Source organism: Nocardiopsis sp. NPDC006198, from assembly GCF_040613895.1.
Lineage (GTDB): Bacteria > Actinomycetota > Actinomycetes > Streptosporangiales > Streptosporangiaceae > Nocardiopsis > Nocardiopsis tropica.
The window spans coordinates 112,956-169,311 of record NZ_JBEXSY010000004.1 but is presented as its reverse complement, the minus strand read 5'-3'; the positions used below and the strand labels follow the sequence as shown (position 1 = coordinate 169,311).

General features: G+C 73.1%; 52 protein-coding genes and 1 tRNA gene (1 of these 53 running past the window's edge). 16 read left to right on the top strand and 37 right to left on the bottom strand.

Going from position 1 to position 56,356, the window contains the following annotated elements:
* The 6 genes from ABZ234_RS05010 to ABZ234_RS04985 form a co-directional block, all read right to left on the bottom strand.
* Positions 1-223, bottom strand: partial view of an MraY family glycosyltransferase gene (locus ABZ234_RS05010; RefSeq protein WP_267946343.1) — the 5' end (the start) only. It extends 944 nt beyond the left edge of the window; the window shows 223 of its 1,167 coding nt (coding positions 1-223); it begins with the start codon at positions 221-223; the stop codon falls past the left edge of the window.
* 12 nt (positions 224-235) lie between these two features.
* A complete protein-coding gene (locus tag ABZ234_RS05005; RefSeq protein WP_355011083.1) occupies positions 236-1,198 on the bottom strand; it encodes an L-threonylcarbamoyladenylate synthase in 963 nt (320 codons plus the stop codon).
* Between the two features lie 78 nt (positions 1,199-1,276).
* Positions 1,277-2,140, bottom strand: coding sequence for a peptide chain release factor N(5)-glutamine methyltransferase (gene prmC, locus ABZ234_RS05000; protein WP_267946345.1), 864 nt, complete (start codon positions 2,138-2,140; stop codon positions 1,277-1,279).
* Complete coding sequence (prfA, locus tag ABZ234_RS04995) at positions 2,137-3,207, bottom strand: peptide chain release factor 1 (protein WP_267950498.1); 1,071 nt, start codon at positions 3,205-3,207, stop codon at positions 2,137-2,139. The genes prmC and prfA overlap by 4 nt, the downstream gene beginning before the upstream one ends.
* 268 nt (positions 3,208-3,475) lie before the next feature.
* Positions 3,476-4,216, bottom strand: a complete 741-nt coding sequence (locus ABZ234_RS04990) for an HAD-IA family hydrolase (protein WP_355011082.1) — start codon at positions 4,214-4,216, stop codon at positions 3,476-3,478.
* Positions 4,216-5,184 (bottom strand): glycosyltransferase, encoded by a 969-nt coding sequence (locus ABZ234_RS04985; protein ID WP_355011081.1) that lies wholly within the window; start codon positions 5,182-5,184, stop codon positions 4,216-4,218. Before ABZ234_RS04985 ends, ABZ234_RS04990 begins: the two co-directional genes overlap by 1 nt.
* A 756-nt stretch (positions 5,185-5,940) precedes the next feature.
* Between ABZ234_RS04985 and ABZ234_RS04980 the strand changes: the two genes are divergently transcribed.
* Complete coding sequence (locus ABZ234_RS04980; protein ID WP_355011080.1) at positions 5,941-6,507, top strand: LuxR C-terminal-related transcriptional regulator; 567 nt, start codon at positions 5,941-5,943, stop codon at positions 6,505-6,507.
* A 653-nt stretch (positions 6,508-7,160) separates the two neighbouring features.
* Here the strand turns inward: ABZ234_RS04980 and ABZ234_RS04975 are convergent.
* Positions 7,161-7,233 (bottom strand) — tRNA-Thr (locus ABZ234_RS04975).
* 282 nt (positions 7,234-7,515) lie between these two features.
* Between ABZ234_RS04975 and fdhA the strand changes: the two genes are divergently transcribed.
* Positions 7,516-8,742, top strand: a complete 1,227-nt coding sequence (fdhA, locus tag ABZ234_RS04970; protein ID WP_355011079.1) for a formaldehyde dehydrogenase, glutathione-independent — start codon at positions 7,516-7,518, stop codon at positions 8,740-8,742.
* A 35-nt stretch (positions 8,743-8,777) separates the two neighbouring features.
* Here the strand turns inward: fdhA and ABZ234_RS04965 are convergent, their stop codons facing one another.
* The 3 genes from ABZ234_RS04965 to cysS all read right to left on the bottom strand — a co-directional run bounded on the left by ABZ234_RS04965 (position 8,778) and on the right by cysS (position 12,617).
* Positions 8,778-9,839 carry a DNA topoisomerase IB gene (locus ABZ234_RS04965; RefSeq protein WP_355011078.1) on the bottom strand — a complete coding sequence of 354 codons (1,062 nt, stop codon included), beginning with the start codon at positions 9,837-9,839 and terminating at the stop codon, positions 8,778-8,780.
* A 288-nt stretch (positions 9,840-10,127) separates the two neighbouring features.
* Positions 10,128-11,081: a 23S rRNA (guanosine(2251)-2'-O)-methyltransferase RlmB gene (gene rlmB / locus ABZ234_RS04960; protein WP_355011077.1), complete on the bottom strand. Its 954-nt coding sequence runs from the start codon at positions 11,079-11,081 to the stop codon at positions 10,128-10,130.
* A gap of 135 nt (positions 11,082-11,216) precedes the next feature.
* On the bottom strand, positions 11,217-12,617 hold the full coding sequence (gene cysS / locus ABZ234_RS04955) for a cysteine--tRNA ligase (RefSeq protein WP_267947809.1): 1,401 nt from the start codon (positions 12,615-12,617) through the stop codon (positions 11,217-11,219).
* A 294-nt stretch (positions 12,618-12,911) separates the two neighbouring features.
* Between cysS and ABZ234_RS04950 the strand changes: the two genes are divergently transcribed.
* Positions 12,912-15,230: a DUF2637 domain-containing protein gene (locus ABZ234_RS04950; RefSeq protein ID WP_355011076.1), complete on the top strand. Its 2,319-nt coding sequence runs from the start codon at positions 12,912-12,914 to the stop codon at positions 15,228-15,230.
* Between the two features lie 647 nt (positions 15,231-15,877).
* Here ABZ234_RS04950 and ispF read toward each other — a convergent pair.
* The 3 genes from ispF to phoU all read right to left on the bottom strand — a co-directional run bounded on the left by ispF (position 15,878) and on the right by phoU (position 17,914).
* A complete protein-coding gene (ispF, locus tag ABZ234_RS04945; RefSeq protein WP_267947807.1) occupies positions 15,878-16,348 on the bottom strand; it encodes a 2-C-methyl-D-erythritol 2,4-cyclodiphosphate synthase in 471 nt (156 codons plus the stop codon).
* A gap of 35 nt (positions 16,349-16,383) precedes the next feature.
* Positions 16,384-16,866: a CarD family transcriptional regulator gene (locus tag ABZ234_RS04940; protein ID WP_267947806.1), complete on the bottom strand. Its 483-nt coding sequence runs from the start codon at positions 16,864-16,866 to the stop codon at positions 16,384-16,386.
* Positions 16,867-17,251: 385 nt separating this feature from the next.
* Positions 17,252-17,914 (bottom strand): phosphate signaling complex protein PhoU, encoded by a 663-nt coding sequence (gene phoU, locus ABZ234_RS04935; RefSeq protein WP_267947805.1) that lies wholly within the window; start codon positions 17,912-17,914, stop codon positions 17,252-17,254.
* A gap of 148 nt (positions 17,915-18,062) precedes the next feature.
* Between phoU and ABZ234_RS04930 the strand changes: the two genes are divergently transcribed.
* Together ABZ234_RS04930 and ABZ234_RS04925 are read left to right on the top strand one after the other, a co-directional pair.
* Positions 18,063-19,235 carry an ATP-binding protein gene (locus ABZ234_RS04930; RefSeq protein ID WP_267950225.1) on the top strand — a complete coding sequence of 391 codons (1,173 nt, stop codon included), beginning with the start codon at positions 18,063-18,065 and terminating at the stop codon, positions 19,233-19,235.
* Positions 19,232-19,927, top strand: a complete 696-nt coding sequence (locus ABZ234_RS04925; protein WP_267947804.1) for a response regulator transcription factor — start codon at positions 19,232-19,234, stop codon at positions 19,925-19,927. The genes ABZ234_RS04930 and ABZ234_RS04925 overlap by 4 nt, the downstream gene beginning before the upstream one ends.
* A gap of 319 nt (positions 19,928-20,246) precedes the next feature.
* On the opposite strand, the gene dtd is transcribed toward ABZ234_RS04925, so the two are convergent.
* Both dtd and ABZ234_RS04915 read right to left on the bottom strand, forming a co-directional pair.
* Positions 20,247-20,672, bottom strand: coding sequence for a D-aminoacyl-tRNA deacylase (gene dtd / locus ABZ234_RS04920; RefSeq protein ID WP_344176580.1), 426 nt, complete (start codon positions 20,670-20,672; stop codon positions 20,247-20,249).
* A gap of 70 nt (positions 20,673-20,742) precedes the next feature.
* The gene (locus ABZ234_RS04915) at positions 20,743-22,602 is read right to left on the bottom strand and encodes a DUF2207 domain-containing protein (RefSeq protein ID WP_355011075.1); all 1,860 of its coding nucleotides are present in this window, start codon (positions 22,600-22,602) and stop codon (positions 20,743-20,745) included.
* Between the two features lie 153 nt (positions 22,603-22,755).
* On the opposite strand from ABZ234_RS04915, the gene ABZ234_RS04910 reads away from it, so the two are divergent.
* The 3 genes from ABZ234_RS04910 to ABZ234_RS04900 all read left to right on the top strand — a co-directional run bounded on the left by ABZ234_RS04910 (position 22,756) and on the right by ABZ234_RS04900 (position 27,395).
* Positions 22,756-23,631: a neutral zinc metallopeptidase gene (locus tag ABZ234_RS04910; protein WP_267950224.1), complete on the top strand. Its 876-nt coding sequence runs from the start codon at positions 22,756-22,758 to the stop codon at positions 23,629-23,631.
* Between the two features lie 75 nt (positions 23,632-23,706).
* Entirely contained in the window at positions 23,707-24,720 is a 1,014-nt protein-coding gene (locus ABZ234_RS04905) for a neutral zinc metallopeptidase (protein WP_355011074.1), read from the top strand.
* 215 nt (positions 24,721-24,935) lie between these two features.
* A complete protein-coding gene (locus ABZ234_RS04900; protein WP_355011073.1) occupies positions 24,936-27,395 on the top strand; it encodes a hypothetical protein in 2,460 nt (819 codons plus the stop codon).
* Between the two features lie 18 nt (positions 27,396-27,413).
* Here ABZ234_RS04900 and ABZ234_RS04895 read toward each other — a convergent pair whose 3' ends face one another.
* The 3 genes from ABZ234_RS04895 to ABZ234_RS04885 form a co-directional block, all read right to left on the bottom strand.
* Positions 27,414-27,713, bottom strand: a complete 300-nt coding sequence (locus tag ABZ234_RS04895) for a DUF2516 family protein (protein WP_267947799.1) — start codon at positions 27,711-27,713, stop codon at positions 27,414-27,416.
* Positions 27,714-27,888: 175 nt separating this feature from the next.
* Positions 27,889-28,833 carry a M56 family metallopeptidase gene (locus ABZ234_RS04890; protein ID WP_344176587.1) on the bottom strand — a complete coding sequence of 315 codons (945 nt, stop codon included), beginning with the start codon at positions 28,831-28,833 and terminating at the stop codon, positions 27,889-27,891.
* A 5-nt stretch (positions 28,834-28,838) separates the two neighbouring features.
* On the bottom strand, positions 28,839-29,201 hold the full coding sequence (locus ABZ234_RS04885) for a BlaI/MecI/CopY family transcriptional regulator (RefSeq protein WP_267947797.1): 363 nt from the start codon (positions 29,199-29,201) through the stop codon (positions 28,839-28,841).
* Between the two features lie 360 nt (positions 29,202-29,561).
* Between ABZ234_RS04885 and ABZ234_RS04880 the strand changes: the two genes are divergently transcribed.
* Positions 29,562-30,092 carry an O-acetyl-ADP-ribose deacetylase gene (locus tag ABZ234_RS04880; protein WP_355011072.1) on the top strand — a complete coding sequence of 177 codons (531 nt, stop codon included), beginning with the start codon at positions 29,562-29,564 and terminating at the stop codon, positions 30,090-30,092.
* A gap of 290 nt (positions 30,093-30,382) precedes the next feature.
* Here the strand turns inward: ABZ234_RS04880 and ABZ234_RS04875 are convergent, their stop codons facing one another.
* A complete protein-coding gene (locus ABZ234_RS04875; protein ID WP_355011071.1) occupies positions 30,383-31,684 on the bottom strand; it encodes a deoxyribodipyrimidine photo-lyase in 1,302 nt (433 codons plus the stop codon).
* A 122-nt stretch (positions 31,685-31,806) separates the two neighbouring features.
* Between ABZ234_RS04875 and ABZ234_RS04870 the strand changes: the two genes are divergently transcribed.
* The 4 genes from ABZ234_RS04870 (at position 31,807) to ABZ234_RS04855 (ending at position 36,030) form a co-directional block, all read left to right on the top strand.
* Complete coding sequence (locus ABZ234_RS04870) at positions 31,807-32,799, top strand: DUF523 and DUF1722 domain-containing protein (RefSeq protein WP_355011070.1); 993 nt, start codon at positions 31,807-31,809, stop codon at positions 32,797-32,799.
* Between the two features lie 489 nt (positions 32,800-33,288).
* On the top strand, positions 33,289-34,587 hold the full coding sequence (mshA, locus tag ABZ234_RS04865) for a D-inositol-3-phosphate glycosyltransferase (protein ID WP_267947793.1): 1,299 nt from the start codon (positions 33,289-33,291) through the stop codon (positions 34,585-34,587).
* Between the two features lie 22 nt (positions 34,588-34,609).
* Positions 34,610-35,122 carry a YbjN domain-containing protein gene (locus ABZ234_RS04860; RefSeq protein ID WP_355011069.1) on the top strand — a complete coding sequence of 171 codons (513 nt, stop codon included), beginning with the start codon at positions 34,610-34,612 and terminating at the stop codon, positions 35,120-35,122.
* Positions 35,123-35,283: 161 nt separating this feature from the next.
* Entirely contained in the window at positions 35,284-36,030 is a 747-nt protein-coding gene (locus ABZ234_RS04855) for a phosphoglyceromutase (protein ID WP_267947791.1), read from the top strand.
* Positions 36,031-36,109: 79 nt separating this feature from the next.
* Here the strand turns inward: ABZ234_RS04855 and ABZ234_RS04850 are convergent, their stop codons facing one another.
* Together ABZ234_RS04850 and ABZ234_RS04845 are read right to left on the bottom strand one after the other, a co-directional pair.
* A complete protein-coding gene (locus ABZ234_RS04850) occupies positions 36,110-36,472 on the bottom strand; it encodes a DsrE family protein (RefSeq protein WP_267947790.1) in 363 nt (120 codons plus the stop codon).
* 14 nt (positions 36,473-36,486) lie between these two features.
* Positions 36,487-37,260 (bottom strand): GIDE domain-containing protein, encoded by a 774-nt coding sequence (locus ABZ234_RS04845; RefSeq protein ID WP_355011068.1) that lies wholly within the window; start codon positions 37,258-37,260, stop codon positions 36,487-36,489.
* Positions 37,261-37,471: 211 nt separating this feature from the next.
* Here ABZ234_RS04845 and ABZ234_RS04840 point away from each other — a divergent pair, with 211 nt between their 5' ends.
* On the top strand, positions 37,472-38,014 hold the full coding sequence (locus tag ABZ234_RS04840) for an FABP family protein (protein WP_267947788.1): 543 nt from the start codon (positions 37,472-37,474) through the stop codon (positions 38,012-38,014).
* Between the two features lie 314 nt (positions 38,015-38,328).
* Positions 38,329-39,351 (top strand): folate-binding protein, encoded by a 1,023-nt coding sequence (locus ABZ234_RS04835; RefSeq protein WP_355011067.1) that lies wholly within the window; start codon positions 38,329-38,331, stop codon positions 39,349-39,351.
* Between the two features lie 64 nt (positions 39,352-39,415).
* Here ABZ234_RS04835 and ABZ234_RS04830 read toward each other — a convergent pair whose 3' ends face one another.
* From ABZ234_RS04830 to ABZ234_RS04780, 11 genes are all read right to left on the bottom strand, one after another.
* Positions 39,416-40,072 carry a DUF4352 domain-containing protein gene (locus ABZ234_RS04830; RefSeq protein WP_355011066.1) on the bottom strand — a complete coding sequence of 219 codons (657 nt, stop codon included), beginning with the start codon at positions 40,070-40,072 and terminating at the stop codon, positions 39,416-39,418.
* Between the two features lie 209 nt (positions 40,073-40,281).
* Positions 40,282-41,193, bottom strand: a complete 912-nt coding sequence (locus ABZ234_RS04825; RefSeq protein WP_344176602.1) for an NADP-dependent oxidoreductase — start codon at positions 41,191-41,193, stop codon at positions 40,282-40,284.
* 165 nt (positions 41,194-41,358) lie between these two features.
* A complete protein-coding gene (locus tag ABZ234_RS04820; protein WP_330158663.1) occupies positions 41,359-42,072 on the bottom strand; it encodes a glutamine amidotransferase in 714 nt (237 codons plus the stop codon).
* Positions 42,073-42,081: 9 nt separating this feature from the next.
* Positions 42,082-43,338, bottom strand: coding sequence for a Mur ligase family protein (locus tag ABZ234_RS04815; protein WP_267947783.1), 1,257 nt, complete (start codon positions 43,336-43,338; stop codon positions 42,082-42,084).
* 90 nt (positions 43,339-43,428) lie between these two features.
* Positions 43,429-45,507 (bottom strand): hypothetical protein, encoded by a 2,079-nt coding sequence (locus ABZ234_RS04810; RefSeq protein ID WP_355011105.1) that lies wholly within the window; start codon positions 45,505-45,507, stop codon positions 43,429-43,431.
* Positions 45,508-45,982: 475 nt separating this feature from the next.
* A complete protein-coding gene (locus ABZ234_RS04805) occupies positions 45,983-46,288 on the bottom strand; it encodes a DUF1416 domain-containing protein (protein ID WP_267947782.1) in 306 nt (101 codons plus the stop codon).
* A complete protein-coding gene (locus tag ABZ234_RS04800; RefSeq protein ID WP_267947781.1) occupies positions 46,285-47,130 on the bottom strand; it encodes a sulfurtransferase in 846 nt (281 codons plus the stop codon). Before ABZ234_RS04800 ends, ABZ234_RS04805 begins: the two co-directional genes overlap by 4 nt.
* A gap of 571 nt (positions 47,131-47,701) precedes the next feature.
* Positions 47,702-47,788: a putative leader peptide gene (locus ABZ234_RS04795; RefSeq protein WP_352983320.1), complete on the bottom strand. Its 87-nt coding sequence runs from the start codon at positions 47,786-47,788 to the stop codon at positions 47,702-47,704.
* 92 nt (positions 47,789-47,880) lie between these two features.
* The gene (locus ABZ234_RS04790; RefSeq protein WP_267950222.1) at positions 47,881-48,207 is read right to left on the bottom strand and encodes a thioredoxin family protein; all 327 of its coding nucleotides are present in this window, start codon (positions 48,205-48,207) and stop codon (positions 47,881-47,883) included.
* A 134-nt stretch (positions 48,208-48,341) separates the two neighbouring features.
* Positions 48,342-49,040, bottom strand: coding sequence for a DUF2993 domain-containing protein (locus tag ABZ234_RS04785; RefSeq protein ID WP_355011065.1), 699 nt, complete (start codon positions 49,038-49,040; stop codon positions 48,342-48,344).
* Positions 49,041-49,303: 263 nt separating this feature from the next.
* Complete coding sequence (locus tag ABZ234_RS04780; protein WP_267947779.1) at positions 49,304-50,446, bottom strand: hypothetical protein; 1,143 nt, start codon at positions 50,444-50,446, stop codon at positions 49,304-49,306.
* A gap of 247 nt (positions 50,447-50,693) precedes the next feature.
* Here ABZ234_RS04780 and ABZ234_RS04775 point away from each other — a divergent pair, with 247 nt between their 5' ends.
* Positions 50,694-51,491 carry an HAD family hydrolase gene (locus tag ABZ234_RS04775; protein WP_355011064.1) on the top strand — a complete coding sequence of 266 codons (798 nt, stop codon included), beginning with the start codon at positions 50,694-50,696 and terminating at the stop codon, positions 51,489-51,491.
* A 320-nt stretch (positions 51,492-51,811) separates the two neighbouring features.
* Here the strand turns inward: ABZ234_RS04775 and ABZ234_RS04770 are convergent, their stop codons facing one another.
* From ABZ234_RS04770 to ABZ234_RS04750, 5 genes are all read right to left on the bottom strand, one after another.
* Positions 51,812-52,747, bottom strand: coding sequence for an NAD-dependent epimerase/dehydratase family protein (locus ABZ234_RS04770; RefSeq protein ID WP_267947777.1), 936 nt, complete (start codon positions 52,745-52,747; stop codon positions 51,812-51,814).
* Positions 52,748-52,972: 225 nt separating this feature from the next.
* Positions 52,973-53,071, bottom strand: coding sequence for an AURKAIP1/COX24 domain-containing protein (locus ABZ234_RS04765; RefSeq protein ID WP_017621272.1), 99 nt, complete (start codon positions 53,069-53,071; stop codon positions 52,973-52,975).
* 224 nt (positions 53,072-53,295) lie between these two features.
* The gene (locus ABZ234_RS04760; protein ID WP_267947776.1) at positions 53,296-53,931 is read right to left on the bottom strand and encodes a histidine phosphatase family protein; all 636 of its coding nucleotides are present in this window, start codon (positions 53,929-53,931) and stop codon (positions 53,296-53,298) included.
* A 44-nt stretch (positions 53,932-53,975) separates the two neighbouring features.
* Positions 53,976-55,271 carry a glutamate-1-semialdehyde 2,1-aminomutase gene (gene hemL, locus ABZ234_RS04755; protein ID WP_355011063.1) on the bottom strand — a complete coding sequence of 432 codons (1,296 nt, stop codon included), beginning with the start codon at positions 55,269-55,271 and terminating at the stop codon, positions 53,976-53,978.
* A 364-nt stretch (positions 55,272-55,635) separates the two neighbouring features.
* Positions 55,636-56,307, bottom strand: coding sequence for a phosphatase PAP2 family protein (locus ABZ234_RS04750; RefSeq protein ID WP_355011062.1), 672 nt, complete (start codon positions 56,305-56,307; stop codon positions 55,636-55,638).
* Positions 56,308-56,356 lie beyond the last annotated feature (49 nt).

The following is a 56,356-nucleotide window of genomic DNA, read 5'->3' as shown; positions in this document are numbered from 1 at the left end:
CGAAGACGTTCTGCAGGTGCGGGAGCTGCGCGGAGATCAGCAGGGCTGCCGCGAACCCCCCGTAGATGGCGAGCCCGCCCAGGCGCGGGATGGGCTCGGTGTGCACGTCGCGGTCGCGCACCGGCGGGGTGGCGCCGATCCTGATGGCGAACTTGCGCACCAGGGGCACGAGCAGGTACGTCACCGCCGCGGCGATGACGAAGGTGAGCGCGTACTCTCGCACGGCCTGGCCCCTCTAGTTCTCGGAACGGTCGCCGTCGGGGAGCTGCCCCGTCTCGGGGGTCCTGCCGTCCTGCCCCGCGGCGGTGCCGCCGCCGGTCGTACGGTCGCCGCCGGGGGCGGCTTCCGTGTCCGCCCCGGCCGCCGCGGCTCCGCTCCCGGAGGCCGTGCCCTCGGAGGCCCCGTCCCCGGAGGCCTGTGCCGGGTCCGCCCCCCCGGTCCCCGCGGCGGCGGGCGCCTCGGACCGGGACGCGGCCCTGCGGCTCGCCTTGGCGGCCTCGCCGGCCTTGGCGACCTCGTCCTCCCTGACCGGCTTCATGCGGCCCTGGCGCAGCTCGCCGATGACGGTGCCGCACACCGCGCGCAGCTGCTCGATGGAGATGGCGCCGGACCGCAGCACCCGCGGCACGGCGTAGGTCAGGTCGACGATGGTCGAGGCGACAGGGGAGTCGGTCTCCCCGCCGTCCAGGTACACGGCGACGTCCTCGTCACCGAGCTGCTCCAGCGCCTCCTCCATCCGCGTGGCGGCGGGCAGGCCCGACTTGTTGGCGCTGCTCACCGCCATGGGCCCGACCTCCTTGAGGAGTTCGAGGGCGACGGGGTCCATCGGCATCCGGACGGCCACCGTGCCCTTGGTGTCGCCGAGGTCCCAGGACAGGCTGGGGGTGGCGGTGCACACGAGGGTCAGCGGGCCGGGCCAGAACTCCTCCATGAGGTCGCGGCCGTGGTTGCCGAGGTCCTCGATGAGGGCGGTCGCCGCGCGCATCGAGCCGACCAGGACCGGCGGCGGCATGTCGCGGCCGCGCCCCTTGGTGGCGAGCAGGTTCGCCACCGCGGCGGGGCTGAAGGCGTCGGTGCCGATGCCGTACACGGTGTCCGTGGGCAGCACCACCAGTTCACCTCGGCGTACCGCGGACGCGGCGTCGGCGATGCCGTCCTTGCGGGCGGTCTCGTCCGCGCAGTCGTAGATGCGGCTCACCTGCGTTCACCTCATTCTCGAACGGGGTCGACCGGGTTGAGCGGTCCGACGGGAGTACGGGGGTGGGGCACGGCCTCGTCAGCCGTCCCCGTCGGCACGTCGCATGACCACGAAGCGGTCGCGGCGGGCCATGTCCTTGCGGTTGAGGACGTCGCGCCAGCCGTTGTCCTCGGGGAACAGCCAGGGGATGTCGATGCCCTGGCCGTCGTGGTGCTCGACGGCCATCGCCCCGCCGGGGCGGAGCAGCCTGCGGCCGACCGCCTCCAGCTCGCGGATCATGTCGAGGCCGTCCTCGCCGGACCACAGGGCCGGGGCGGGGTCGTAGTCGCGCACCTCGGGCGGGATGGCGCCGGAGCCGCGCGTGGGGACGTAGGGGGGGTTGCTGATGAGGAGGTCGACGCGGCCGTTCAGCTCGGGCAGCGCCGTGCGCATGTCGCCGTGGTGGGAGGTGACGCGGTCGGCGTGCCCGCTGGAGTCGATGTTGCGGCGGGCCCACCCCAGGGCGACGGGATCGATCTCCACGGTGTGCACCCGCGAGCGGGGCACCTCCTGGGCGATGGAGATCGCGATGGCGCCCGACCCCGTGCCGAGGTCGACGACCAGGGGGTCGGCGACGTCCATGGCCCGCAGCGTCTCGATCGCCCAGTCGACCATGATCTCGGTCTCGGGCCGGGGCACGAACACGCCGGGGCCGACCTGGAGGTCCAGGTAGCGGAAGTAGGCGTGGCCGGTGATGTGCTGGAGGGGTTCGCGCGCCTCCCTGCGGGACACGCACTCCCAGTAGCGGGCGTCGAAGTCGGCGTCGGCCACCATGTGCAGCTCACCTCGACGCACACCGTGCACGAACGCCGCGAGTTCCTCGGCGTCGGTGCGGGGTGAGGCGACGCCCGCTTCGGCCAGCCGGAGCGTGGCGCGGGCGACCTCGTCGAGTAGCAGGTTCATGATGACTGGGCGGCTTCGAGCCTCTCCTTGGTGTCCGCGTCCACGAGGGCCTTGACGACCCCGTCCAGCTCCCCGTCGAGGACCTGGTCGAGGTTGTAGGCCTTGAAGCCGACACGGTGGTCGGAGATGCGGTTCTCGGGGAAATTGTAGGTGCGCACGCGCTCGGAGCGGTCCACGGTGCGGACCTGGCTCTTGCGCTCGGCGGAGGCCTCGGCGTCCGCGCTGGCCTGGGCCTCGGCGTAGATGCGGGCCCGCAGGATGCGCATGGCCTGCTCCTTGTTCTGGAGCTGGCTCTTCTCGTTCTGGCAGGAGGCGACGATGCCGGTCGGCAGGTGGGTGATGCGGACCGCGGAGTCGGTGGTGTTGACGCTCTGGCCGCCGGGCCCGGAGGAGCGGTAGACGTCGATCCGCAGGTCCTTGGCGTGGATCTCGACCTCCACCTCCTCGGCCTCGGGGACGACCAGCACACCGGCGGCGGAGGTGTGGATGCGGCCCTGGGACTCGGTGACCGGGACGCGCTGGACGCGGTGCACGCCGCCCTCGAACTTCAGCATCGGCCAGACGCCGGCCCCCGGCTCGGGGGTGCCCTTGTTCTTGAAGGCGATCGTGATGTCCTTGTAGCCGCCCAGGTCGGAGTGGGTGGCGTCGATGACCTCGGTCTTCCAGCCCTGGCGTTCGGCGTAGCGCAGGTACATGCGGACCAGGTCGCCGGCGAACAGGGCCGACTCCTCGCCGCCCTCTCCGGCCTTGACCTCCATGATGAGGTTCTTGTCGTCGGAGGGGTCGCGCGGGACGAGGAGGACGCGCAGCCGCTCGGTGAGCCGCTCGGCCTCCTCGGTCAGGCGGTCGGCCTCCTCGGCGAAGGAGGAGTCCTCGGCGGCGAGCTCGCGCGCGGCGTCGATGTCGTTCTCGACCTCCTTGAGCGCGCGGTAGGCCTCGATGATCGGGGTGAGCTGTGAGTAGCGTTTGCCCAGCGTGCGCGCCCTGGTCTGGTCGGCGTGCACCTCGGGGTCGGCGAGCTGCTGTTCCAGCTCGTAGTACTCCCCCAGCAGGTCATCCAGCTTCACTTCTGCCACGTCCCCGTCTTGTGTGTCCGTCTCCCCCTCGGGGGCCAACCTGGTCCCGGGGGGGGGGGGGGGGGGGGGCCCCGCGGGGCGGGGGGGGCGCGGAACGTAAAAGCACACACCGAAAAAAAACGGCGCGGCCGCCCCCCCCGCTTGGGGGGGGCCCCCCCCCCCCCAATACCCCCCCGGCCCCCCCCCACCCCCCCGCGGGCCCGCCCCCCCCCCCCCCGCGGGGGGGGGGGGCGCGACCCGCCGCGTCCCGTCCGTGCGCTCATGGACGCGGGCCCGGACGCCTTTCCCGGGGTCCGGTCCCGGCGTGCGTCCGCGAACGGCCGGTGAGGACCCGCAACCCGGTCGGCCCGGTCACCACACGGACCTCTTCCAGGTCACGGACCCGACCGACCAACCCGGGAAGAGGCCCGGCCAAGGCCGCCCCCACCCCGAGACACGGCATACCCGCAGCCCTGGCGGCGGCCAGGCCCGCGGGAGCGTCCTCCACGACCAGGCAGCGTTCGGGTACGGCCCCCAACCGGTCGGCGGCCAGAAGGTAGCCGTCGGGAAACGGCTTGCCTCGCCGTACACTCTCCGCGGTGACGAGGCGGCTGGGCTCAGGAAGGCCGGAACCGGCCATTCTCGCGGCGGCGACGCGGCGGCTTCCCGAGGTGATCACGGCCCAGGAGCCGGCTTCCAGCGATCGTAGAACCCTCCGGGCGCCGGGCAGCGGTCTGACGGATTTCGCCTCTTGTACATCGAAATCCTCGATGAGTTTGATCTCCGTTTCGACCGACAGACAGGGGGCGCATTCCCTGATCAGGTCCTCGTCCCGGCGCCCGTGCGAACGAGCGAGCACCTCCTCGGGGTCGAGCCCCCGTTCCATGGCCCACCAGCGCATCGACTTCTCGATGGCCCCGAGGGAATCGACGAGAACACCGTCCAGATCGAAGAGAATGGCATCGAAACCGCTTTTCCCCTGTGCGGGGAGCCCGCGTTCCACATCTGTTTCCGGGACCATCACGAACTCCTGACCGGAGCCGGCGGGCGCGTGTCGGGCAGCGGGCAGGCGGCCAGGGAACGGCAGACGTCCGCCGCCTGGAGCTGGCCCTCGCTCTCCATTGTCTCCGCCTGCTTCAGGTGGAAGTCACGGAGAAGCTCCGGGCAGTGGCCGGGCTCCAGTGCCCCTCGGTCCAAGGAGATGTGCATGGCCTGGATGAAACCGTCCAGATCGACCTGCAGCATGGTCCAGTAGAATCCTTCGCCGTGTCTTTCCCGACTGGCGGATCCGTGATCGCCTCTCGGAACCCGGTATTGGGCCCTGATCTCCTTCATGTACCGGAGTGCGCCCCCGCCCGCCATCATGCGCAGCCAGGCGTGGGAGTCCTCGCTCACGTGGCACGCGGGGAACGGGTAGCGTGCGGCCAGTTCCGTGCGCACCGCGACGGTGCTCGTCAGCGTGGTGTAACCGGTTCTCGTGGCGATGGGGATCCAGGCGTCGCGGCCCTCGACAGGGCTCGCATGGGAGTCCACCACCTCGAGGACCGAACCTGAGATACCACCCCTCGGCACGGGCCTCCCGTCCTCGTCGATGACGTCGAAGGCCGAGTAGAGCATGTCCGCCTCCAGGTCCTCCCGGAAGTACTCCCTCGTCAGTCGGACCCGGTCCGGGTCGGCCACGTCGTCCGCGTCCTGGAAGAGGACGAACGGCGCTCCGGCCTCGGCGGCCCGGCGCACCCCGTGGTTCCGGCACTCGCCGGGGCCGGAGTTCACGGGCCTCCTCGCCAGGTACATCCTGCTCGCATCGAACGGTGCCACGTCCCGCGGGTCCCAGCGGAACGGCGAGCAGTCGTCGACGAGTACCGCCCTCCACCGTTCATCGGTCTGGGAGACCAGACTCCCCAACGATTTCTCCAGATGAGCAAGATCCATCGAATTCTCTATGAAGACCGGAATTACGAAAACCGGATCCACTTCCCCGAAACCCATATTCCACCTCAATCGTGAATCACAAGAACAACGAGCAAGCACCGAGGACACGAAAGTCTCCGGAGTCCGAATCAACGAAAACGGGCCATCAATCGACCCATACCACACCCACATCGCCCGCAAAAACATCCGATTGCCGGGGGAATTGACTTCTTGACACCGCCACGGTGGCCTCCTACTCTGGGATCCACCCCATGGGAGCGTTCCCATGGGCCGCTCCCAACCGTGCAGCGAAGCTCAACTTTCCCCGGATAAGCCTGCGACCTGCGGCATCCCTAAAAGTTGCCCGCTGACCCCCCACGAAAGGGTGATGCGCCCACCTTCATGCCGGCCTCCATCTCCGACCTTCCCGTTCCCACGGACCATCAGGCGTACCCAGGATCCCCAGAGGACTCGGACCCGCTCCCCAGACCCGGCGCCAGGGTGGACACCGTCGAACCGGCGATGGACGAGGAAGGAATTCGGCATTCTCAGGAAAAACCCGAAACAAGCCTCCTTTTCGACCACGATAAATTCCCACCCGCCCTCCGACCACCTTAACTCCACAACGAGAAATGCCGAGGAATTGTTATCCCCTAAAGAAATCCGATTCAAGGGTTCGAATTTATGCACTCTCTGGGTGAAGACATGATTTCCGACTACGGGACATCCACGGAACCGACCGTGTTCTCCCTGGGCCGACAGGAGGAAGAGTTCGTCCAACTGGCCGATACCCGTGTGATCTTGGCCATAGCGAACGGCGTACTTCGACAAGGGATGCGAACACTCCTGGAGGAACTGCCGCTCGGGTCCCTGCACATTGCCCCGACCATCCGGGAGGCCGATTTCGGTGCGGTCGAGTCTCCGCGTTCCGTCCTGATTCTCGCCGAGTCCGAGTCCTCGCCCGCGGACTGGCCCCTGATCCCGCCCGGGTTCAAAACCCTTGTCCTCCTCGCCAAACCATCCGGAATCGACTCGCTGGACCGGTACTCGCAGACCGATGGCTTCCTTCTGCAGGACGAACTGGACGTCCACGTCCTCGGCGACACCCTGTCCCGCGTGCTGTCCGGCCAGTTCCCCCTGCCCTCCGCCGTGGCGCGCAGGCTGATGACCCAGGGCATCATCCAGAGGACGACACTGACCCGGACCGTCCAGCTCACAGAACGCCAGCACGAGACCCTGCGCCTGCTCTCGGAAGGGTTGAGCAACCGACAGATCGGACGCCGCCTGCGCATCTCGGAACACGGCGCCAAACGGCTCGTCGCGAGCGTGCTGACCAAGCTCGACGCCCCCAACCGCGCCGGCGCGGTCGCCGTCGGCCTTCGAGAGGGCCTGCTCCCTTGACGGGCAGGGCGAAGGGAAAGGAATCGTGAAATGCCCCTGTTGTAAGCGCCCGCGGAACCCCGTTCTCCCCATAATAAAGAGGAGCTCCGAGAACGGGGTGTGGAGATAGATTTCCTCGACACGAAATCGTGTTATCAACAATGATCGCCATGGACACCTCCCCGATCGAATCAGCATTGAAAGAATTCGGGATCGTGTTGTCATGCATCAGTGTGAGTCAGCCGGACACCACCAGCAATGGCTGAAAGGGCGGCCGTGCTGGCATACCCGTTCGGGTGTGGGACGTCGCCCTGCCGGAGCGATCCTGCACCGTGACCGCCCTGCCGGGGACGCGGACGCCGGCCGACTCCCCTGAGAAGGGGGCCGGGATCGAGAGGCGGCGCGGTCGTACGCCGCGGCGGAGAGCGGAACGGGGGGCGGCCACGCCACCGCACACCCTTCCGCCAGGGCAAGGCCGCAGGAAGGCCGCGGCGACGGACGGGGGCCGCCCGCAGGATTCGAGCGGAGGCCGTGGGGACGGGGGTCGGGAAAAGCCGACGGACCGCGCGGAAGCGGGGTCCGGGGTCCCGGTGTCGCAACAGGTACTCGCTCCCCCGATAGGGGCGAGAACACAGGGGGTGCGCCCGTACGAACCCCGGGCCGGGCATGAGAAGAGCCGACGAGGGGACTTGAACCCCTAACCTATCGCTTACAAGGCGATTGCTCTGCCAATTGAGCTACGTCGGCCGACCGCCCGGAACCCCTGGCCCCGGGTGCGTCCACCCGAATGGTACCGGTTCGGACGACGCCTGGCCCACTCGGATACGGAACCGGTCCGAAGTCCGCCGATACGTCCCCACCTGGTCACCCGTGGCGACGGGGCGGACACGAACGGGGGCGCCCCGGCTACGGACGCACTCGATCCGGCAAAAAGACGCCCGGAGGGTTTCGACGTCCGGTTAGCCGCCTCCTCCCCCGGAAACGGGAGGGGGACATGCCCCCGACGCGGGGCGGAGAGGTGGGAAGGACATGACCGGCAACAGAGGCGTGGTGTACCAGGGGCCCGGCGAGGTCGAGGTCTCCGACATCGCCTACCCGGAGTTCGTCCTCAGGGACGGGCCCGGCGTCAACCCCGCCAACGTGGGGCGGCAGCTCCCCCACGCGGCGATCCTCAAGGTGGTCGCGACCAACATCTGCGGGAGCGACCAGCACATGGTCCGGGGCCGCACGACCGCCCCGCAGGGCCTGGTCCTCGGGCACGAGATCACCGGCGAGGTGGTCGAGACGGGGCCGGGCGTGGAGTTCGTCGAGGTCGGCGACCTCGTCTCGGTGCCGTTCAACATCTCGTGCGGCCGGTGCGTGAACTGCAAGTCGCGCCGGACGGAGATCTGCCTCAACGTCAATCCCGACCGCCCCGGCTCGGCGTACGGCTACGTCGACATGGGCGGCTGGGTGGGCGGTCAGGCGAAGTACGCGCTGGTGCCCTACGCCGACTGGAACCTGCTGAAGTTCCCCGACAGGGACCGGGCACTGGAGAAGATCCTCGACCTGACGATGCTCTCGGACATCTTCCCGACCGGCTACCACGGCTGCGTGACCGCCGGCGTGGGAGTGGGGTCGTCGGTGTACGTCGCCGGCGCAGGGCCCGTCGGACTGGCGGCGGCGGCCTCGGCCCAGCTCCTCGGAGCCGCGGTCGTGATCGTCGGCGACATGAACGAGGCGCGGCTGGCCCAGGCCCGCGGCTTCGGGTGCGAGACGGTCAACGTCGCCGAGGGCGAGCCCGGGGACCAGATCGAGGAGATCCTCGGCGCCCCCGTGGTGGACTGCGCGGTGGACGCCGTCGGCTTCGAGGCCCACGGCTCCGGGAAGGACGCCGGGAAGGAGGCGCCCGCCAGTGTCCTCAACACCGCGATGGAGGTGACGAGGGCGGGCGGATCGATCGGCATCCCCGGCCTGTACGTGACGGGCGACCCCGGTGCCGCCGACGAGGCGGCGAAGGTGGGCTCCCTGTCGATCCGGTTCGGGCTGGGCTGGTCCAGGTCGCACGCCTTCTTCACCGGCCAGTGCCCGGTCATGAAGTACCACCGGGAGCTGATGGCGGCGATCCTCGCCGACCGCGTGCACATCGCCGACGCCGTCAACGCCGTGGCGATTCCGCTGGAGGAGGCCCCGCAGGGCTACCGGTCCTTCGACAGGGGCGCCGCGAGCAAGTACGTGCTCGACCCCAACGGCTACCTGGGCGCAGCCGCGTCCTGACCGGCCGCCCCGGGGCGGCGCCCGGCCGCCCCGGCTCAGGCGTCGGGGTGCTCGCGCAGCAGGCGCAGCACCTCCGCCTCGACGGGGCCTCGGGTGGCGAGTTCCCCGACGGGCGTCCTCCTCCCCAGCTCGGTGAAGGAGACGTCGACGGTGATCCCGCGCTCGCGGAGGCGGAAGACCCGGGGGTCGATGTAGGAGGCCCGTGCCACCGCCTCCGTGTTCCCCAGGTGCTCGGCCACCTCACGGGACACGTGCGCCGCCAGCCTCCGGTGCGCCGCCTCGCCGTCCGGGTCGGCCGCCACCGCGAGGCCCACCGCCGCGAGCACCGTCGCGTGCCACGTGCGGAACTCCTTGACCGTGCAGTCGCCGCCGGAGACCTCCCGGAGATAGGCGTTGAGGTCCTCACTGCGCACGTCGTGCCAGCCCTCCGGCACGCGGTGGGCGAACAGCCCCTGCCCCGGCGAACGGGCCCGCCGGAGGGAGGCGACGACCCGGCACACCCCCGGTTCGGCGCACTCGAAGCGCTGCTCCCTGCCGGACTTGCCGGGGAACTCGAACACCACGGCGCCGCCCTCGCGGCGGGCGTGCTCGCGCAGCAGGGTCGCCACGCCGTAGGACTCGTTGCGGGCGGCGTACTCCTCGCCCCCGGCGCGGAGGAACCCCAGGTCGATCAGCCGGACGGCCGCGGCCAGGACGCGTTCGCGCCCGAGGCCGCGCCCGGCCAGGTGTTCGGCGACCCTGTCCCTGATCCCGGGCAGGAGTTCGGCGAAGTCCAGCATCCTGTCGTACTTGGCCTGCTCGCTGCGGTGCCGCCACTCCGGGTGGTAGAGGTACTGGCGGCGTCCCGCGTCGTCGGTTCCGCACGCCTGGATGTGCCCGTCCGGCGAGGGGCAGATCCACACGTCCCGCCAGGCCGGCGGCACCGCGAGCCCCTTGACGCGCCGTACCTCGTCCGGGTCGGTGACCGGCTCCCCGGAGGCGTGGTGGTAGCGGAAGCCGCGCCCGCGCCGTACCCGGGTGATGCCCGGGGCGTCCGTGTCGCTGCGCCGCAGCCGGGGCCTCCCCGGCCGGGACGGCGGGTCGGCCCGGCCGCTCACGGAGCCGCCCGGGGACGGTGCCCGGTTCCGCCACGGGCGGCCGCGTGGACCGCCCCGTCCTCCGGCATCGCGCTCACCCGCCTCCTCGTCGTCCGGGAAGGATGTGGGTGCACAGCTACCCGGGCAGCGGAGCGTGAAAACGGGACGGCCCCCACTGCCGGACCCGGCCCCGCGGCGGCGGGCGGCGGGCGCGCGCCCCCGGGACCGGCGCGACCGGCGGACCTGCGGCCCGGGACGCCGACGGCCCCCGGTCGGGGTGACCGGGGGCCGTGCTCACGCGTGCGCGGGTCAGACCGCCTCGGCGCGGCGGCGGGACACCGCGTAGAGGGAGACCCCGGCGGCGACGGAGGCGTTGAGCGACTCGGCGTTGCCGATCGGGATGCTCGCGACGACGTCACAGGCCTCGCGCACCAGGCGCGACAGGCCCTTGCCCTCGGAGCCGACCACGATGACCAGCGGCCCGGTGGCCAGTTCCAGGTCGGGGATCTGGGCGTCGCCGTCGGCGTCGAGGCCGACCACGAACAGCCCGGCCTTCTTGAAGCCCTCCAGCGCCCGGGTCAGGTTGGTGGCCTGGGCGACGGGCAGCCGGGCGAGGGTGCCGGCGGAGGTCTTCCAGGCGGTCATGTTGACACCGGCCGAGCGGCGCTCGGGGATGACCAGGCCGTGCGCGCCGAACGCGGCGGCCGACCGGGCGATGGCCCCCAGGTTGTGCGGGTCGGTGACCCCGTCCAGGGCGACGATCAGCGGAGGGGTGTCGGAGTCCTTCGCGGCGTCCAGCAGGCCCTCCGGGGCCCAGTACTGGTACGGGCGCACCTGGAGGACGAGCCCCTGGTGGACGGCGCCGGGCTGGCCGTTGCTCTCACAGCGGCGGTCGAGCTCGGTCTTGGTGACCTCGACGACGTCGATGCCCCGGGCGCCGGCCATCTTCGCGGCCTCGTTTACGCGGTCGTCGGGGTCGAGGCTGTTGGCCAGGAACAGCCGGGTGGCGGGCATTCCGGCGCGCAGCGCCTCCACCACCGGGTTGCGGCCGACCAGCAGGTCGGAGCTGTCGGACCGGCGCTCGGAACGGGCCCCGTCCTGCTGTCCGCCACCGGGACCGCGCTTGGCGGCGCGCTGCCGCTGCTTGCCGTCGTACCAGTGCCGTTCCGACGCGGGCAGGGTGCCGCTCTTGCCCTCCAGGGACCTGCGGCCCTTGCCGCCGCTGCCCTTGGTCGGACCCTTCTTGCTCTTCTTCGCCGTCATTGGTCGCCGCTTCCCCGTACGTGTTGCGAGCATGCCGGAGGCGCGCTGCATCCGGCTGGTGGAATATCGCCGACCAGCGCGAGGCGCGGCGGCAAACTCCCAGAGTAGTGCCGCCGCGCAACCGCACGCGTCCGGTCAGCCCCGGCGCAGGTCCCATCGGGAGCCCTGCGGGGTGTCCTCGACCACGATTCCCGCCTCGGCGAGCTGGTCCCTGATGGCGTCGGCCGCCGCGTAGTCCTTGCGGGCGCGGGCCGCCTTGCGCTGTTCGAGGGCGACCGCCACCAGGGCGTCCACGACCTCGCCGAGCCCCTGGTCCGCGCTCGACCACTGCTCGCTGAGCGGGTCGAGGCCCAGGACGGCCAGCATGGCGCGCAGTTCCCCGGCGATCTCGGCGGCCTGCTCCTTGCCCCCGGAGGCCAGGGCCGTGTTGCCCTCGCGGACGTGGCCGTGCACGACGGCGAGGGCCTGGGAGACCCCGAGGTCGTCGTCGAGGGCGGAGGCGAACCCGTCCGGCACGCGGTCGGCGGGGGCGACCTCGCCCAGCACCTCGACGGCGCGGGTGAGGAAGCCCTCGATCCGCTGGTAGGCGGCGGCCGCCTCCCGGAGCGCGGCGTCGGAGTAGTCGATGGTGGAGCGGTAGTGGGCCTGGCCGAGGTAGTAGCGCAGTTCGACCGGGCGGACCTTCTGGACCATCTGCGGGATGAGCAGGGAGTTGCCGAGCGACTTGCTCATCTTCTCGCCGCCCACGGAGAGCATGCCGTTGTGCAGCCAGTACTGGGCGAAGCCGTCGCCGGCCGCACGGGACTGGGCGAGCTCGTTCTCGTGGTGCGGGAAGATCAGGTCCAGCCCGCCGCCGTGGATGTCGAAGCTGGGGCCGAGGTACTTGGTGGCCATGGCCGAGCACTCCAGGTGCCAGCCGGGCCGGCCGCGCCCCCACGGGGTGTCCCAGCTGGGCTCGCCCGGTTTGGCGCCCTTCCAGAGGGCGAAGTCGCGGGGGTCGCGCTTGTCCCGGTCCGGATCGGAGTCGGAGGACTCCATGACCTGGTCCAGCCGCTGGTTGGAGAGTTCGCCGTAGGACGGGTAGGAGCGCACGTCGAAGTAGACGTCGCCGCAGCCGTCGTCGGAGGCGTAGGCGTGGCCGTCGTCGATGAGGCGGCGCATGAGGTCGATCATCTCGGGCACGTGGCCGGTGGCACGCGGCTCGACGGTGGGCGGCAGGCACCCGAGGGTCTCGTAGGCCCGGGTGAACGCGCGCTGGTTGCGCTCGGTGACCTGCCACCAGGGCACGCCCTCGGACGCCGCGACCCTGATGATCTTGTCGTCGATGTCGGTGACGTTGCGGCAGAAGGTGACGTCGTACCCGCTGTGGCTCAGCCACCGCCGCAGGATGTCGAAGTTGACCCCGGAGCGGATGTGGCCGATGTGCGGGGGTGCCTGCACCGTGGCACCACACAGGTACAGGGAGGCGGATCCCTCGCGCAGGGGGACGAACTCGCGGACCTGTCGGGCACTGGTGTCATAGAAGCGCAGACTCACGTTGTCAAGCCTATCCGCTTTCCCCTCGGGGCCGCGTCACAAACCACGAACTCCCACGCCGGTCGTTCCCCCTTCGGTCATCCCGAAGTGCGTATATGTGTTAAGCCGTATTCGGGAAGAGGGGGCGCGGGAAAACACCTCCCCACCGCCCGCCCCCGGGGATCAGCAGGCCGCCAGACCCTGCATATTCCGACAGAACACCCCAGAACACCCCCGAGTGTGCCGGTCGGGAAGCAACCGTAATCGGTCGGAATCTCGTGTTAGCGGCACCGACTCGACTACGCTGCGGTGGCGATGGCCCCTTACAACAACACCCCCGGATCAAGGACACGGAACGGTCGGCCCGCAGGTCGCGTCACGGGAGCCGGAGCTCTCGCGGGTGGTGCCCTGTTCGTCGGGCTCATCGCACTGTGCGCCCTCGTCATCTCCTACAACGGCATCTTCCAGTTCGCCGAGTACGGCGGCCACGCGGGCAGCACCCTGGCCCACGTGTTCCCGGTGACCTACACCCTCCTGCTGATCATGGCGTGCTGGGTGAGCTACCTCCTGCGCGGGGCGCACCCCCGCGAGCGGCTCTGGGTGGACCTGGTCCTGATCCCGGCACTGATCATGTTCGCCACCGCGGCCATGCTGCTGAGCAACCTCGAACTCGTCGAACGGGTGCCCGAGGGGGTCGCCCGGGTCGTCGTCGCGGTGGCCCCGCTCGCCGCCCTGCTCGTGGCGTTCCTGCTGTGGATGACCGTCCGGGCGCACATGCGCAGACGCCGCCGCACGCCGACCGCCCGGCCCCGCCCCTCCGACGACCCCGCCACCGTGCTGCACGCGCGCGCGGTGGTCTCCCCCGCCCGCGTGCCGGACGAGCCGGACGACGCCGCTCTCAGAACCCGGCTGCTGCGCCTGGGCCCCGACGACCGGGACACGGAAGCCGCGGACGGGGCACGGTCGCACGAGGCCGGGGAGTTCGTCCGGATCCGCCCCCGGTCCGAGGCGGCCGCCGTCCCGGAGCGGCACGACGACGGCTCCGAGGCGACCGGGGACCTCCGGCACGACGAGCCGGACGAGCCGGACGAGATGCCGGAGGACGACCGGGAGGACGGCCCGGAGGAGCACCGGAACGCGGCGGGACCGATCGCCGCACCGGTGCCGGTGCAAGCGTCCCTCCCGGAGCACGGCCGCCGCGGCGACGAGGCGTCGGCCCCGACGTTCCCGCTCCCCCGGCGCTCCCGGAGCGGGCACAACCCGATCAAGCTGGCCGCCGAGCAGCCCCCCGTGGTGCCCGGCGCCGCGGCCCCCGGGCCCGAGTTCCCGGAGGACCGTTCCGGTGGCGCGGCCGCCCACGCCGGCGCCCACGCCGGCGGGCCGGTCGAGGCGGTCCCGGACCACCTCGCCGACGAGGGCTTCGACCACGAGCCGCCGCCAGGCGACCCGGCCTCCGACGAGGCGGAGGCCCCCGCCGCCCTCCCCGTTCCCGGAAGGGAGCCGGAGGCGGTCGGCGGCGAGGGGTCCGTGCCTGTGGCGGAGACCGCGTCGGCCCCCGCCGCCCGGACACCGGCGGAGAGCGCTTCCCGGTCGGAGGACCCGGACCACGGGCCCCACGGGGAGGACCGCGGCTACGCGGAGCACGAGGGCTACGGCGGGGACGGGCCCGACCCGCACGGGGCCGTGCACGGGGTCGTGCCCGCCCCCGTCGCGGGAACCGGTGCCGGGACGCCTTCCGGGACGGGTGCCGACGGTGCCATCCGTGCCGCCGGTGCCAAGGCCTGGGACGAGACGTCGGACCGGTCGGCGGACGGGTTCTCGGACGGGTTCTCGGACGGGCTCACGGACGGGCCCGCCGACGCGGTGGCCGACGCGGTGGCGGAAGGGTCGTCGGACCTGTCGGTGGACGGGCCCGCGGACGACGGCACCGGCCCCGGGGACGGCCGTGTGCCGGCGACCGCCCTCTGGGAGCCCCCTGCGAGCGCCGACACGGGGGCCGGGGTCCTGTCGGACTACGTGCCGCCGGTGTGGACGCCTCCGGAGGACGACGGGCCCGCGGACGAGGACCGTGTGGAACCGGATCCCGAACCGGCGCCCGTGCTCGACCACGACACGGGGCCGACGGTGCGCGCGGCGTTCCGGATCCCCCAGGCGCCGCCGGAGACCGTCGGCCCGACGCCGGGCCCGGGCCCGACAGCACCGGAACCCGCGGAACCGCACCCGGCGGAGGCCGCCCCGGTACCGGGGACGGGGGACGTGTCGGCCCGGGAGGGCGTGCCCGGTCCTGGGCCCGGGGCCCCGGAAGAGGAGCCGGACGTGGAAACCGGGGAGGAGCCCGAGGAGGAGCCCGGGGAGGAGCCCCTGCCCGAGGTGGAGGAGCTTCCGTCCGCCTTCGGCCCCGGCGCCGAACCGAAGACCCGGGCCCCCTCGGACCGGGAGGCCCCGGAGGACGGGGCCGGGTCCCGCGCGGACCGGCCCGGACCGGAGCGCCTGCCCCTGACGAAGCGGAGCGTGCGGACGCCGGTGGAGAAGCGCCCCATGGTGCTCAAGCCGCCCCGTCCGCCGCTGCCCGACTTCGCGGCGGGACCGCCGTCGCGGCGCGTGCGCAGCGAACCGCTCCGCCCCGACGAGTGAGCCGTGCGCCCCGCCCGGTCGTCCACAGCCCCGCGGAAGGGGTGGCGGACGGCGACCGGGCGGGCCATGCTGTTGCCGGGGGCGCGTGAGCGCCCCGCGGGGAGGGGTGGCCCCCATGCCAGAACATCCCCCGCCCGTCCGGCGCCAACCACCCCCGCACGCCCTGTGGACGACCTGGACCCCCGGGCTCCCGGTTTCCGATCGGGTGTGACCGAGGCGCACCCCGGTGTCTCCTGCGTCCCGTTCAGAGCCTCGGACGGGCTGCCGCGCGAGGGTCGGTGCACGAGGACCGGCACCCTCCGCCGTGAGGGCTACTGCCCCGGTGTGCCCCCGGGTCGACCGGCGGTCGCGCCGCGCCACCGGGAACACGACCGGCCGAGCGCGACGCCCCGCCGCCGGCCGCACCGTCCGCAGCACCGGACGGGGAACGGACCTCGGGGACGGACCGCGGGGCCGCCCGCTCACGGCCCCCGCGTACCGGCCGGCCCCGGACACGCCCCCGGACACCGGCACGCCCCCGGACACGACGAAGGTCCCGCACCCCCGGGTGCGGGACCCCTCTGTTCGCCGTTCGTCCCCTCGCCGCCCCTCTGGGGGCCGGGCCGCACCGGAGCCGTACAGGCCCGGCGCCGCCGCCGGCGAGCGGGTCAGTCCACCGCCGCGCACAGGGCCGTGGCGACGGCCGCGATGCCCTCGCCGCGGCCGGTGAGGCCCAGGCCGTCGGTCGTGGTCGCGGAGATGCTCACCGGCGCCCCCACGACCTCGGAGAGCGTCTTCTCGGCCTCGGCGCGCCGGGGCGAGAACTTGGGACGGTTGCTGATGATCTGGATGGCGACGTTGCCGATCTCGAAACCGGCCGCGCGAACGCGCGCCGCGGTCTCGGTGAGCAGTGCGGCGCCCGAGGCGCCCTTCCACCGCGGTTCCGCCGTGCCGTAGTTGGACCCGAGGTCCCCCAGGCCGCAGGCGGACAACAACGCGTCGCACGCCGCATGGGCGGCGACATCGCCATCCGAATGGCCGCTGACACCGTCTTCACCCGGCCATTCCAAACCGGCGAGAAAAAGTGTCCGTCCAGGAGAAAACGGGTGGACGTCCGTTCCGACGCCCACCCGAGGCATATTCGTCATGAATGACGCGATTCCGTGACTGGAGTTCAGGTCGTGAGAACCTCGTCGAGGAGGGCCTCGGCCTTGTCCTCGTTGGTCTTTTCCGCGAGGGCGAGTTCGCTGACGAGAATCTGGCGCGCCTTGGCGAGCATCCGCTTCTCGCCGGCGGACAGACCGCGCTCCTTGTCCCGGCGCCACAGGTCGCGAACCACCTCGGCGACCTTGTTGACGTCGCCCGACGCCAACTTCTCCAGGTTCGCCTTGTAGCGCCTGGACCAGTTGGTGGGCTCCTCGGTGTGCGGTGCGCGCAGCACCTCGAAGACCTTGTCCAGGCCTTCCTGCCCCACCACGTCACGAACGCCGACGTCCTCGGCGTTCGCGGCCGGCACACGGACCGTCAGATCGCCCTTGTCGACCCTCAGAACGAGGTAGATTCTGTCCTCGCCCTTAATGGTGCGAGTCTCGATCGCTTCAATACGAGCAGCCCCATGATGGGGGTAGACAACAGTGTCGCCGACCTTGAAAGCCATGTGACAGGTACCCCTTCCGCTACCACAAGGATACCACGAATCTGTGACTTAACGTACCTATTAGGTTTGCGAACACGCAGGTCAGGACCCCCTTTTCGGGGGTTGACAAAGTGTACCCGAGGCCTGTCGCGGGCCTGGTCAGGACGTGTCCGAAAGGCTTCGGAGCCCCCTGGCCAGCGGAACCGCGCGCCCTTGGCGAAGGGTCGGGAGAGGTCGGGCGCGGCCCGGCTCCGCCCCTCTTCGGAGGGGTCGAAGCGACGGATGTCACGATTTTGCGCCGACCGGAACCCCCTTTGTTCCGGCAGCGCCCGCAGCCCCGCCGGCGGCCCCGCGCCACCGGCGCGAACCCCCTCCGCCACACGGGCGCCACGGGTCTCCCCGGGGATCAGCCCTCCGGGTCGTAGTCCTCGCGCTTCTCGCCCGTCACCATGTAGACGAGGTTGTCGGCCACGTGCACCGCGTGGTCACCGAAGCGTTCGTAGAAGCGTCCGACGAGGGTCACGTCCATGGTCGCCTCCACCCCGTACTCCCACCCGGGGGCGAGGATGCGCTGGAGCAGCTTGCGGCGCAGGCGGTCCATCCGGTCGTCGTCCTTGTCCAGCTCCAGGGCGGTGTCGGGGTCCCTGTCGACGATGACCTCCCCGGCCTTCGTGACCAGCAGCTCCGCCTGGTGGCCCATCTCCAGGACGATCGACCGGACCGGCTTGGGGATCGCCGAGTCGGGGTGCCTGCGGCGCGCGATCTTGGCCAGGTGGACGGCGTGGTCGCCCATCCGCTCCAGGTCGCCCCGCATGTAGAGCGCGGTGATGATGGTCCTCAGGTCGGAGGCGACCGGCTGCTGCCGGGCCATCAGGCTGAAGGCCGTGTCCTCGATGTCCTGGTCGAGGCGGTTGATCGCCTCGTCGCCGGAGATGACCTCCTGGGCGGCGTCGATGTCGCTGTCCAGCAACGCCGTGGTCGCGCGTGCGACGGCGTGCCTGGCCAGTCTCGTCATCTCGACGAGGCGTTCGGTCAGACTGTCAAGGTCCTCGTGGTACGTATCGCGCATGGCGTCAATGCTCCCAGTGGTTGTTTGAAGAGTCGGCCAAGGTTTGGTGAACGATGGAAGAACCTCGGTTGTGTCGTCTGCCCTGACCGGGTAAAGCTCCAGTCCGCACGTTTACGATCGAATCGTGCAAGGGGAACTTCTCGCCGCTGTGACCGGCATCTTCGGACTCGTGACGGGCGTCGTCATCGGCGTCCTCGCCGGTCATTTCTTCCGTACGGGTACCAACGAACGCCGTCAGGCCCCGGTGCCCCAGCGCCACGACGGCACCACCCTGCCACCGGGGATCGCCGAGGTCCTCTCCGCACTCCCCTCCTCCGCAGTGGTCCTGGACTCCGCCGACAGGGTCCTGCGCGCCTCCTCGGCCGCCCGCGCCTTCGGCCTCGTCCGGGGCGAGGAGCTGGTCATAGGCGAGCTCCTCGTCCTGGCCCGCAAGGTGCGGCGCGACGGGGTCATCCGGGAGACCGACATCGAGGTGGCCGTGCGCAAGTTCGGCCCCGACGCGACGTCCTTCGCGGTGCGCGTCGCCCCCCTGGGGGGAACCGGCCTGGTGCTGGTCCTCGCCGAGGACCAGACCGAGCACCGGCGCGTGGAGGCGGTGCGCCGCGACTTCGTGGCGAACATCTCCCACGAGCTCAAGACCCCGGTCGGCGCGCTGTCCCTTTTGGCCGAAACCGTACAGGACGCCAGCGACGACCCGGAGGCGGTGCGCCGCTTCACCGACCGCATGCAGACGGAGGCCGCGCGGCTGACGGCGGTCATCCAGGACCTCATCACGCTCTCGCGGATCCAGGGCGCGGAGCCGATGGCCGAGCCCACCAGGGTCGAGCTCGGCGGCGTGGTGGAGGAGGCCCTGGACGCGGTGCGCATGCCCGCGGACGCCAAGGGGATCGAGCTGGTCGGCAGCGGCGCCGAGGGCGTCACGATCCTGGGCGACGAGGGCCTGCTGGGCACCGCCCTGCGCAACCTCATCGCGAACGCCGTCGCCTACAGTCCCAAGAACACCCGGGTCGCCGTGTCGGTCGGGGTGTCCCGCTCCAGCGTGGACATCAGCGTCGCGGACCAGGGGATCGGCATCCCCCAGCAGGACCGGGAAAGGATCTTCGAGCGGTTCTACCGTGTGGACGCCGCTCGGAGCCGGGCCACCGGTGGTACCGGCCTCGGCCTGGCGATCGTCAAGCACATCATGACCCACCACCGTGGAGAAGTGACCGTGTGGAGCAAGGAGGGGTCGGGGTCGACGTTCACACTGCGTCTGCCCAGACCCGACGACCGGGGGCCCGACGCCACCCGGAACACCGATCAGCAGGAGGCGGCACAGTGACTCGTGTACTTGTTGTCGAGGACGAGGAATCGTACAGCGACGCCCTGTCGTACATGCTTCGCAAGGAGGGCTTCGAGGTCGCCGTGGCGCCCACCGGAACGGTGGCGCTGGAGACCTTCGACCGCACCGGGGCCGACCTGGTGCTGCTGGACCTGATGCTGCCGGGCCTCTCGGGAACCGAGGTGTGCCGGACGCTGCGGCAGAAGTCCAACGTCCCCGTGATCATGCTCACCGCCAAGGACTCCGAGATCGACAAGGTCGTCGGTCTGGAGCTCGGCGCCGACGACTACGTGACCAAGCCGTTCTCCTCCCGCGAGCTCGTGGCCCGTATCCGCGCGGTCCTGCGGCGCCGGGGCGAGGACGAGGTCGTCCTCCCCGCCGCCCTCGAGGCCGGTCCCGTCCGCATGGACGTGGAGCGCCACGTGGTCACGGTCCGCGGCGACAGCGTGCAGCTGCCCCTGAAGGAGTTCGAGCTCCTGGAGGTGCTGCTGCGCAACGCCGGTCGGGTGCTGACCCGGATGCAGCTCATCGACCGGGTGTGGGGCGCCGACTACGTCGGTGACACCAAGACCCTCGACGTGCACGTCAAGCGGCTGCGCGCCAAGATCGAGGAGGACCCGGGCAGCCCGCGGTACATCGTGACCGTGCGCGGTCTGGGCTACAAGTTCGAGCCGGTCACGGTCGACGTCTGAGGGCACGGGACACCCGCGGGGCCTCCCCGTCCCCCGTCGCCTCCCCCTTCGTTCCCGTGCCCCGGGCCGTGGACCGGCCACGGCCCGGGCGGCACGCCGTTCCCGCCCCCTGCGGAGCCGGGGGCCGCTCGGGCGTACGCGCGGGCCCTCGGGAGCCGTGCGGCGATCGCCGCCGCGCCGGCGGCCTCCACGTCCGGCCCGACGGGGCGCACCGCGGGACGGACCGCCCTCCGGGGCCGTGTGGCGGCCCCAGGGCCGCCGCGAGTCGGATCCGCCCGGAAATGTACCCGCGGGCGGCCACGGGCGGGCACAGGGGCCCTCAGGCCTCCAGGACGACCGTGAACGGCCCCTCGTTGGTGAGGGCGACCGACATCTTCGCGCCGAACACCCCGGTGGCGACCGTGGCGCCCAGCCCGCGGAGCTCCTCGACGACCGCGTCCACCAGGGGTTCCGCCACGGGCCCGGGGGCCGCGGCCTGCCAGGTGGGGCGCCGCCCCTTGCGGGCGTCCCCGTAGAGCGTGAACTGGCTGACCACGAGGATCGGCGCGCCGGAGTCCGAGCAGGACAGCTCGTCCTCCAGGATCCTCAGCGTCCAGAGCTTCTTCGCGATCCTGGCGGCCTCGGAGGCCGTGTCGGTGTGCGTCACCCCCACGAGCGCCATCAGCCCGGGCCCGGTGATCTCCCCGACGACCCGGCCGTCGACCGTCACCGACGCGTGCGAGACACGCTGCACGACCGCCCGCATGGTTCCCCCTCGTTCTTCTCTTCCCCCGCGCCCGCCGTCCGGCGGGCCGCCGTTCGCCGCCAGGTCCGCGCTACCGCGACCGCTGGAACTGGTTGAGCACCCGCAGGCGCCGGGTGTTGGTGATGATGCCGGTCAGCGACACCACGAACGTGGTGATGGAGTCGGCGAAGTCCTCGATCCTCCACTCGCGGGGGCCGGTGTACCAGGCGAGGCCGTCGCCGGTCAGCTCCTCCGGGGTGAGGTCGGCGAGCGCGGCCGAGGCCAGGATGTTCGCCCACCGGTCGACGTCGTCGAAGATCACCGCGTACGGCAGGTAGCGCGAGTAGAGCTCCACCCTCCGGCCGGGGAGGGCCTGCTCCGCCCGGGGGCTCAGCAGGAAGTCGCGGAAGCCCATCGTGTGCGCGTACACGCTGCTGCCCAGCTTGGTCTTGGCGGGCATGTACTGGGCTCCCGCCGTGACGGCGGCGCCCGCGATGACGACCGCGAGGCCGGAGAAGGCCGCGCCCGTGAAGACCGCGAGGACCCCGGTCAGGACCACGCCGGCCGCCGTCAGCACCATCCCGACCGTGCTCCAGCGGGTGCGCACCTGGCTCGGCGACCGGGCGAACCACTTGAGCCGCACCATGTCCCGGTACAGCTCCTCGCGCACGCGGTCGATCCTGGCGGGGAAGTCGGCGGAGGCCCGCGGCGACCCCAGCTGCGACAGCCGCACCGTGCGCCGCTCGCCGAAGAGGGCGTCCAGCAGCAGCCACTCGGAGGCCAGCAGGGTCTCCCCCGGGGGTCCGTCGAGCCGCACCAGGCGCCAGTCGACGGACGTGAAGTGCTCGTGCGGCAGCTCCTCCAGCCGGATGTAGCCCCGCACCGCGAGGTCGAGCACCGCCCCGGTGAGGTCGGCGATGTCGACGCGTTCGTCGATGAGGGTGCCGATCTGGCCGGGGTGCACGTCGTCCGGGGGCGCGAACCTCAGCTGCCCCCGCTCGCCCTCCTCGACCGGCGCGTGGTCGCCCTCGGAGGCCTCCCGGCGCAGCGCGCGCTCGTCCCGTCCCCGCACCCGGATCAGCACGGCCAGGCCGCCGACCAGGACGACGAGGAGGAGGCCGAACACGCCGGCGGTCGCCGGGGTCACCGCGAAGGCGGACGCGAGCGACCACCTCCGGGTGAGGATGGGTTCGCCCTCGGCGGTGCCCGAGGGGTAGTTGACGACGATGTCCAGCCGGTCGTCGGGCTCCATGTCCGCCTGGAGGAAGTGGGCGACGCCCGCCTCCGGCCCCATGTCGGACGCGGTGCAGTACATGGCGCTGCGCGGCTCGCCCGCCAGGCACGAGAGCGCCTCGGGCGGCATGGGCGCGGTCACGGTGACGTCGGTGGACTCCACGGTGTGGCTGTAGGCGCCGACGGCCCTCCACTCCATCTGGACGCCCTGGGTGACCTCGCTCACGGTCCCGCCCACCCTGTAGGTGAGCACCACGCCGGCGGTGGCCGCGGTGGGGATCCGCGCGTACAGCGTCCCGTCCGTCTTCTCGACCTCGACGGCCAGGGGGCTGCCGTCCAGGTCGGTCGCCTCGACACCGGTGACCTCGAACTTCCTGTCGTGGTCCGTGTCGTAGAGCATCGTCTCGGTGAGGGCCCTGGTGAACTCCGCGGGGGCCCCGCCGCTGAAGGTGATGGTCTCCTCGCCGTGGAGGACCCCCGCGCGGTCGAGCTCCAGTCTGACGTCGTTGGTGATCAGCGGATCGGCCGCGCTCCCGAGGCCGACCGCGCCGGTCCGGTCCGGCGCGCCCCCCGGTACTGTGGTGGCCGGCGCGGCTGCCGTCGCGGCGTGGGCCTCCCCTTCCGGCCACACGACGCCAGGCGCCGTGACCAGCACGGAGCACACCGAGAGGACCGTCGTCGCCACGACGGCCGGGCGCCAGGAGCCGACCCACCACATGACGCGAGAGCCTATCCGGTCCCCCCGCGCGCTGTTGTCACAGGGCACCGCGGGCGGCTCCGTGCTCCCGGCCCCCGGGAGGCGGCCGTGGTGAGGCGCGGGCCGGCCCCGGTCCCGGAGTTCTGGTCGGAGCGGCCCGGGTTCTTCCAGCGGATGGGGCTCGGCGTGTCCCTCACGCTCGGAACGGGGCTGGCCGCGGTCGCCTTCACCGGTTTCCTGGCGTTCTCGGCGATGCTGTCCTCCTCCGACGCCGCGTGGTCCCACCCGGTGGCGTCGGCCGGCCCGGCCGACGGGGGCGGCGAGCACCAGCGGGCCGTGTCCACGGGAGGGGACATGCTCGGCGACAACCCGCTGTACCGGATCGGGGAGCTCGGCGAGGTCACCTGCGAGGCCCCCGAGCTGGACCCGGAGGACCCGGAGTCCGTGGAGGGGTTCGTCCACGAGATCGCCGACTGCCTCGACCGGGCGTGGAGCGCCTACTTCGCGTCGGCGGGGATGGAGTTCTCGTCCCCCAACCGCGTGTACTGGTACTCGGCGGGGCACAGCCCGTGCGGCGCGTTCCCGACGCAGGGCACCGCCGCGTTCTACTGCCAGGCCAACCAGGGCCTCTACCTGGGGGTCGAGGACATCGTGGAGGCCTCGGCCGGGAGCGACAGGCCCGAGGCGTACACGTTCCTGCTCAGCCACGAGTACGGGCACCACGTGCAGGGCCAGTCGCGCATCCTCGCCGAGTTCCACGAGGCCCGCGCCGGGGTGGACCGCGAGACCGCCGACGAGCTGACAAGGCGCAACGAGCTCCAGGCGAACTGCCTGGGCGGGGTGTTCCTGGGCGCCTCCGGCCCGGGGCTCGGCCACGGCGGGGCCGAGCGGGAGAATATCCTCGACGACGTCGGCCTCCGGTCCGACCGCGGCGGGGACCACACCCACGGCTCGGCGCGCAACGGCCGCCTGTGGACGGCGCACGGCATGGACCGCGTGGACCCGGGGGCGTGCAACACCTGGGACGCCCCCGAGGACCTGGTCGAGTGAGGCGCTCGCGGGGGCGCGGACAGGGGCCTGGCCGTCCGGCCCGGCCGACGGCGACGACAGGGCGGGCGGACAGGGGTGTACGCAGGGTTCGGTGAGTCTCCCCGTTCGGCGCCGCCCGGTCAGGCGCGGCGCGCCGACCGGCGGGCGCTCGGTATGGTGACCGCCCTCGTGGTGGTGCTCCTGGCGCTGGCGATGCTGTCCTGGACGACCGTCAGCGAGGAGGCCTCCGGTTCCGGCGCGGCGCCCGAGGGGGCCGGTGACGGCGCGGCGCCCGACACCGACTTCGACGACAAGCCGGGGCAGAGCCCCTCGGGGGACGCCGCGGCCACCGGCCTGGCCGACCCGTTCGGGCAGCGGGAGAGCCCGTCGGGGCACGAGGCCCTGGTCGCGAACCCGCTGTACGGGACCGGCCGCCTGAGTCCGCGCCCGTGCCCGGCGCCCGGGCTGGACGTGGACGACACGGAGTCGATGAAGGACTTCCTGGACTCGGTGGCGGACTGCCTCGACGACGCCTGGGCGACCCAGTTCGCCCGCGCGGGCATCCCCTTCACCCCGCCGGAGCGGGTGTTCTGGGACGAGCCCGGGGTGAGCCCGTGCCGCCCCTACCCGTCGCAGGCGGGCGCGTTCTACTGCCGTGCGAGCACGAGCATCTACATCGGGACCGCCGACGTGGTGGAGAAGTGGAACGGCGCCACGCGGCCGGTGGTGTACGCGTCCCTGCTGGCCCACGAGTACGGCCACCACGTCCAGGGCGAGTCGGGGCTGCTGGAGTACTACCACGAGCAGCGCCAGCTGGAGGAGGACCCCCTGGAGCGGAACGCGTGGACGCGCCGCAGCGAGCTCCAGGCGAACTGCCTGTCCGGCGCGTTCCTGGCCTCCGTCCGCGTGAGCTTCCCGCTGGACGAGGACGACTTCGAGGCGGTCCTCGGCGACGCCAGGGCGACCGCCGACCGCGAGGACGGCGGCGAGGAGGAGCGCACGCACGGGTCGGCGGACAACAGCGTGCACTGGACCAGCCGGGGCTGGGAGGAGCAGACGCCGGCCGCCTGCAACACCTGGGACCTGGACGACGAGACGCTCGTGCACTGAGCGCCGGCTCCGGACGCGCGGGCGGTGCGCCGGACCGGGCCGCCCGGTGCGCCGGACCGGCCGCGGGCCCCGCGTCCCGGGCGGCGCGGGCGCGCGGGACGGCGCGGAAGCGCTGCGGGACAGGGGATCCGCGCGGTCGGCCCGGCCCGTCGGGGCCGTCCCCAGGTCTTCTCCGGTGCTGTCGCTCGGACACGCAGCGTGGCAGGATGCTTGACATGTCGGACCTCACCGCCCCCCTCAGCGCCCATGAGCCTGACCCGACCGCCCCCGTCCCCCCCGTCGTCGTCTCCTCCCCGTCCGCCCCCGAGCCCGCCTCCGCCCCGACCGCACCGGGCCCCGCCGCGCACAACTGCGTGGAGCTGCGCGTGCACGGCGTCAGCGGCGGCCAGGCCGAGGAGCTGCTGGACGTCGAGCCCGCCATGCGGGTGGGCGGCGACCGCCTGGCCGGTTTCTTCCGGTGGCGGCGCAAGGCCGACACCGAGACCGTTCCCGGGGTGCGCCGGGAGATCTTCGCCTGGGGCAACCTCACCTCCGGCAGGTCCTCCCGGGCGCTGTGGCTGCTCCTGCTGCCGTTCATGCTGATCAACGTCGCGTACTGGATGCGGCCCGGACGGATGGACCGCTCCCCCACGGGCGTGCGCCGGCTGGCCAACAACGCGTACGGGGCGGGCGTGCGCCTGCTGGCGCTGACGCTGACGATGCTCATCACCCTGGCCGCCGGGGGGATCGGCATGGACCTCGTCGCCTGGCAGTGCGCCGCCGGGCAGGGCGAGGAGTGCGTCCGGGTGCTCCCGTGGCTGGCGTTCCTGGCCTCGCCCGCGTCGCTGCTGTCCGCGCCGGGGACGGCCCTGCTGGTCGGCGCCGTGCTGCCGGTGGCCGTGGTGCTGGTGCTGTGGCGGCTGTCGCGGCGCACCGCCGCCGACTACGAGGTGGTCTCCCCGGCGGTGCCGCCCCGGGAGAGCGCGGCGGCGCCGCTGAGCCACGCCGACTTCTGGCGCAACAGCGAGACCATGGCCAGGCTGCGCTCGGCCCACATCTCGGTGGCGCTGGGGACCGTCGCCGCACTCCTGCTCGTCCCCGCCCTCCGGCACGACCTGATCTCCCCGTCGGGCGGACCCGGCGGCGACTCCGTCCTGTGGGGGGCCGGGACCGTGCTGGCGGTCCTGCTCTCGGCGGTGGTCGGGGGGAGCGCCCTGAGCGTCCTGGTCCCCGGTGTGGACCCGCGCTGGAACGCCCGGGCCGACCGGGTCTGCCGCCTCCTGCGCGACGCCACCCTGGTCCTGGGCATCGCGGTGGCCGTGTACACGGCGTGGCCGCGCCCGGAGTGGGCGGCCGCCGGACGGCTGCCCGGCAACGGGGCGATCCTCAACACGCTGTTCGCCGTGCAGGCGTCCCTGGTCCTGCTGATGCTGGCCGCCGCGCTGGTGCTGTTCGCCGCCGACCGGGCCCACGACGGGGCGGCGATGCGCGGCCTGGCCGGACCGGCCACGGCCGCCCTGGGCGCCCTTCTGGGCGGCGGCTTCTCCGCGGCCCTGGTCTACCAGGGCTCGCTGTGGCTGAGCGGCTGCGGCTCCCTGTCCGCGCCCGGCGCCCCCTGCCTGCCCCTGTCCGCGCCCTCGGCCTACTCCTGGCTCCAGCTGACCTTCGCGCTGGAGGCGGCCATCGCGGTGGGGCTGGTGGCGATGCTCGCGCTGGAACTGCGCCGGAGCACGCGGGCGCACCTCCCGAAGGTCGCCGAGGACTACGCGCGCAGCGTGCGCGACCGCCGTACCTGGGAGATCGCGCGGGCGCGGGCGGCGGGGCGGATGACCGAGGTGCTGCCCTCCGTGATGGTGGCCCTCCTCCTCCCCGCGGGGGCGCTGGGGGTCCTGGCGCTCTACTCGGCCCTGACCGGCAACCTGGGGGCCGGACCGGTCCCCGCGGCGACGGCCGTGGCGGGCGGGGCCCAGGGGGTCGCCCAGGGCACGGTGTCGGGTCTGATCGGCGTCGGTTCGCTGCTCGGCGGGGCGTCCCTGGTGGCGCTGGCGCTGATCGGGCGCAGCGCGTACCGCGACCGGCCGACGCGGCAGGCGGTCGGCGCGCTGTGGGACGTCGGCACGTTCTGGCCGCGTGCGGCCCACCCGCTGGCGCCGCCGTCCTACGCGGAGCGTGCCGTGCCCCAGCTGTCCGCGAGGGTGGCGAGGATGACCCGGGAGGACACCGACGTGGTGCTGTCCGGGCACTCGCAGGGTTCGGTGCTGGCGGCGGCGACGGTGTGGCAGCTGCCGTCCGACTGCCTGGGCCGGATCGCGCTGATCACGCACGGCTCACCGCTGGACCGCCTGTACGCCAGGTACTTCCCGGCCTACTTCGGGCCGGGGCCGTTCGCCGACCTGCGGGAGCGGGTGTCGGTGTGGCACAACCTGTGGCGCGTCACGGACGCGATCGCCGGACCGGTGCGGTTGCGGGACGCGTCCGGAGGGGAGGGGGACCTGCTCACCGTGGAACAGGCGGAGCCGATCCCGGACCCGCGGGGCTACGACGCCCCGCCGGGCGAGGCCAGGAGGCCCGAGATCCTGGGCCACTCGGACTACACGGGCGACCCGGCCTACGCCGGGGCGCTCTGGCGGGTGATGGGCGCCATGAACTGCGCGGACGCCTCCCGGACGGACGCGGCCCCGGAGGGGCGCCCGTGACCGCCGGGCGGAGGCGGCCTACCAGGGGCCGTAGGGGCCGTTGTTGCGGTTGCCGCCCACGCCCTTGACCGCCGGGCGCACGTCGAGGAGGAAGACCAGGGTGGCCACCAGGCCGAGGATCACGAACATCCCGCGGCCGGAGAACACCGCCAGCAGGGAGAGGCCCGAGGCGAGGCCGGTGAGGACGATCCACAGCTTCTTGGTCTGCTTGTCCATCAGCTCGAACGCCGCGGCGGGCGTGCGGATCGCCTCGATCAGCGCGTACAGACTGGCCACGAAGGTGACCAGGTAGATGGCCTGCCAGATCAGTCCGAACAAGACGCACACTCCCGAAGACGTTCCGAGCGGGGGGACCGCCCGCTCTCCACCGTAAACGGATCGCGGGCGCCGATCGTGCCCGCGGAGGTTCGGATCACACGTGTCGCGCCTCCCGCGCGGCCGGGTGGACCGGTGGCGCCCGCGGAGGCGGATCCGCGACCTGCGGGGCCGGAGGTCACACCGGGATGTGCCAGAGGCAGGTGACCGCCGCCAGGAGGAACGCCGAGCCGCCCATGATGACCGCGCCCGCGTGGTACGGGAGTTCTTCGGCGGGGCGCAGGAGCCGGTTGACCCGCTGCATGACGCCGGGTTCGGCCTCGCTGACCGCGGCCATGGCCCCGGCGGGGACCGGCGCGGGGCCGGCGGCGCCGAAGCGCAGCAGTGCCATGGCGAGCTCGCGGGAGGAGCTGCGGCGGCTGGCCTGGTCGTCGGCGCACATCTCGATGAGCAGGGCGACGGTCTCGTAGTAGGTGCGGACCAGGCGCACCCGCGGGAACGCGCGCTTGAGCGACGAGAACGGCAGGAGCACCAGGTCGTGGCGCTGGCGCAGGTGGGCGTGCTCGTGGGCCAGGACCGCGGCCAGCTCGCGGTTGTCGAGGACCGCGAGCGCTCCGGCGCTGATGACGACCTGGGAGCGCAGGACGCCCGGCAGGCAGTAGGCGGCTGCGGCCGGGTGGTCGACCACCCGGGCCCCGGGCACGTCGGGGTGCTCGCTCGCGACGAGTTCGAGGAGGTCGTGGTGGCGCCGGCGGACGCGGACGACCTGCACGAAGGAGGAGACGAGGCCGTAGAACAGCACGAGGGTCAGTACGAGGGCGAGGACGACGGCCACGACGTGGCTGACGCCCTCGACGCCCTGGGAGAGCTCCGTGAGGATCAGCCGGCCCGTGACGAGGTCGGTGGCGAGGGCCAGGGAACCGCCGGCCGCGCCGAGCTGGTAGGAGGACAGCCCGAAGGCCAGGAGGGCGCCGATGGTGGACACGCCCCAGGCCAGGCCCAGGGTCTGCCAGGTGATCACCGCCGTGTAGGGACCACGCGAGGGCCACTTGGCCCGGTGGAGCGCCTCCATGGCGATGAGGCAGCCGACCGCGACGAGGGAGAGTAGGGCGGCACTGACCATACGGACTAGTTCCTTGGCTGCTCGATTTCCGAGAGTGCGCGCCGGAGCGCGGCAGCCTCCTTGCCGTCCATGGACTGGACGAAGGCGGCCAGGGCGGCGTCGCGGTCACCGGTCTGTCCGAGCGCGTCGAACATCAACTCGGAGACGTAGGCCTCACGGCTGGCTGCCGGACGGTATCGCCACGCACGACCCTCGCGTGCCCGGGTGACGACCTTCTTCTTGGCGAGCCTGTCGAGCACGGTCATGACGGTCGTGTGCGCCAGGTCGCGCTCCGCGAGCGCTTTGCCGACCTCACGAACCGTCATCGGTTCATTCCGTGCCCACAGTACATCCATCACCGCGCGTTCGAGTTCGCCGAGCCGATTCATGACCACGAGTCTACTTGGGGTCGTACTACAGGCCGTCGTACCCCCACGTTAAATCCTCGTCTCCTGCGGGACAAGGGATTGCGCCCTCCGATTCCGGGCCCCGGGCCCGGCGCCGGAGGGGTGCGGGACCGGTCCGGGGCGCCGCCGCCCCGCCCGGAGTGAGGCGGATCGCGTTCACGGGGACCCTGGTCAGGGGCCCGGGGGCGGTGGCGGGTGGGGCGGGACGGTCCGCCGCGCGACCCGACCCCCGCCGGGCGCCGGTCGCGCGGGGCTGTCCGGCGGGGGTCGGGTCGCGCGGGGCGTCCGGGGTTCGAGGGGCGACCGGTGCGATACTGCCCCTCCGCACCGGAAGGAAGCACCATGGGTTCCCCAGAGCGCCACCGCGTCGACCTCGTCCGCGGCGACATCACCGAGCAGGGCGTCGACGCGGTCGTCAACGCCGCCAACAGCTCCCTCCTGGGCGGCGGAGGGGTGGACGGCGCCATCCACCGCAGGGGAGGGGAGGCGATCCTGGCGGAGTGCCGCGCGCTGCGCGCCGGGCACTACGGGGGCGGGCTGCCCGTCGGGCAGGCGGTGGCGACCACCGCGGGCAGACTGCCCGCACGGTGGGTGATCCACACCGTGGGACCGGTGTACAGCCCCACCGAGGACCGGAGCGCACTGCTGGCCTCCTGCTACGGCGAGTCCCTGCGGGTCGCCCACGAGCTGGGGGCGGAGTCGGTCGCGTTCCCCGCGATCTCCACCGGCGTCTACCGCTGGCCGGTGGACGACGCGGCGCGCGTGGCGGCGCACGCGATCCGCACCGCGCGGGCGCGTGTGCCGGAGATCCGGATGGTGCTGTTCGACGACGCGGCGCTGGCGGCCTTCCGGGCGGCCTTCGAGGCGTCCTGACCGTCGCGGCCCGCTTGCCGGAGGGCGCGGGACCGCCCGTCCGGGAGGCCGCCCCGCACCTCCACACGCCTACGGCCGGGGCGGCCGTCCGGTCGCGGCCCCCTCGGCGGTCCGCCCGGGGGAGGCGACGCCCGTGGGGAGCCCCGCGCGGGCGTCCTCCGGCAGCGGGTTCCGGAAACCCGCCGCCGGCTCCCCGGCGCACGCGGTGCGCTCGTCCGGTCGGCCGCGGGCCCGGACGGGCCGCTGCCCCGGCGCCCGGGCCCGGTCCGGGGCCCGGAGCCGCCCCCGGGTCAGTGGCCGGGGTCGGCGATCGGCGGCGGATAGCCCTCCGGGGGCGCCTCCTCCCTCCAGGGGGTGTGGGCCCGGGCCCCCGGCAGATCGGCGAGTTCGGGCAGGTAGCGGCGGACGTACACGCCGTCGGGGTCGAAGCGCCTCGCCTGGCGGAGCGGGTTGAACGACCTGTTCGGCCGGGTGTCGTTGCCCGTTCCGGCCACCCACTGCCAGTTCCCGTAGTTGTTGGCCACGTCCCCGTCGAGGAGGTTCTCGAAGAAGTGGTCGGCACCCTCCCTCCAGTGCACGCGCAGCGTCCGGGTGAGGAAGGCGGCCGTGATCATGCGGGCCCTGTTGTGGACGAACCCCTCGCGGAGCAGCTGGCGCATGCCCGCGTCGACGATCGGCACCCCGGTGCGGCCCTCCTTCCACGCCGCGAGGGCGTCGGGGTCGCGCCGCCACTCCTTGCCCCGCGGCCGGTAGTCGCGGACGTTCACGGCCGGGAAGGCCGCGGTGACCTGGTGGTGGAAGTCGCGCCACGCGAGCTGGCGGACGAACTCCGGCCCCCCGGGGCGCCCGTCCGCGGCCAGCGCGGTCTCCAGCGGTGACAGGCAGCCGAGGCGCAGGTCCGCGGACAGGCGGGAGGTGGCGTCGCCGGCGAGGTCGTCGTGGCGGTCGGGGTAGTCGGCCAGGCCGTGCAGCGTCCAGTCGGCCAGCCGCTTCCGGGCCGCGCGCTCACCGCCCTCGGGCAGGTCCCCCGCCAGGGCGCCCCTGCCCCGGCCGTCGTCCCCGGGCAGGCGGCCGGTCCGCACGCCCTTCGGCAGGGCCACCCGGTCCGGGGCGGGGAGCGGTTCGCGCCACGTGTGCGCCTCCCAGGCCCGCCAGTAGGGGGTGAACACCTTGTAGTGGTCCCCGCCCGCCGGGGCGACCTCCCCGGGCGGGACCACGGTCAGGCCGGGGAAGCACTCCACGGCCAGGCCCGCCGCGCGCAGGCGGCCGACCCGGCGCGCGGCGAGGGCGGTGACCCCGGCGGTCGTGTGGACGGTGTCCGCGCCGACGGCCCGGGCCAGGGCCGAGACCTCCTCGGCGGTGTCCCCCCGGAGGACCGCCAGGTCGCCGCCGCGCTCGCGGAGGCCGGCGCGCAGGGAGGCGAGCGCGTCGGCCAGGTGCGCGACCCGGTTGCGGGCGGAGCGGTCCGCGACGGCGGGGTCGAGCACGAACACCGGGACGACGGTCCGGGTGCGTTCGAGCGCGGCCGTGAGCGCGGGGTGGTCGCGGACGCGGAGGTCCTGGGTGAACAGGACGAGTGTCGGGGCGGACAAGCGGCGCTCCTTGCCTGGATCGTGCGGAACACTACGCAACGTGTTCACCCGGATACCCTAGAGCCACGGAACGCCCCGGGAGAATACCGGTGGCGGTTCCCCGGACCGGGTAGGGATGACGTATGACGACACGCCTTCCACCTGCACAGACCACCGCGGAGACCCCTCCGCGTCCGCTGGTCGGGGTGTCCAGCTGCCTGTTGGGGGCGCCGGTCCGCTACAACGGGGGGCACTCGCGCTCACGCTTCCTCACCGACGAGCTCGACCGGCACGTCGGCTGGCTCCCCGTCTGCCCGGAGGCCGAGATCGGCCTGGGCGTCCCGCGCCCGACGCTGCGCCTCCAGCGGCGGGACGGGGAGGACAGGGTGGTCTCCAGCAAGAGCGGGGCCGACGTCTCGGAGGAGCTCGCGCGGACCGCCGACCGGCACCTCGCCCAGCTGCGCCGCCTGGACGGGTACGTCCTCAAGAACAAGTCGCCCAGCTGCGGGCTGTACGCGCTGCCGGTGTTCGACGAGGACGGCGGCCGCGTGGACGGCAAGGGGCGGGGCGCCTTCGCCCGCAGGCTGACCGAGCTGCTGCCGTCCCTCCCCGTGGAGGAGCAGGGGCGTTTGTCCGACCCGGTCCTGCGCGAGCTGTTCGCCCAGCGCGTGTTCGCGCACGCGAGGCTGCGGACGCTCTGGGAGTCGCCGTGGCGGACCCGCGACCTGGTGGAGCTGCACGCACGGCACAAGTTGCAGCTGATGTCCCACTCCCCCGAGGGCTACCGCGAGACGGGGCGGATCGTCGCCCGCGCCGGCACCGCCGACCGGGAGGAGACCGTCGCCGCGTACACCGAGGCCTTCCACCGGACGATGGCGGTCGTGCCGAGCCGCGGCAGGCACGTCAACGCCCTCCAGCACGCCTTCGGGATGCTGAGCCCCCTCCTGGACGACTCCCGCAGGCACGACCTGCTCGAGGCGATCCAGGACTACCGGAGGGAGCAGGTGCCGCTGAGCGTGCCGGTGGCGCTGCTGCGCCACCACTGCGCGGGGGAGGACGTCGCGTGGGTCAGGGACCAGACGTACCTGCGCCCCTACCCCGACGACCTCCGGCTCCGGCACGCCATCGCGGTCTGAGCGGCCGGTCCGGCATGCGGCCCGAAGCCCTGCGCGGGCCCGGGTCCGGTGCTCAGGCGGCTCCCGGGGCTGCCCCGTCCGTGCGGATGACCCCGCGCCGCCCCCTCCGAGGCGGCGCCGGGGCCCGTTCCTCCGACCGGCCGCCGGGCCCGGGGGGCGGGCGGCGCCGGGTTCGCTCCGGTGGCCGGCCTCGACGACCGCCCCCTCCCGGGGAGGGCCGTGGCCGCGGCCGGACCGACCGCCCCTCCCGCCTCCTCGCCGCACGCGGTATGACGGTGGCCACAGTCCGTCCCGGCCGGGGGAACGGCTCCGGCGCGTGCGAGCGCGGCTTTCCCACCACGGCGGACCTCCCGGCCGCGGGCCGGTCCGCTACACCTCGGATGCCGAACGGTCAATAGCAGGCCCCTCGGACAATCCGGGCGGGAACAGTGTGTACCTTCGTCGCTGTTGACGACAGCGGCTGTATACGCGATCTGAAGGGACCCACCGGTGTCTGGAATCGTTCCCGTGGGAGAACAGGCGGCGGTCCCTTCCCGAGTCGCGACCGTCAGTCTGCACACCTCGCCGCTCGACCAGCCGGGCACCGGTGACGCCGGAGGGATGAACGTCTACGTGGTCGAGGTGGCCCGCCGGATGGCCGAACGCGGCGTGGCCGTCGACGTCTTCACCCGCGCGACCGAACGCGACATGCCCCCGGTCGTGGAACTCGCCCCGGGCGTGAACGTGCGGCACATACCCGCCGGGCCCTACGGCCGCCTGGACAAGAACACCCTCGCCGAGCACCTGTGCCCGTTCATCTTCGGCCTGCTGCGCGCCGAGGCCCAGGGCGATCCCGGCCACTACGACCTCGTGCACGGCCACTACTGGCTCTCCGGCCGCGCCGGCGTGGTGGCCGCCCGCCGCTGGGGCGTGCCGATGGTCCAGTCGATGCACACCATGGCCCGGGTGAAGAACGCCGCCCTGGCGGAGGGCGACGTGCCCGAACCCGAGATGCGCGTGCGCGGCGAGGACCAGCTGGTCCACCAGGCCGACCGGCTGATCGCCAACACCGAGGACGAGGCCCGCCAGCTCCGCGAGCACTACGGCGCGCGCGACGGCCAGATCAGCGTGATCCCGCCCGGGGTGGACCTGGAGGTGTTCAGCCCCGGTTCGCGCCGGGACGCGCTGACCCGCATCGGCCTCCCGCAGGACACCGAGCTGCTGCTCTTCGTGGGCCGCGTGCAGCGGCTGAAGGCCCCGGACGTGCTGATCCGCGCGGCGGCGGACCTCCTGCGGCGCGACCCCTCCCTGCGGTCGCGGCTGGTGGTGGGCGTGGTCGGCGGCCTGTCCGGCGGCGGGATGCGCGAGCCCCGGATGCTCACCGACCTGGCCCGGTCCCTGGGCGTGGCGGACGTGGTGCGGATCGAGCCGCCGCAGTCCCGGGAGCGGCTGGCCGACCACTACCGTGCGGCCGCGGTGACCGTGGTGCCGTCCTACTCCGAGTCTTTCGGCCTGGTGGCGGTGGAGTCCCAGGCGTGCGGCACCCCGGTCCTCGCGGCGCGCGTGGGAGGGCTGACCACGGCCGTGGCGGACGGGGTGTCCGGGGTCCTGGTGGACGGGCACGACCCGGCGGACTACGCGGCCCAGCTGCACAGGATGATCAGCGAACCGGCCTGGCGTGCCAAGCTGGCGTTGGCGGCGCCCGAGCACGCCGCCACCCTGGGCTGGTCGCGGACGGTGGACGAGCTGCTGGACGTGTACAGCGCGAGCATCAGCCCGCCCGCGCTGCCGCTGGCCGCGAACAGGTGACCGAGTGAGGGAGGCGTACCAGGTGGGTACCGATGGGGCGCGCGGGGCCGCGGTCGCGGCGATCACCGCCGCGGTGACCGAGTCGGGGCTGGAGGCGGAGTGCCCGCGCGAGGGGTCGTTCCTCGTCACGCTCCCGGGCAGGGCCAAGCTCAAGACCCTCGTGTGGCTGGAGACCGGTCCGCACAGCCTCACCCTCACCTCGTTCTTCTGCCGGCAGCCGGACGAGAACCACGCCGACTTCTACCTGTGGCTGATGCGCAAGAACTCCGACATGTACGGGATGGCGTTCGCCGCGGACGAGGCCGGCGACGTCTACCTCCGCGGCCGCATCCCGCTGGAGGGCGTCACCCCCGACGAGGTCGACCGCCTGCTCGGTTGCGTGCTCACCTACTCGGACGAGAACTTCAACGGGGCCCTGGAGCGCGGGTTCGCGTCGGCGATCCGCAGGGAGTGGAAGTGGCGCGCCGAACGGGGCCACGACATGCGCAACCTGCGGGCGTTCGCGCACCTGGCCGAACCCGCGGACGACCTGTAGGGCGGCCCGGCCCCGCGCCGCCGGGCCCCGGGTCCCGTACGGGGCGCCTCCGGCCGCGCCGTCCGGGCCGGGCACGGCCCTAACCGCAGGCAGCGCCGCCGCGGCCCCCAGGTGGCGGGCGGGCGACCGGGCCCGGTCGCCGGGTGGCTAGGCTTGCCCCCATGGGAACTCTGGTACTTCTGCGACACGGTGAGAGCGTCTGGAACGCGAAGGGCCTGTTCACCGGCTGGGTGGACGTCGACCTTTCCGCGACGGGCGAGGACGAGGCCCGCCGGGGCGGGGAGCTGCTCAAGGACGCCGGTGTGAGGCCGGACGTCCTGCACACCTCCCTCCTCAAGCGCGCCATCCGCACGGCGAACCTCGCCCTGGACACCGCCGACCTGCACTGGCTGCCCGTCGAGCGCAGCTGGCGCCTCAACGAGCGCCACTACGGCGCCCTCCAGGGCAAGGACAAGGCGCAGACGCGCGAGGAGTACGGCGACGAGCAGTTCATGATCTGGCGCCGCTCCTACGACACCCCTCCGCCGCCCATCGCGGACGACGACCCCTACTCGCAGGCCGGTGACGCCCGCTACGCCCAGCTCCCGCCGGAGCTGCTGCCGCGCACGGAATGCCTCAAGGACGTCCTGGACCGCGCCCTGCCGTACTGGTACGACTCCATCGTCCCTGACCTCTCCGCGGGGAAGACCGTACTGGTCGCGGCGCACGGCAACTCGCTGCGCGCACTGGTCAAGCACCTGGACGGCGTCAGCGACGCCGACATCGCCGGGCTGAACATCCCGACGGGCATCCCGCTGGTCTACGACCTGGACGACTCCTTCGAGCCGACCAACCCGGGCGGCACCTACCTCGACCCCGAGGCCGCCAAGGCCGCCATCGAGGCCGTCGCCAACCAGGGCAAGAAGTAGCTGCCACTCCGCCTTCCCGTGCCCGTGCCGCCGTCGGCGGCACGGGCACGGCCGCGTACGGAGCCGGGTCCGGACCCGGTCAGTACACGAGGGCCTGCGCGCCGTCCTGGACCGCCTCCTCCACGAAGGAGGGGGCCCCGGCGATGCGCACGCCGTCCAGGAGGTCGCCCGGGGCGAGCTCCCGCCGGGCCGCGCACTGCGTGCACACGGTGACCCGGCCCGCGGCGAGCACCGCGTCGAGGAGGTCCTTCAGGGGAGCGGCGTGCGGGAGGGAGAACTCCTCCGCCCGGCCGGGGACGGCGAACCACGCGGACTCACCGGTCAGCCAGAGGGAGACGCCGACCCCGCTGGCCAGGGCCGCGGCGGCGACCGTGAACGCCTGGTTGCACCGCTCGGGGTCGTCCTCACCGGCGGTGACCTTGATCACCAAGGAACGAGACATGGTCGTCAGCCTACTCACAGGGCCGTGAGGGTCAGTATCGCCCCCGCCACAGCGCAGAAGCCGAAGGCGGCGGTGAGGACCATCGCCTCCGTCCTGCGCGGCGACACACGCACCGGCTGCTCGTCCACACCGTGCTCGATGGTGATCGAGCCGTCCTCGGGCGCGGTCAGGAGCACGCGTCCGTCCCGTACCCGGAGCTGCCCGGTGACGCGCACGCGGGCCCCGGGCCGGATCACCCACTCCCGGTACTCGAACTCGATGGTCTCCCCCCGGAAGACACCCGAGATCCGCCCCCGCACGCGGGGCAGCAGGTCGTCGGCGGGCGAGGCCACGCCGGGCTGGGGGCGGCCGACCAGGCGCTTCAGGCAGAGTTCGGCGCCCTTGGGGCCGGTGTCGCCCGGGACGACGAAGACGCGGTCGGCGTCGCCCCCGCGCCCCTCGGCGACCAGACCGAACAGGTCGTCGGAGCCGTAGTCGGCGATGGAGTCGCAGGCCCGTTCGCGGACCGCGCCCTCGGTCCGGTCGCGGTTGAGCGGCCAGTAGTGGCGGAGCACCTCGTGGCCGTGCCACACGCACTCCACGCCCGCGAGACCGGAGGTGATGGGGCCCTCCGGCCCCGGCGCGGCCACTCCGGTCAGCGTGACCCTCCGGCCCTCCTGGGCGGTGAGGGCGCCCGGCCGGAGCTGGGCGAGTCCGCGCTGCCGGAGCCAGCGCCGGAGGGCGAGAACGGTCAGCGGGAGGAGGACCACCGCGGCCACGAGCAGCGCCGAACCGATCACCAGTAACACAGGCCGCCCCTTATGGAAGTGCGTCGGAGGTCTTCGTCGGCGGTTGGCGTAACACCCCGTGGCCACACCGCGTTGCTGACAATCTTTACCAGTTCTCCGGGAAAGCGGGGCCAATTGGGCATGTCCGGACCACGGCACGGGAGTGGCCGGAGCCGCCGCCCGCACGGCGGTGGTCACCGCCACTCGTCCGCCGCCGCTACGCTCTGGTGTCATGGACGCTGAGGCACATCCCGATCTGGCGAAACTGTCCTTCCTGATCGGTCACTGGGAGGGCGTCGGCGTCGCCGGTTACGCCGACGTGGAAGAGTTCCAGTTCGGACAGGAGATCGAGTTCACACACACGGCCGGTCTTCCGTACCTCGCCTTCACCAGCAGGGCCTGGCGGATGGGCGCGGACGGCAAGCCGGGCGAGCTCGTCGCCGAGGAGTCGGGGTACTGGCGCGCGCGCCCGGACTCCGATGCCGGCAAGCGCGAGGACGGCGAGCAGGTCGTGCACCTGGAGGCGCTGATCTCGCACCCCGAGGGCTTCATCGAGGTCTACCTGGGCAACGTGTTCGCGAACCGGGTGGAGATGCACACCGACGCGGTGGTGCACACCGAGACCGGTATCGACGCGACGGCCTCGCACAGGCTCTACGGCCTGTTCGGCGACGACCGGGACACGCTGGGGTACGCCTGGGACCTGGCGGCGCGCGGCCACAGCCTGCGCTCGTACATGTCGGCGCAGCTCAAGCGGACCGGCGCCGGCAAGTAGGGGGGTCCGGGCAAGGACAGACCCCGGGCTGGTTCCCGCCGCGGGGGCGGGGCCGGTCGGACGAGTCCGGCAGCCCGGGGTCCGGGTGTCCGTCTGGGATTCGCTGCGGGCGACGCCGCGCGAACGCGAGCGTCGCCCTAGCGGACGGCCACCTCGCCAGTCCTGAGATCAATCACTCTCAGACCACCTCCTTTCTTGCGTGACACCGACGATACGTCCCGCGGCGGGCCCGGGGCAAATGTTTTTCCTGTGCGCGAAACCGCAGGTCAGAGCGGTGTTTTCGGACTCTTTACGGGGCGGCTAGTCTCGGCTGTATGACTTCGCCGCTGATGAGCACACCGGGCGCCGTGGGCGCCGAGTCCCCCGACTCCGGGGTCGCCGCGCACTACGGCGACCCGGCCCACGAGGGGCGCGCCATGGAACGTTCGAGCGCGTGGGTCGACCGGAGCAACCGGGGCGTGGTCCGGGTCGGCGGCCCCGACCGCCTGGGGTGGCTGAACGACCTCACGAGCCAGTCGACCAAGGGCCTTGCCCCGGGAACCGCCACCGAGGCCCTGATCCTGGACACCCGGGGCCACCTCCGCCACCACCTGTCCCTCGTGGACGACGGCGAGGCCGTCTGGATCCACACGGAGCCCGGCGGCGGGGCCCCGCTGGCCGCGTTCCTGGACTCCATGAGGTTCATGCTGCGCGTCGAGGTGGAGGACCTCGGCGACTCCCGCGCGGTCCTGACCGTGCTCGGCCCGGACCGTGCGAAGGCCGTCGAGGCCGCCTCGCTCGGCGACGTGCCCGTGCGCGCGGCGGAGGACGGCACCGACCTGTTCCTTCCGGTCGAGCGCCTCTCCGCCGCCGCCGAGGCCCTGACGGCCGCCGGGGCGCGTCCCGCGGGGATGTGGGCGTACGAGGCGCAGCGGATCGCCGGGCACCGGGTGCGCCCCGGGCTGGACACCGACGACCGCACCATCCCGCACGAGGTGGACTGGGTGGGCAGGGCCGTCCACCTGGAGAAGGGCTGCTACCCGGGCCAGGAGACGGTCGCCCGGGTGCACAACCTGGGCCGGCCCCCGCGCCGGCTGGTGATGCTGCACCTGGACGGCACCGCGGAGCGCCTGCCCGAGGTGGGCAGCCCGATCGAGCTGGAGGGCCGCGCCGTCGGCCGGGTGGGCACCTCGGCCCGGCACCACGAACTGGGGCCGATCGCCCTCGGCGTGCTCAAGCGCTCCGCGCCCGTGGACGCCGACCTGGTGGTGGAGGGCATCGCCGCCGGGCAGGAGGTCGTGGTGGACCCGGACACCGGGGCCAACGCCCAGATCACCCTCCGCAGGCGCCCCCGCTAGCCGTCGGCCCCGGCGCTGTCCGGCCGCGCCGACGGCGCCCGCGTGCGGCGCGGCCGGTCGACCGTCAGTTCGGGCTGAGCCTGACCTCCCCGTTGATCAGGACCGAGGAGAGCTCGGTCCCGGCGGGGACCAGGAACAGGATGTGGGTGGTGACCGTCTCCCCCGGGGCGAGGTCGTCCCAGAAGTAGTCGTGGGCGACCGTGTACTCGGCCCCGGGGTCGTTCGTGTACTCGCTCCCGTCGGTGGCCAGCCCGAGCGACCCGGCCGGGTCGAAGGCCGCCGGCGCGGACCCCGCGTTGGTCACGTCGAGGCGGAGGATGAAGTACTCCCACCCCTCGGGCGCGGTGTCGTGCATGCCCATGCCGTCCGTGATGGTCGCGTCGGTGTAGGCCGTCTCCACCGTGACCGCGAACTCCCCGACCGCGACGGAGACGCCGTCGTACGATCCGGGCGGGACGGACCCGGCCCCGCCGCCGGTCTCCGGCTCGGCGGTCTCCGGCTCGGCGGTCTCCGGCTCCTCGGGGCCGGCCGTACCGGATCCGGGCGGCTCCGCGGTCCCGGGGTCGCCCTCCTCGGGCTCGCGGCCGGGTGACGGGCCGGGTTCCTCCTCACCGACGGTGACCCGGACGTCGGGTGACGGGACGCTGTTCAGGGAGACGACGGTCCCCACGCATCCTGCCGCCGCCAGGAAGACCGCCACCGGGACGGCAAGCGCCCGCACGACGGAACCCCGCCCGGACGGTGACGGCCGTCGATCACTGGTACCCATATACATGTGACGCAAGTCACTTGCTCGGCATTCCGGAGTTGTGACCTCTTTGCCCGGGGAGCCCGGCCCGCCCCGTCCCGGGCCGGCGGTACCAGGGGGCGAGGGCCTGCGCGGACCGCGTCCGCGCAGGCCCTCGGCGGACTCCGGGGCTCCCGTGCCGGTCAGACCGTCAGGACGATCTTCCCCCGGGTCCGGCCGGCCTGGCTCAGGCGCCAGGCGTCGGCCGCCTCCGCCAGGGGGAACGCGCGCTCGACGTACACGGAGACCTTGCCGTCGTCGATGAGACGGGACAGCTCGACGAGGTCGGCGGAGTCGGGGCGCACCCACACGTAGTGGCCGCCCCTCTCCAGGACGTCGGCGTCCGCGACGGAGGCGACCCGGCCCGGGCTCCCGACCAGCGGAAGGGACTGCTCGGCCGCCCCGCCGCCGACGAAGTCCAGCACGGCGTCGACGCCCCCGGGCGCCAGGGCCCGGACCCGGTCGGCCAGGCCGTCGCCGTAGACGACGGGCTCGGCCCCCAGGGAGCGCAGGTAGTCGTGGTTGCGCTCGCTGGCGGTGCCGATGACGCGGGCGCCCCGCGCCACCGCGATCTGGACGCCGAACGACCCGACGCCGCCGGCGGCGGCGTGGACGAGCACCGTGTCACCGGCTCCCACGCCGACGCGCCTCGACGCCTGGTAGGCGGTCAGGCCCGCGAGCGGGACCCCTGCGGACTCCTCCCAGCCCAGCGACACCGGCTTGGGGGCGAGCATGCGCACGCTCGCCGAGACCAGCTCGGCGTAGGTGCCGTTCTTCGCCCAGTCCTTGCGGAGGTACCCGTAGACCTCGTCCCCGATCCCGTACTCGGTCGAGTCGAACCCGACCGCCTCGACGACGCCCGCGACGTCCCACCCCGGGATCAGCGGGAACCCCGCCTCCATGACGGGGTCGAGCCCTCCGGCCGCGAGCTTCCAGTCGACCGGGTTCACCCCCGCCGCCTTCACGCGGATCAGGACCTCCCCCGGCGCCACCTTGGGCTCGGGAAGCTCCACGAGGGCCAGGTCGTCAGCGGAACCGTACTGGTGCAGTGCCATTGCCTTCATGCCCAGGGCAGCGTTGTGGGGGGCCTGTTCATTCCACGGGCCCCGCCCGCGCCCCGGCCGCACGGGCGGCACACCGGCGCGGACGCGGGCGGGGCCCGGAGGACAGGGAGTGGTTCCGTGTCCGCCGGGCCCCGCGGCCGTGCTCCGTGCGCGGCGCTACTGGCGCAGCGCCGCGGCCATGCGCTCGTCGTGCAGCCGCTCGCCCCAGGACGGCGCGAGCGGGGCCAGCTGGCCCACGCGCCAGCGCAGCAGCAGGTCGGCCAGCTGCGGGTTGCGGGGCAGGGCGGGTCCGTGCAGGTACGTGCCCAGCACCTGGCCCTGGTAGGCGCCCTCGGTGCGGTCGTCGTTGCCGATGCCCCGGACCGTGGTCGACAGCGGGCGGGCCGAGGGGCCGATGGCCGTGCGGCCCTGGTGGTTCTCGAAGCCGGTGATCCGTCCGACGCCCAGGGAGGGCTCGACGTCGGCGACGATCTCGCCGACCGCGCGCGTCTGGCCGCGGCCGCTGCGGATGTCGAGGATGCCCACGCCCGGCAGCGGGTTGGCCTCGTCGTCGCCGTAGGTCTCGCCGATGATCTGGTAGCCGGCGCACACCGCGAAGACGCACGCGCCGCGGGCGGCGGCGCGGGCCAGCCCGCCGTCGGCGCGCAGGCGCTCGGCCGCGAGGATCTGCGGCCGGTCCTCGCCGCCGCCGAGCAGGTAGATGTCCCCCTGCTCGGGCACCGAGTCGCTGGAGTGGACGTGCACGATCTCGGTCGGGATGCCCCGCAGTTCGGCCCGGCGCTTGAGGATGAGGACGTTGCCCTGGTCGCCGTAGGTGCTCAGGAGGTCGGGGTAGATCCACACGATCCGCAACGCACTGGTGTTCGTCATGACTCTCCCCTACTGGACGCGGCCGTACGCCGTGCGGATCTGCTGGAAGGCGGTGTAGTTGGCGATGAGGTCGACCTTGGTGATGTCGGGCTGCTCGGCCTTGAGGCGGCCCAGCACCTCGTCCACGCGGTCGGCGATCTCGAACCGGACCCCGTCGGTCTCCAGGCGCAGGGCCAGGTCGGTGCGGCGCTCGCCCATGACGAACACGCGGCGGTCGCGCAGGACCGTGTAGTCGACGTCCCACAGCCAGGACGTGTCCTTGCCGTCGGGGATCTGGGCGTTGACCGCGAGGATCACCGGCGTCCGGGGCGGGTCCAGCACGGCGAACGACTCCAGCCACCCGGCGGGGTTCTTGGAGAGCAGCAGCCGGACCTCGACGCCCATGGTCACCACGGACGTGTAGCGGCCCGCGACGGAGGTGACCTCGCGCAGGCGCTCCACGGTGCGCTCCGGGTGGATGCCGTACCCGGCGGCGGTCGCGGCGGCGATCGCCGCGTTGGCCCGGTTGGCGTCCCCGGGCAGGTTCATGCGCAGCTTGATCCTCTGGCCCTCGGGCGTGACCAGGGTGTCGGTCTCGTTCTCGACCGCCCAGCTCGTCCGGGGCCGCGCCAGACCGCACTCGGGGCACTCCCAGTGCGGGTCGGCCTCGCGCCGGAGGTGGCCGCCGCACTCGGGGCAGCACCAGGAGTCCTCCTTCCAGCGCTGGCCGGCGGAGACCCAGGTGGCGTTGGGAGCGCCCAGGCCCGCCCAGGCGACGAGGGGGTCGTCGGCGTTGGCGATGACGTGCGCGTTGCTCTTGCCCAGGGCGGTGCGCCACTTCTTGGCGAGCAGGTTGATCTCCGAGGCGCGGTCCATCTGGTCGCGGCTCAGGTTCATGAGGACCACGAACGCCGGCTGGGTGGCGAGCAGCACCTGCGGGAGGTACTTCTCGTCGACCTCCAGCACGCCGTTGACGGCCGAGCGGTTGTCGGACAGCGCCGTGATGTGCCCGGTGGGCATGTTGGCGCCGTACTCGTTGGTGGCCACGTCGCCGAACTCGCGCAGGGCCTGCGCGATGAGCCTGGTGGTGGTGGTCTTGCCGTTCGTGGCGCTGACCAGGGCGAGCCTGCGGCCCCGGGCGAGCTTGGCGAGCAGGTCGGGTTCGACCTTGAGCGCCACCCTGCCACCGATGACGGAGCCGTCTCCCCGCCCGGTGGCGCGGGACAGGCTGGCTGCGCTCCTTCCCAGAACCGATGCCAGTTGGGCGCGCAAGGGAAGCTCGCTCATCTACTCTCCAGAATTGCTGGATCACCCGCGCCGTTCGCTCCTGGGAGGCGGCGGGCGATGTGTCGGGCCAAGCTTATTGTCCACCTGGGATCAGACCCGCCAGTCCAGCCTCTCCGGCGGCGGTCCCAGGTTGGGCGGTACCTGCCCCCGGGACTCGCCCGCTCCCGCGGGAGCCGGAGATCCGTCGCGGACCGCGGTGCCGTCGGGTGTGTCGGAGGCGGCGCCGGAGACGTCGGCGCGGGGACGACCGCCCTCGGCGTGCCGTCCCCTCCCGCCCCGGCGGCCGTCGGCCGCCCCGGTGCCGCGTACGGCCGACGGCGTGGTGCTGGAGTTCTGGGAGTCGTCCACGGTGGCCAGTGTGGCTGTGGACAGGGTGAGGATACCCGGGTTGGTGTCCGCGAGGACAGGGCCGTCGGCGGTCAGGACCACCGCAGCGGTGGGGGGCAGTCCGCGGAGCGCCCCGGCGTCGAGCAGGCTGACGCGGACGGAGGCGTCCTCTTCCTCCCCGTCGGCGCCAGGTGCGTCGATTCCCGCCGCCTGGGCGGTTGCGCGACCCCATGACGTGGCGGATCTCACATGACGAACCAGGTCCAAGGGGGCGATAGCGGCGGCGGCGTTGCGGATGACCGCTCCGGACTCGGTGTGGGGGGAGGCGAAGAACCGGTCGTCGGCCTCGATCTCGTCCTCGGCCCCCTCCTCCGCGCCGGGGGGCGGGCCGCCCGCCGCCTCGCCGACCGCCTCGGTCAGGCGGTGCAGCCTCATCCGCGCGGGATCGTGCGGGCCCGGGGCCGCGGCCACCGCCCGCTCGACGGTCTCCGCCGACTCCCCGTGCTGGCGCATCACCACCGGCAGGCAGGCGGGGTCCGCGAACCTGGCGAGGGCCGCGGGCGAGGGCGTGCGGAACATCAGGACGACCTCCACCCCGCTGTCGGCCCCGGCGGAGAGGACCTGCTCGACCTCCTCCGGGGGGAGCGTCTCGGCGCCGCAGACCACGACGGTCCGCGTGCGGTCCGGCCTGCGGCCCCGGCCCCCGCCGCCGGGGGACGGGGCCGCCCCCTCCAGGAGCTCGCTGAGCGCGGAGACGGCGTAGGTCCCGTACACGCGGGCCGCGGCACGGCCGGAGGCCCGGTCGGTGGAGATGATCTTGACCTGCGCGTACTCGCCGTCGTCCGCCCGGGTGCCGACGGCCTCGAAGGGGCTGAGGCGGCGTTCGAGCTCCCAGGCCCGCTCACGGACGTCGGGACGGTCCGCGCAGCGCTCGCGCACCCGGACGCGCTGGTCGGGGGTGAGCAGGGCGAGCGCCGGGTCGTCCTCGGCCGCGTCCTCCAGAGGGGTGATGAGGGCGCGCAGGCCGCCGATGAGCTCGGCGATGCCGACGCGCGGTCCCAGGACCTCCAGCAGGCGCAGGATCAGGGTCTCGTCGGCGTCGGCGTCGTCGGCCTCGCCGGACGCGGCGGCGACGGCGGACAGGATGCGCGCCCGCTGGCCCGCGTCCAGGTTGGTGCCCAGCGTCATCCGGGGCAGGTCGGCGGGCAGCACCCAGCGGCGCGGGTCGACGGCGCAGCGGCGGGCGAGCCGGACGAGCTCCCGGGCCACGGAGCGCCCGGTGAGGTCGACGACGGTGAGGTCGCCCCCCTCCCGGAGCCGGGAGACGCCGACGGTGGCGAGCAGCGCCGACCACCCCGCCTCCGTGCCGCCGACCACGACGACGGCTCCGGCGTCGGCGGGGACGGTCACCCCGTACCAGCGGGGCTGGGCCTCGTAGGCCCGGGAGGCCGCCTGCCACTCGGTGTACCGGCGGGCGTGGTCGCGCTGCTGCTGGTGCAGCACCCGCTCGCGCTCGTCGCGCTCGGCCGCCAGCCGCTCACGGGCCCTCTCCAGCCGCTCCGCGACGACCTGCCGGCTCTGGACCAGGGCGAAGACGACGGGGGCCGCGACGGCGGCGCACGCGAACACGCCGCCGAGGGCGAAGCTGCCGGGGAGGATGCGCAGGCTCCACAGCAGCGGGCACAGCAGGGCGAACAGGCCGAGCCCGCCCAGGGCGTAGTAGAGGGGGCGGTTGGTCTGGGCCTCGCTGTCGCGCTGGGCGGCGATCCACTCCTCGCTGACGCTCTCGGAGTCGGCGGGCACGGGCCTGCGGGGTGCCGGTCCCGGAGGCGGGAGGAGCACCGCGTGGCGCCAGCCGACGTAGGTCCGCCCGGCCTCTCCTCTGGCCGTGCCGCCGGTTCGGGGGTCGGGCACCGTCCTCACACCTCCTGACCGGCCGCTGGGGAGGGAGCGGCCGGGGTCGTTCACGCGGGACCCCGGCGGTGGCCGGAGCGTGGGCCCGATGCTGCCAGCTGCCCGGCGTGCTTGTCACGGTCCCACCGCGGTCGACACGCTGTCGGACGCCGGTACCGGCCGGGCGGCCGACCGGGCCCCGCGCTCCCTCCAGTGAAGCAGGACCCTGAACGGCCTGCCAGACCAGGACGCGCCCTGTGGACGAACGCGCGACCGCCCCGGCCGCGGGGCGGCTCCGGAGCCCCCCGGGCCTGGCGGGACGGCCGTCCCCGGCGCCCGGCCCCCGACAGCGCGGAGCGCCGGTCCCGGACGGTCTCCCGTCGGTACCGGCGCTCCGCGCCCGAACTGTCGTGTCGGCCGTGGGTCAGGCCTGGACCCGGAGGTCGATGACCTTGCCCACCTCGGCCCGCACCGGGTACTCGCCGGTGAAGCCCTTGGACGCCAGGACGCGGACCTTCCAGTCGCCGTCGGCGGCGAAGAAGCGGAAGGTCCCCTCGTCCCCGGTGGCCACCTCGCCGACGAAGTCGTCGGAGGCGTTGAGCAGGCGGGCGTAGGCGCCGCGCAGCGGCTCGCCGTCACGCGTCACCGTGCCCTGGATGACCGCCTGGTTCCCCGCGTCGACGTCGGCGAGGGCGACCCCGCCGACCGGCGCTCCGCAGCTGTCGCTCACTTGGCCTCCGCCTCTCCGAGCTCGACGGGCACGCCCACCAGGGACCCGTACTCGGTCCAGGAGCCGTCGTAGTTCTTGACGTTCTCCAGGCCCACGATCTCGTGCAGGGCGAACCAGGTGTGCGAGGAGCGCTCGCCGATGCGGCAGTAGGCGATGATGTCCTTGTCCAGGTCGACGCCGGCCCCGGTGTACAGCTCCCGCAGCTCCTCGGCGCTCTTGAACGTGCCGTCCTCGTTGGCGGTCTTGGCCCACGGGATGTTGCGCGCGGTCGGGATGTGGCCGGGGCGCTGCGAGGTCTCCTGCGGCAGGTGCGCGGGGGCGAGCAGCTTCCCGGTGAACTCGTCGGGCGAGCGGACGTCGACCAGGTCCTTGGTGCCGATGGCCTCGACGACCTCGTCGCGGAAGGCGCGGATCGAGGTGTCCTGCTCCTTGGCGGTGTACTCGGTGGCGGCGCGCTCGGGCACCTCCTCCACCAGCTCGCGGGAGTCCAGCTCCCACTTCTTGCGCCCGCCGTCGAGCAGGCGGACGGCGTCGTGGCCGTACAGCTTGAAGTACCAGTAGGCGTAGGCCGCGAACCAGTTGTTGTTGCCGCCGTACAGGATCACCTGGTCGTCGTTGCCGATGCCCTTGGCGGACAGCAGCTTCTCGAACCCGGTCCGGTCCACGAAGTCGCGGCGGACAGGGTCCTGGAGGTCCGTCTTCCAGTCGATCTTGACGGCGCCGCGGATGTGTCCCTTGTCGTAGGCGGACGTGTCCTCGTCGACCTCGACGAGGACCACGTTGTCATCGTCCAGGTGAGCCTCCACCCAGTCGGCGTCCACGAGGACGTCGGAGCGGCTCATAGGGAACCTCCTGTGTTTCTTGTGCGGTGTCGCGTGTGCGGTCGGTGCTCCCGGGGTGCTGCCGTCCCGGGACGCGTGGGGTCGAGCCGTCCTGCCCGACGCCGTGCGGCGGAGGGCGAGAAGGTGCTTCCCGCAGCCGTGGCGGAGGCCGGACGGCCTACGGGGAGGGCTGCGGGGGGTGCGGGGGCGGACGCGGCGATACCGGGCCGCTCCGTGCCCGCCGGGTGACCGGCGGGTCCGGGAACGGCGGAGGCGTGTCCTGCTCCCTGTGCGGACCGTGGCGACCGGCCGCCCCCCGGTTCGGCCGGTGGGCCGGAACGGGGGCGTACGGAGGCGGGGAACGGCAGGCCGGGCGGCGGGTGGGCCACCCCGGGGACCACCGCGAACGCGAGGACCGGCGCCCGGAGGCCGTGGACCCCGGGGTACGCGGCGGCGGCCGTCACGGGTGCGGTCGGGACAGCGGTTGAGCACTGCCCGCGAGGGTCGGCCTGCATGGTGTGTCGTCCCCTGCTGCGTACACGGTGGAAGGCCAGTCGCACGGAGGGAGCGGGGGTCGGGAAGCCCGTCCGCCCTAGGGACACAGACAGAGCGCGGCGGCGACGCGGCAGAAGTCCACTGCCCGTCGCTTCGTCAGATACGCGCTCGTCAAGGAAGTCACGTTCTAGACGCTACAGTCCCCGTGACGCGTTTGTCACGCGTGGGGTAGATCACAGGGGGAACGTTCGCGCCGGGGCGCACGGGGACCCCCGATCAGCGGACGGCCCGGCCGAGCGCGGCGATGACGTCCGCCTTGCGCGGCTGGCCGCCGGCCCGGCGCACGATCCGGCCCCCGGCGTCGAGGACGAGGACCGTGGGGGTGCCCGCGACGTCGAGCCTGCGGACGAGGTCGAGCCGGGCCTCGGCGTCGATCTCCACGTGGGCGACGCCGTCGACCATCCCGGCGACCTCGCCGAGGACCCGCCGGGTGGCGCGGCAGGGCTGGCAGAAGGCGCTGGAGAACTGGACGAGCGTGGCCCGCTCGCCCAGTTCGGCGCCGATCTCGTCGGAGGTCAGTGCGTCGGCCGCACCGGGCCGCACCGCGGCGGGCCGGTCCCCCGGCGTGCCCTCGCCCCGTGTCGTCACCGCTCCGTCCTCCTCCTGGTGTGCCGTCGGCGCGCCCCGCGCCGTGCGTTCCCGGCGGCGCCCGGAACCCCGCCGCCGGGTGCGGGCCGTCAGGCCGCGTCGGCCCCCATCAGGGGGACGTCGGACCCGGTGCCGGTGATCCGCAGCCCGGTGGAGGTGGGCTCCATGTCGGTGACGGCCAGGCCGAAGGGGAGGGCGGGCGCCTGCGCGCTGAAGGTGAGGGAACCGGAGACCAGGCCGCTGACGTCGCCCGGGACACCGTCGACCTGGATGTCGTCGGGGGTGAAGGACAGCGTGTCGCCGTCCACGTCGAACTCCCCGCCCGCGTTGACCGAGGTGCTCAGGCCGAGCTCCGGGAGGGCGAGCTCACCGGTGATCCGGGGCTGCCCGTTCTCCGTCGTGATGGTGATGCCCTCGGGCAGGTAGGCGTTGAAGTAGGAGTAGGGGACGACGGCCGAGCCGTCCAGCTGCCCCGCGACCACACTGGGCTGGTCGAGCATGTCCGCCAGGGGCGCCCGCACGCCGGCGGCGGTCGCGTCGATCTGCTCGAGGGTGACGCCGTTGAGGGTGGCGGTGTCGGCGGTGATGCGGATCTCGGAGTACTCGCCCCCGAACACCTGCGGCAGGAACGCCCAGCCCTCGATCTCGACGGTCGGCTCCTCCGCCATCTGGAGCTGCTGTGCGAGCTGGCGCGCCACGGCGCTCTGCGCGAAGCTGCGTCCCCCGACGTCGGCCGCCACCACGAGGGCGACCAGGAGGATCAGGAGGACGACAAGAAATTTACGCATCGGGAATCCCAGCACACTTTCTTTCGCTCCGGCGCGCCTCTCGGCTGGGCTGTCCGGCCGGTCTCGGTCACACGCCATCGGTGCCCGACGGGCACCGGTCAGGAGAAACCTGTAGGGAAGGGTACTTCACCCGGGGTTGGACGCCGGGGCCCCTCGACCGGTTCGGCGTTCCGGGGAGAAGACACCGGTTCGAGACCTCCCCTGGTGGGGGCCAGGGGCCGCACCGCCGTCCACCCTTGCCATGCGGGCCTTGAAGGCGCAGGTCAGCGGGGCATCAGCAGGCCGGCGAGGCCGTCGCTGGCCGAGGCGCCCGCCAGGGAGAGTTCGATCACGTTGGTGGCGACGACGTGGTTCGCGCCGATCCGGGCGAACTCCACGACGTGCGGCTGCTGCTCGTGCTCCTCCTGCGCCAGCTCGTCCCGGTAGATCGCGTAGACGATGCGCTGCGAGGGCGCGCTGGGAACCGTGTGGCAGGCGAACAGCAGGGTGTCCGGCTCGCGCTCGGCGACCTGGGCGACGACGGCGTCGGCGAGGCGGTCGAAGCCCGGGCCCTGGCCGTCGGCGAGCGTGTAGATCGTGATGACGCCGCGCAGCTTGGCGGGCGGGGCCTGCCGGGTCGGCGGACCGTCGTAGTAGTCGTCGTAGGGGTCGGCGTTGCGACGCTTGCGGCGCACGGGCTCCTCCGGGAGTTCGTCTTCGGTGTCCTCGGCCACGTCGTCGTAGTCGTCGTAGTAGTCGTCATCGTCGTAGGGGTCGCGGCGGGGGCGCGCGACCATCGCGGCGGCGCACCACAGGGCCGCGACCGCGCCGAGCATCAGCAGGGGCCCGACGAGGCCGAGCCCGAACCGGCCGACCAGCACCGAGAGCACCGTGGCGAGGGAGACCAGGCCGAGCACCGCCAGGTCGGCGTTGCGGTGGGCGGAGGCGCGCCTGGCCACCGCGACGACCGCGGTGACCAGCAGGACGGCGGCGACGACCTGTGTGACGTTGACGAGCGAGCGCGGGATGAGGTCGTAGTGGTCGCCCAGGGCGGGGAAGGTGTCGCCGAACCGGGTGCTCACCCGGTCGACGGACAGCACCACCAGGGGAACGATGGTGAACGCGCTCAGCAGCAGCCGCGAGGTGAACACGCCGCGGGGCGATCGGACGCCGTACTCGAAGGCGCCCCAGGCCATGTAGAGCGGCCCGAGGAGGCTGATACCGATCTGGAGCAGCCGGAAGGTGAGTTCGCCGAAGTCGAACATCGCCCCGATCACGGCCGCGCTGAGGCCCACCGTCATCCCCAGTGCCGCGACGAGCCACCCGATCGCGGCCACACCGGGACGGCGTTGGGCGTACGCGGCGAGCGCGGCGGTGGCGCTCCAGCCCACCAACGCGCTTATGAATGCCAGTCCTACCGTCACCATCCCGACAATGATGCTGCACGCCAACGGGTGGATGTGCACTTTGACCAGAATGGCGGGGGCAGTTTCGGGGAAGATCCCGCAGAGTGGGGCCCACAACAGGGATTTACACTGTGAGCTTCATCACCTGGTTTGTCACCGCATCCCAGCGGCCCCGCACGACCCGCGGGTGGTCGTAGGCTCGCACTACGCGGGGCTCGCCACCCCGACACCGGAGGGCCGCCTCCCCCACCCAAGCCAGGAGAGAACCGTGTCATACGACGCCGTGTCCCCGACTCCGGTCGGTCCGGGGGCCGCCTTCTTCGACGTGGACAACACCCTGATGCGGGGCGCCTCGATCTACCACTTCGCCCGGGGCCTGGCGGCCCGCGACCTGTTCACCACGCGCGACCTGATGCGTTTCGCGTGGGGGCAGACGGTCTTCAGGGTCACCGGGAGCGAACAGCCCGAGCACATCAACGCCGCGCGCGAGGCCGCCCTGGCGTTCGTCGCCGGCCACGACCTGGCCGACCTGGTCACCCTGTGCGAGGAGATCTACGACGAAACCATGGCCGACCGGATCTGGGAGGGCACGCGCGCGCTGGTGCAGCGGCACCTCGACGCCGGCGAACCGGTGTGGCTGGTCACCGCCACCCCGGTCGAGCTCGCGCAGATCATCGGGCGGCGGCTCGGCCTGACCGGCGCCCTCGGCACGGAGGCGGAGAGCGTCGACGGCGTGTACACGGGACGGCTCAACGGTGACCTCCTGCACGGGCCCGCCAAGGCCGTGGCGGTGCGCGCGCTCGCCCGCAAGGAGGGCTGGGACCTGGCCGCGTGCTCGGCCTACAGCGACTCCTCCAACGACCTGCCGCTGCTGTCCCTCGTGGGTCGGCCCCACGCGGTCAACCCCGACGGGGACCTGCGCCGGTACGCGCGCACGCACGGTTGGCCGGTCCACGACTTCCGGCGGCACCGGGCCGCGCTGAAGGTGGCGGTCCCCGCGGCGGTGGCGGGCGCGGTGGCGGGCGCGGTCGCCATGCGCGCGGTCAGACAGCGCAGAGCGGTCTGAGGCGAAGCGGGAGGCTCGCGGCCGGGCGGGACCGCGCGTCACGGCCCCCGGAGGCGTCCACGACGGCCTGCGCGCGGCGGGCACGGGCCGCAACGGGGTCGCGGGGACCGCGGCGGAAGCCGCCCGGACAGAGGTCGGGGCACGCGGAGGACGACCGGGGCGGGCCGGGGTGACGGTGGGTGGGCCCGGGGCTCCGGCGCGGGGACCGCGGCTGCACGCACAGGGCGGCGGGGCCGCGGGCCGGGAACCGCTCGGGGCCGGAACGGCGGGGGTCGGCGGGTCCCGTGCGGAACGGGCGCGCGGACACCGTGGGAGGGGGCTCAGCGCCCCAGCGTGGCCCGGGCGAGCGCGAGCACGTGGACCGGGCGCAGTCCGTGCCGCGGCGAGGACGACGCGCGGCTGTGCGCGTAGGACTCGAAGGCCTCGGCGGAGGAGTACGCGGGGGACCAGTCCAGCACCCGCTCCAGGGAGTCGGAGTCCATCCCCGCGGTGTGCAGTCCCGCGTGGACGGCACGCGTCGTGCTGGAGCTCGCGTAGCCGATGCGGCCGTGCTTGGCCAGGCCGCTCAGCACCTTGAGGCCGCGGGCGGGGACCGGCAGCCGCTGGCCGCCGACGCGGCGCAGGCACTGCGAGAGCGGCACGGGATCGGCTCCGGCCACGTCGAAGAAGCCGGTCCCGTCGCTGAGCGCCATGCGCACCAGCGCCTCGGCGCCGTCGTCCTCGTGCAGGAAGCGCACCCGCGGGTCGTTGCCGAGCACCGTGGGCACGAGGCGCGAGTCGAGGTAGCGGGTGAGGGGGGTGTCGGCCGAGGGGCCGATGAGGTTGGCGAACCTCAGGAGGGCCACCGAGAGGTCGGGGCGGCGGCGCTGGAGGCCGCGCGTGTGGCGCTCGACCTCGGCCGCGTCGTCGGCGTCGAGGGTGGCGCTGGAGCGCACCACCAGGCGCCGGACGGAGGTGGAGCGCTGGGCCGCGCCCAGCACCCGCATCGTCCCCAGGAGGTTGTCCTCCCGGTTCGGGGCGCCCTCGGTGTCCAGCCCGAGGTGCAGCACCAGCTCGGCACCGGAGTCGGTGACGATCCGGTCGAGGCTCCCGTCGTGCAGGTCGACATGGGCGTACTCGATACCCCGCGTGTCCTGGGGCGGCGGCGACGAGTCGGCGCCGATCACCCGGCGGACACCGGGCTCCTCGCTCAGGGTCTGCGCGACCCTGGCGGCAAGGGGGCTGGACACCCCGGTGACGAGTACGACACGAGCCATGGCGACACGTTCCTTGGAAGGAGACGGGAGCTGTTCCGGGAGGTCCGCGGACCGTTCACCACGAGGGTGAACCGGCGACCGCGACCCGTGAGACACAACAGCGCCTCACCCAGAAAATTCCATTGCGGCGGCAAAGCGCGCGCAAAGGGGGAAGGTGTCTCCGCGTCCGGGGCGAACCGGGGGCACGCCCACGCCCGCGGAGAGACGACTTCGCCGCGACCGTTCCTACTTCTTGTTGCGACGCGCGATACGCGTGCGCTTGAGCAGCTTGCGGTGCTTCTTCTTCGCCATCCGCTTGCGACGCTTCTTGATGACGGAACCCATGGGATCACCTTCTCGCTCACGATGAGTACGGACATGCCGAACCGCTGGGCGGTGAAAACCGGCAAGGGGTTCGGATGCGGCTGCTGGGCCCGCTGGCACCGACGCGCTCAGGGCGCGGGGTGGCCGATGCGACCGGGGCGTGCCCCGGGAAGGCCGAACGCCGGAAAAGCGCACGCCTACCGCACCCGAAGCACCAGCTTACCGCTACGGGTACGCGCTCCGTGTCACGCCCCGGGCACCGACGGCTCGTCGCGGTACAACTCGGCGGCCGGCTCGGCGTAACTGACGCTGGCCAGCCGCTGGTCGGCGAAGGTCAGGGACGTGACGCTCGCCAGATTGCACTCGCGCAGGTCCGGCCGGTGCCAGAGCCTCTTCGCCTCGGCGGCGCGGCGGACCATCCAGATCGGCAGCTGGTGGCTGACGAGCACCGTCTCGCGCCCCCAGGCCGCACGGCGGGCGACCTTGACGGCGGAGACCATCCGGGTGACGATCTCGGAGTACGGCTCCCCCCAGGACGGCAGGAACGGGTTGTAGACGCGGCTGAACACGCGGGGGTCGCGCATCGACCTCCGGGACAGCGCCATCCCCTCGAACTTGTTGGCCGACTCGATGAGCCGGTCGTCGAGGGTGACCGGGAGGCCGAGCATCTTCTGGAGCGGGACGGCTGTCTCCTGGGTCCGGTCCAGCGGGGAGGAGAACAGCGCGGCGATGTCGTGGCCCTCGAACCACTCCGCGGCCATCTCGGCCATCTGCCGGCCCCGCTCGCTCAGGTGGAAGTCGGGAAGCCTTCCGTAGAGCACCTTGTCCGGGTTGTACACCTCTCCGTGCCGCAGCAGGTGCACGACGGTCGTCGTCGTCATCGTGTGAGTCTTTCTTTCGGGGTCATGGGGCGGACCGCGGGGGGTCAGCCCTGGGCCTCTGCCGCTGCCTGGGCCGCTCGGGGCAGTGCCGAGACCACCCTGTCCACGGCCGCCTCGTCGTGCGCGGCGGAGAAGAACCAGGCCTCGAAGGCCGCGGGGGGCAGGTACACGCCCTGGTCGAGCATCGCGTGGAAGAACGCGGCGAACACGCCCGTGTCCGTGGTGCGGGCGCTGTCGAAGTCGACGGCCTCCCGGTCGGTGAAGAACACCGTGAAGAGGTTGCCGCCGCCCTGGACCCGGTGGACGACCCCGGCGGCGTCGAGCGCCCCGGAGACCTCCGCCCGCACCTGCGCGGACACGCGGTCGATGTGCTCGTACACCTCGGGGGTCGCGCCGCGCAGGGTGGCGAGCCCGGCCGCGGTGGCGAGGGGGTTCCCGGAGAGGGTGCCCGCCTGGTACACGGGGCCCTCGGGGGCCAGCCGGTCCATGATCTCGGCCCGTCCGCCGAACGCCGCGGCGGGCAGGCCGCCCCCCATGACCTTGCCGAAGGTCATCAGGTCGGGGGCGACGCCCTCCAGGCCGTACCACCCGGACGCGCTGACGCGGAATCCGGTCAGGACCTCGTCGAGGATCAGCAGGGCGCCGTTGGCGTGCGCGATCTCCTTGAGGCGGGCGTTGAACCCGGCCCCGGGCGGGACCACGCCCATGTTGGCTGGGCAGGCCTCCGCGATGACGCAGGCGATGTCGTCGCCGTGCTCGGCGAACGCCCGCTCGACGGCCTCGGTGTCGTTGTAGGGCAGCACCAGGGTGTCGGCCGCGCTGGCGCCGGTCACGCCCGGGGAGTCGGGGAGCGCGAACGTCGCGAGACCGGAGCCGGCGGCGGCCAGGAGCGCGTCGACGTGGCCGTGGTAGTTGCCCGCGAACTTGACGATCTTGCTGCGGCCGGTGAATCCCCGCGCGAGGCGGATCGCGGACATGGTCGCCTCGGTGCCGGAGTTGACCAGGCGGACCTTCTCCACGGGGGTGCGGCCGACGATCAGCTCGGCGAGCTCGACCTCGCCCGGCGTCGGCGCCCCGTAGGACGTCCCCGCGTCGACCGCCGTGTGGAGGGCGTCCACGACGGCGGGGGCGGCGTGCCCGAGGATCAGCGGTCCCCACGAGCACACCAGGTCGACGTACCGGCGGCCGTCGGAGTCGGTGAGGTAGGGGCCCTCGCCCCGGACGAAGAAGGGCGGGGTGCCGCCGACCGCGCCGAAGGCGCGCACGGGCGAGTTCACGCCACCGGGAACGACGGCGGCTGCCCGCTCGAAGAGCTCTGCTGAAGTCTGTTGAGTACCCACCTCACCAGTGTGTCAGCTGTCCCCGGTCACGGAACCGTGACCCGCCTCCGAGGTCAGGGGCGTAGGACGGCCCCCACGAGGAGATGGACCCGCGTCCCCGGATCTCCCCCGGGCGGAAGGCGTTCCGCCCGCGCACAGGCGTCACGGAGCCCGCCCGAGAAGTCCTCGAAGCGCGTACCGCCCTTGCTCCACCGGGGCAGGAGCGCCTTCAGCGCTCCCGCGGCCCGGACCCCGTCGACGAGCGCGGCTCCCCCGCTTCGGGGGCCGGGCGCCGTCCGCGCCCCAGGGGTTCTCCGCCCCTGGCCCGGACCCCGGACACACGTGTGCCCCGTCCCGGGGCGGGACGGGGCACGGTGAGGAAGGGTCAGGAGCGCGCGTAGGTGTTGCCGGACGCCGGCTCCGCGGGCGGTTCGACGCCGTCGGCGGCGGCGCCTTCGGCCCGGACGAGGGGGCGGAGGCGCTCGGTGGCGGCGATGCGGTCGACGACCGCGGTCATCGGGCGGGCCATGGCGAGGGAGGCGAGGGTGGCGACGGCGGCGCCGACGAGCAGGCCGACGGTGACGTCGTGGGGGTAGTGGGCGCCGACGAAGACCCGGGAGAAGGCCTCGAGGACGGCGAACACCACGGCGACGACGGCGAAGCGGCGCCAGGCGACGACGACGGCCGCGGCGGCGGCGCCGGCGATGGCGGCGTGGTTGCTGGGGAACGACCAGTCGCCGATGGGGTCGCAGGTGGCGATGGTGGTCAGGTCGGTCATGGCCTGGCAGGGCCGCAGCTGCTCGAAGAACGACTTGACGGTGCGGCTGACGGCGTAGGCGACGACGGTGGCGACGGGGGCGAACAGCGCCAGGCCGACCGCGCGGGAGCTGTGGGACCTGGCGCGCCACCAGGCGGCGAGGAAGAGCACCGCGAACACGCCGAGGAAGAGGTCGGTGCCCAGGTAGGCGGCCTGCTGGACCCAGGGGTCGAGGCCGGCGGTGAACTCGATCACGGCCCGGGACCAGGCGGCACTGACGGCGAAGATCTCGGAGACCATCTCTCTCCAGAAGAAGTCGTACGGGGAGGGTCGCGCGCGAGCAGGGGGA

Coding starts and splice junctions, on each gene's coding strand:
- ABZ234_RS04890 (WP_344176587.1), bottom strand. CDS start 28,833: ATGGTCAGTGCCGCCCTACTCTCCCTCGTCGCGGTCGGCTGCCTCATC.
- ABZ234_RS04910 (WP_267950224.1), top strand. CDS start 22,756: ATGGGGCTCGGCGTGTCCCTCACGCTCGGAACGGGGCTGGCCGCGGTC.
- ABZ234_RS04770 (WP_267947777.1), bottom strand. CDS start 52,747: ATGGCTCGTGTCGTACTCGTCACCGGGGTGTCCAGCCCCCTTGCCGCC.
- ABZ234_RS04870 (WP_355011070.1), top strand. CDS start 31,807: ATGACGACACGCCTTCCACCTGCACAGACCACCGCGGAGACCCCTCCG.
- ABZ234_RS04950 (WP_355011076.1), top strand. CDS start 12,912: ATGGCCCCTTACAACAACACCCCCGGATCAAGGACACGGAACGGTCGG.
- ABZ234_RS04900 (WP_355011073.1), top strand. CDS start 24,936: ATGTCGGACCTCACCGCCCCCCTCAGCGCCCATGAGCCTGACCCGACC.
- ABZ234_RS04835 (WP_355011067.1), top strand. CDS start 38,329: ATGACTTCGCCGCTGATGAGCACACCGGGCGCCGTGGGCGCCGAGTCC.
- ABZ234_RS04750 (WP_355011062.1), bottom strand. CDS start 56,307: ATGGTCTCCGAGATCTTCGCCGTCAGTGCCGCCTGGTCCCGGGCCGTG.
- ABZ234_RS04940 (WP_267947806.1), bottom strand. CDS start 16,866: ATGGCTTTCAAGGTCGGCGACACTGTTGTCTACCCCCATCATGGGGCT.
- ABZ234_RS04825 (WP_344176602.1), bottom strand. CDS start 41,193: ATGGCACTGCACCAGTACGGTTCCGCTGACGACCTGGCCCTCGTGGAG.
- fdhA (WP_355011079.1), top strand. CDS start 7,516: ATGACCGGCAACAGAGGCGTGGTGTACCAGGGGCCCGGCGAGGTCGAG.
- ABZ234_RS04850 (WP_267947790.1), bottom strand. CDS start 36,472: ATGTCTCGTTCCTTGGTGATCAAGGTCACCGCCGGTGAGGACGACCCC.
- ABZ234_RS04840 (WP_267947788.1), top strand. CDS start 37,472: ATGGACGCTGAGGCACATCCCGATCTGGCGAAACTGTCCTTCCTGATC.
- ABZ234_RS04880 (WP_355011072.1), top strand. CDS start 29,562: ATGGGTTCCCCAGAGCGCCACCGCGTCGACCTCGTCCGCGGCGACATC.
- ABZ234_RS04785 (WP_355011065.1), bottom strand. CDS start 49,040: ATGCGTAAATTTCTTGTCGTCCTCCTGATCCTCCTGGTCGCCCTCGTG.
- ABZ234_RS04760 (WP_267947776.1), bottom strand. CDS start 53,931: ATGACGACGACGACCGTCGTGCACCTGCTGCGGCACGGAGAGGTGTAC.
- ABZ234_RS04915 (WP_355011075.1), bottom strand. CDS start 22,602: ATGTGGTGGGTCGGCTCCTGGCGCCCGGCCGTCGTGGCGACGACGGTC.
- ABZ234_RS04985 (WP_355011081.1), bottom strand. CDS start 5,184: ATGGGTTTCGGGGAAGTGGATCCGGTTTTCGTAATTCCGGTCTTCATA.
- ABZ234_RS04820 (WP_330158663.1), bottom strand. CDS start 42,072: ATGACGAACACCAGTGCGTTGCGGATCGTGTGGATCTACCCCGACCTC.
- ABZ234_RS04780 (WP_267947779.1), bottom strand. CDS start 50,446: ATGGTGACGGTAGGACTGGCATTCATAAGCGCGTTGGTGGGCTGGAGC.
- phoU (WP_267947805.1), bottom strand. CDS start 17,914: ATGCGCGATACGTACCACGAGGACCTTGACAGTCTGACCGAACGCCTC.
- ABZ234_RS04765 (WP_017621272.1), bottom strand. CDS start 53,071: ATGGGTTCCGTCATCAAGAAGCGTCGCAAGCGGATGGCGAAGAAGAAG.
- ABZ234_RS04990 (WP_355011082.1), bottom strand. CDS start 4,216: ATGGTCCCGGAAACAGATGTGGAACGCGGGCTCCCCGCACAGGGGAAA.
- ABZ234_RS04855 (WP_267947791.1), top strand. CDS start 35,284: ATGGGAACTCTGGTACTTCTGCGACACGGTGAGAGCGTCTGGAACGCG.
- ABZ234_RS04885 (WP_267947797.1), bottom strand. CDS start 29,201: ATGAATCGGCTCGGCGAACTCGAACGCGCGGTGATGGATGTACTGTGG.
- ispF (WP_267947807.1), bottom strand. CDS start 16,348: ATGCCTCGGGTGGGCGTCGGAACGGACGTCCACCCGTTTTCTCCTGGA.
- ABZ234_RS04815 (WP_267947783.1), bottom strand. CDS start 43,338: ATGAGCGAGCTTCCCTTGCGCGCCCAACTGGCATCGGTTCTGGGAAGG.
- ABZ234_RS04800 (WP_267947781.1), bottom strand. CDS start 47,130: ATGAGCCGCTCCGACGTCCTCGTGGACGCCGACTGGGTGGAGGCTCAC.
- ABZ234_RS04980 (WP_355011080.1), top strand. CDS start 5,941: ATGCGAACACTCCTGGAGGAACTGCCGCTCGGGTCCCTGCACATTGCC.
- dtd (WP_344176580.1), bottom strand. CDS start 20,672: ATGCGGGCGGTCGTGCAGCGTGTCTCGCACGCGTCGGTGACGGTCGAC.
- rlmB (WP_355011077.1), bottom strand. CDS start 11,081: ATGACGGCGAAGAAGAGCAAGAAGGGTCCGACCAAGGGCAGCGGCGGC.
- prmC (WP_267946345.1), bottom strand. CDS start 2,140: ATGAACCTGCTACTCGACGAGGTCGCCCGCGCCACGCTCCGGCTGGCC.